Source organism: Lacinutrix undariae, assembly GCF_052934785.1.
The window spans coordinates 1,739,556-1,797,226 of sequence record NZ_CM128809.1 but is presented as its reverse complement, the minus strand read 5'-3'; the positions used below and the strand labels follow the sequence as shown (position 1 = coordinate 1,797,226).

51 protein-coding genes (2 of these 51 cut by a window edge) are annotated in these 57,671 nt (G+C 32.3%); 23 read left to right on the top strand and 28 right to left on the bottom strand.

What is annotated here, in order from left to right:
* A protein-coding gene (locus ACU4C5_RS07970; protein ID WP_446843667.1) for a type IX secretion system plug protein crosses the window boundary here: on the top strand, window positions 1-404 show its final stretch. It extends 847 nt beyond the left edge of the window; 404 of the gene's 1,251 nt are visible here — the last part of the coding sequence; its start codon lies beyond the left edge, outside the window; its stop codon occupies window positions 402-404.
* Window positions 405-410: 6 nt separating this feature from the next.
* On the opposite strand, the gene ACU4C5_RS07965 is transcribed toward ACU4C5_RS07970, so the two are convergent.
* Complete coding sequence (locus ACU4C5_RS07965) at window positions 411-941, bottom strand: cysteine dioxygenase (RefSeq protein WP_446843666.1); 531 nt, start codon at window positions 939-941, stop codon at window positions 411-413.
* A 69-nt stretch (window positions 942-1,010) separates the two neighbouring features.
* Here ACU4C5_RS07965 and ACU4C5_RS07960 point away from each other — a divergent pair, with 69 nt between their 5' ends.
* Together ACU4C5_RS07960 and apaG are read left to right on the top strand one after the other, a co-directional pair.
* Window positions 1,011-2,360: a pyridoxal phosphate-dependent decarboxylase family protein gene (locus ACU4C5_RS07960; RefSeq protein WP_446843665.1), complete on the top strand. Its 1,350-nt coding sequence runs from the start codon at window positions 1,011-1,013 to the stop codon at window positions 2,358-2,360.
* Between the two features lie 116 nt (window positions 2,361-2,476).
* Window positions 2,477-2,863 carry a Co2+/Mg2+ efflux facilitator ApaG/CorD gene (apaG, locus tag ACU4C5_RS07955; protein WP_446843664.1) on the top strand — a complete coding sequence of 129 codons (387 nt, stop codon included), beginning with the start codon at window positions 2,477-2,479 and terminating at the stop codon, window positions 2,861-2,863.
* On the opposite strand, the gene ACU4C5_RS07950 is transcribed toward apaG, so the two are convergent.
* Window positions 2,860-3,861 (bottom strand): DUF6695 family protein, encoded by a 1,002-nt coding sequence (locus ACU4C5_RS07950; RefSeq protein WP_446843663.1) that lies wholly within the window; start codon window positions 3,859-3,861, stop codon window positions 2,860-2,862. The genes apaG and ACU4C5_RS07950 overlap by 4 nt on opposite strands.
* A 178-nt stretch (window positions 3,862-4,039) precedes the next feature.
* Here ACU4C5_RS07950 and pruA point away from each other — a divergent pair, with 178 nt between their 5' ends.
* Window positions 4,040-5,665: an L-glutamate gamma-semialdehyde dehydrogenase gene (gene pruA, locus ACU4C5_RS07945; RefSeq protein ID WP_446843661.1), complete on the top strand. Its 1,626-nt coding sequence runs from the start codon at window positions 4,040-4,042 to the stop codon at window positions 5,663-5,665.
* A gap of 147 nt (window positions 5,666-5,812) precedes the next feature.
* Window positions 5,813-7,591: a T9SS type A sorting domain-containing protein gene (locus ACU4C5_RS07940; RefSeq protein ID WP_446843660.1), complete on the top strand. Its 1,779-nt coding sequence runs from the start codon at window positions 5,813-5,815 to the stop codon at window positions 7,589-7,591.
* A gap of 73 nt (window positions 7,592-7,664) precedes the next feature.
* Here ACU4C5_RS07940 and ACU4C5_RS07935 read toward each other — a convergent pair whose 3' ends face one another.
* A complete protein-coding gene (locus ACU4C5_RS07935; RefSeq protein ID WP_446843659.1) occupies window positions 7,665-8,927 on the bottom strand; it encodes an Omp28-related outer membrane protein in 1,263 nt (420 codons plus the stop codon).
* A gap of 169 nt (window positions 8,928-9,096) precedes the next feature.
* Here ACU4C5_RS07935 and ACU4C5_RS07930 point away from each other — a divergent pair, with 169 nt between their 5' ends.
* Together ACU4C5_RS07930 and ACU4C5_RS07925 are read left to right on the top strand one after the other, a co-directional pair.
* Window positions 9,097-9,582 (top strand): TlpA family protein disulfide reductase, encoded by a 486-nt coding sequence (locus tag ACU4C5_RS07930; RefSeq protein WP_446843658.1) that lies wholly within the window; start codon window positions 9,097-9,099, stop codon window positions 9,580-9,582.
* A gap of 57 nt (window positions 9,583-9,639) precedes the next feature.
* Window positions 9,640-11,304, top strand: coding sequence for a DUF6029 family protein (locus ACU4C5_RS07925; protein WP_446843656.1), 1,665 nt, complete (start codon window positions 9,640-9,642; stop codon window positions 11,302-11,304).
* Window positions 11,305-11,371: 67 nt separating this feature from the next.
* On the opposite strand, the gene rsmG is transcribed toward ACU4C5_RS07925, so the two are convergent.
* The gene (gene rsmG, locus ACU4C5_RS07920) at window positions 11,372-12,001 is read right to left on the bottom strand and encodes a 16S rRNA (guanine(527)-N(7))-methyltransferase RsmG (RefSeq protein ID WP_446843655.1); all 630 of its coding nucleotides are present in this window, start codon (window positions 11,999-12,001) and stop codon (window positions 11,372-11,374) included.
* A gap of 143 nt (window positions 12,002-12,144) precedes the next feature.
* On the opposite strand from rsmG, the gene ACU4C5_RS07915 reads away from it, so the two are divergent.
* Together ACU4C5_RS07915 and ACU4C5_RS07910 are read left to right on the top strand one after the other, a co-directional pair.
* Window positions 12,145-13,248, top strand: coding sequence for a fatty acid desaturase family protein (locus tag ACU4C5_RS07915; protein WP_446843654.1), 1,104 nt, complete (start codon window positions 12,145-12,147; stop codon window positions 13,246-13,248).
* 21 nt (window positions 13,249-13,269) lie between these two features.
* Complete coding sequence (locus ACU4C5_RS07910; protein ID WP_446843653.1) at window positions 13,270-14,457, top strand: pyridoxal phosphate-dependent aminotransferase; 1,188 nt, start codon at window positions 13,270-13,272, stop codon at window positions 14,455-14,457.
* A gap of 105 nt (window positions 14,458-14,562) precedes the next feature.
* On the opposite strand, the gene ACU4C5_RS07905 is transcribed toward ACU4C5_RS07910, so the two are convergent.
* From ACU4C5_RS07905 to trkA, 3 genes are all read right to left on the bottom strand, one after another.
* Window positions 14,563-14,835: a hypothetical protein gene (locus ACU4C5_RS07905; protein ID WP_446843652.1), complete on the bottom strand. Its 273-nt coding sequence runs from the start codon at window positions 14,833-14,835 to the stop codon at window positions 14,563-14,565.
* A 177-nt stretch (window positions 14,836-15,012) separates the two neighbouring features.
* Entirely contained in the window at window positions 15,013-16,506 is a 1,494-nt protein-coding gene (locus tag ACU4C5_RS07900) for a TrkH family potassium uptake protein (protein WP_446843651.1), read from the bottom strand.
* Window positions 16,507-16,515: 9 nt separating this feature from the next.
* Window positions 16,516-17,865, bottom strand: coding sequence for a Trk system potassium transporter TrkA (gene trkA, locus ACU4C5_RS07895; protein ID WP_446843650.1), 1,350 nt, complete (start codon window positions 17,863-17,865; stop codon window positions 16,516-16,518).
* Between the two features lie 261 nt (window positions 17,866-18,126).
* On the opposite strand from trkA, the gene ubiE reads away from it, so the two are divergent.
* Both ubiE and porT read left to right on the top strand, forming a co-directional pair.
* Entirely contained in the window at window positions 18,127-18,858 is a 732-nt protein-coding gene (gene ubiE / locus ACU4C5_RS07890; RefSeq protein ID WP_446843649.1) for a bifunctional demethylmenaquinone methyltransferase/2-methoxy-6-polyprenyl-1,4-benzoquinol methylase UbiE, read from the top strand.
* 33 nt (window positions 18,859-18,891) lie between these two features.
* Entirely contained in the window at window positions 18,892-19,608 is a 717-nt protein-coding gene (gene porT, locus ACU4C5_RS07885) for a type IX secretion/gliding motility protein PorT/SprT (protein ID WP_446843648.1), read from the top strand.
* Window positions 19,609-19,612: 4 nt separating this feature from the next.
* Here the strand turns inward: porT and ACU4C5_RS07880 are convergent, their stop codons facing one another.
* Window positions 19,613-20,323: a TrmH family RNA methyltransferase gene (locus ACU4C5_RS07880; RefSeq protein WP_446843647.1), complete on the bottom strand. Its 711-nt coding sequence runs from the start codon at window positions 20,321-20,323 to the stop codon at window positions 19,613-19,615.
* Between the two features lie 129 nt (window positions 20,324-20,452).
* On the opposite strand from ACU4C5_RS07880, the gene tamL reads away from it, so the two are divergent.
* The 3 genes from tamL to accD all read left to right on the top strand — a co-directional run bounded on the left by tamL (window position 20,453) and on the right by accD (window position 25,079).
* Window positions 20,453-22,987, top strand: coding sequence for a translocation and assembly module lipoprotein TamL (tamL, locus tag ACU4C5_RS07875; RefSeq protein ID WP_446843646.1), 2,535 nt, complete (start codon window positions 20,453-20,455; stop codon window positions 22,985-22,987).
* 129 nt (window positions 22,988-23,116) lie between these two features.
* Window positions 23,117-24,184: a class II fructose-bisphosphate aldolase gene (gene fbaA, locus ACU4C5_RS07870; protein ID WP_446843645.1), complete on the top strand. Its 1,068-nt coding sequence runs from the start codon at window positions 23,117-23,119 to the stop codon at window positions 24,182-24,184.
* A gap of 37 nt (window positions 24,185-24,221) precedes the next feature.
* Window positions 24,222-25,079, top strand: coding sequence for an acetyl-CoA carboxylase, carboxyltransferase subunit beta (gene accD, locus ACU4C5_RS07865; protein ID WP_446843644.1), 858 nt, complete (start codon window positions 24,222-24,224; stop codon window positions 25,077-25,079).
* A gap of 73 nt (window positions 25,080-25,152) precedes the next feature.
* Here the strand turns inward: accD and ACU4C5_RS07860 are convergent, their stop codons facing one another.
* Window positions 25,153-26,259 carry a sensor histidine kinase gene (locus ACU4C5_RS07860; RefSeq protein WP_446843643.1) on the bottom strand — a complete coding sequence of 369 codons (1,107 nt, stop codon included), beginning with the start codon at window positions 26,257-26,259 and terminating at the stop codon, window positions 25,153-25,155.
* 360 nt (window positions 26,260-26,619) lie between these two features.
* Between ACU4C5_RS07860 and rpsO the strand changes: the two genes are divergently transcribed.
* The 9 genes from rpsO to rpe all read left to right on the top strand — a co-directional run bounded on the left by rpsO (window position 26,620) and on the right by rpe (window position 36,357).
* Window positions 26,620-26,889 carry a 30S ribosomal protein S15 gene (gene rpsO, locus ACU4C5_RS07855; protein WP_446843642.1) on the top strand — a complete coding sequence of 90 codons (270 nt, stop codon included), beginning with the start codon at window positions 26,620-26,622 and terminating at the stop codon, window positions 26,887-26,889.
* A gap of 168 nt (window positions 26,890-27,057) precedes the next feature.
* A complete protein-coding gene (locus ACU4C5_RS07850; RefSeq protein WP_446843641.1) occupies window positions 27,058-29,292 on the top strand; it encodes a polyribonucleotide nucleotidyltransferase in 2,235 nt (744 codons plus the stop codon).
* A gap of 139 nt (window positions 29,293-29,431) precedes the next feature.
* Complete coding sequence (locus ACU4C5_RS07845; protein ID WP_446843640.1) at window positions 29,432-30,868, top strand: glycosyltransferase family 2 protein; 1,437 nt, start codon at window positions 29,432-29,434, stop codon at window positions 30,866-30,868.
* A 282-nt stretch (window positions 30,869-31,150) separates the two neighbouring features.
* Window positions 31,151-31,957 (top strand): pyrroline-5-carboxylate reductase, encoded by an 807-nt coding sequence (gene proC / locus ACU4C5_RS07840; RefSeq protein WP_446843639.1) that lies wholly within the window; start codon window positions 31,151-31,153, stop codon window positions 31,955-31,957.
* A 3-nt stretch (window positions 31,958-31,960) separates the two neighbouring features.
* Window positions 31,961-32,737, top strand: coding sequence for a glutamate 5-kinase (gene proB, locus ACU4C5_RS07835; RefSeq protein ID WP_446843638.1), 777 nt, complete (start codon window positions 31,961-31,963; stop codon window positions 32,735-32,737).
* 12 nt (window positions 32,738-32,749) lie between these two features.
* Entirely contained in the window at window positions 32,750-33,949 is a 1,200-nt protein-coding gene (locus ACU4C5_RS07830) for a glutamate-5-semialdehyde dehydrogenase (protein WP_446843637.1), read from the top strand.
* 240 nt (window positions 33,950-34,189) lie between these two features.
* Complete coding sequence (locus ACU4C5_RS07825) at window positions 34,190-35,053, top strand: sigma-70 family RNA polymerase sigma factor (protein ID WP_027124342.1); 864 nt, start codon at window positions 34,190-34,192, stop codon at window positions 35,051-35,053.
* Between the two features lie 181 nt (window positions 35,054-35,234).
* On the top strand, window positions 35,235-35,642 hold the full coding sequence (locus tag ACU4C5_RS07820; protein WP_446843636.1) for a BLUF domain-containing protein: 408 nt from the start codon (window positions 35,235-35,237) through the stop codon (window positions 35,640-35,642).
* Window positions 35,643-35,697: 55 nt separating this feature from the next.
* On the top strand, window positions 35,698-36,357 hold the full coding sequence (gene rpe / locus ACU4C5_RS07815; RefSeq protein WP_446843635.1) for a ribulose-phosphate 3-epimerase: 660 nt from the start codon (window positions 35,698-35,700) through the stop codon (window positions 36,355-36,357).
* An 84-nt stretch (window positions 36,358-36,441) separates the two neighbouring features.
* Here rpe and ACU4C5_RS07810 read toward each other — a convergent pair whose 3' ends face one another.
* The 19 genes from ACU4C5_RS07810 to ACU4C5_RS07720 all read right to left on the bottom strand — a co-directional run.
* The gene (locus ACU4C5_RS07810; RefSeq protein ID WP_446843634.1) at window positions 36,442-38,793 is read right to left on the bottom strand and encodes a GumC family protein; all 2,352 of its coding nucleotides are present in this window, start codon (window positions 38,791-38,793) and stop codon (window positions 36,442-36,444) included.
* Window positions 38,794-38,797: 4 nt separating this feature from the next.
* On the bottom strand, window positions 38,798-39,559 hold the full coding sequence (locus ACU4C5_RS07805) for a polysaccharide biosynthesis/export family protein (protein ID WP_446843633.1): 762 nt from the start codon (window positions 39,557-39,559) through the stop codon (window positions 38,798-38,800).
* Window positions 39,560-39,635: 76 nt separating this feature from the next.
* Window positions 39,636-40,757, bottom strand: a complete 1,122-nt coding sequence (locus tag ACU4C5_RS07800) for a glycosyltransferase family 4 protein (RefSeq protein WP_446843632.1) — start codon at window positions 40,755-40,757, stop codon at window positions 39,636-39,638.
* 277 nt (window positions 40,758-41,034) lie between these two features.
* Window positions 41,035-41,706: a sugar transferase gene (locus tag ACU4C5_RS07795; protein ID WP_446843631.1), complete on the bottom strand. Its 672-nt coding sequence runs from the start codon at window positions 41,704-41,706 to the stop codon at window positions 41,035-41,037.
* Window positions 41,707-41,709: 3 nt separating this feature from the next.
* Window positions 41,710-42,921, bottom strand: a complete 1,212-nt coding sequence (locus ACU4C5_RS07790; RefSeq protein ID WP_446843630.1) for a polysaccharide biosynthesis protein — start codon at window positions 42,919-42,921, stop codon at window positions 41,710-41,712.
* A gap of 120 nt (window positions 42,922-43,041) precedes the next feature.
* Window positions 43,042-44,190 carry a LegC family aminotransferase gene (locus ACU4C5_RS07785; RefSeq protein WP_446843629.1) on the bottom strand — a complete coding sequence of 383 codons (1,149 nt, stop codon included), beginning with the start codon at window positions 44,188-44,190 and terminating at the stop codon, window positions 43,042-43,044.
* Between the two features lie 10 nt (window positions 44,191-44,200).
* Window positions 44,201-44,824: a NeuD/PglB/VioB family sugar acetyltransferase gene (locus ACU4C5_RS07780; RefSeq protein WP_446843628.1), complete on the bottom strand. Its 624-nt coding sequence runs from the start codon at window positions 44,822-44,824 to the stop codon at window positions 44,201-44,203.
* 31 nt (window positions 44,825-44,855) lie between these two features.
* Window positions 44,856-46,004 (bottom strand): glycosyltransferase family 4 protein, encoded by a 1,149-nt coding sequence (locus tag ACU4C5_RS07775; protein WP_446843627.1) that lies wholly within the window; start codon window positions 46,002-46,004, stop codon window positions 44,856-44,858.
* Window positions 46,005-46,025: 21 nt separating this feature from the next.
* The gene (locus ACU4C5_RS07770) at window positions 46,026-46,892 is read right to left on the bottom strand and encodes a glycosyltransferase family 2 protein (protein WP_446843626.1); all 867 of its coding nucleotides are present in this window, start codon (window positions 46,890-46,892) and stop codon (window positions 46,026-46,028) included.
* Window positions 46,892-47,962: an EpsG family protein gene (locus ACU4C5_RS07765; RefSeq protein WP_446843625.1), complete on the bottom strand. Its 1,071-nt coding sequence runs from the start codon at window positions 47,960-47,962 to the stop codon at window positions 46,892-46,894. Before ACU4C5_RS07765 ends, ACU4C5_RS07770 begins: the two co-directional genes overlap by 1 nt.
* A gap of 9 nt (window positions 47,963-47,971) precedes the next feature.
* Window positions 47,972-49,114 carry a CapA family protein gene (locus tag ACU4C5_RS07760; protein ID WP_446843624.1) on the bottom strand — a complete coding sequence of 381 codons (1,143 nt, stop codon included), beginning with the start codon at window positions 49,112-49,114 and terminating at the stop codon, window positions 47,972-47,974.
* 30 nt (window positions 49,115-49,144) lie between these two features.
* A complete protein-coding gene (locus tag ACU4C5_RS07755; protein WP_446843623.1) occupies window positions 49,145-50,314 on the bottom strand; it encodes a glycosyltransferase in 1,170 nt (389 codons plus the stop codon).
* On the bottom strand, window positions 50,314-51,240 hold the full coding sequence (locus tag ACU4C5_RS07750) for an ATP-grasp fold amidoligase family protein (RefSeq protein WP_446843622.1): 927 nt from the start codon (window positions 51,238-51,240) through the stop codon (window positions 50,314-50,316). The genes ACU4C5_RS07755 and ACU4C5_RS07750 overlap by 1 nt, the downstream gene beginning before the upstream one ends.
* A gap of 3 nt (window positions 51,241-51,243) precedes the next feature.
* Window positions 51,244-52,242: a glycosyltransferase family 2 protein gene (locus ACU4C5_RS07745; protein ID WP_446843621.1), complete on the bottom strand. Its 999-nt coding sequence runs from the start codon at window positions 52,240-52,242 to the stop codon at window positions 51,244-51,246.
* A gap of 4 nt (window positions 52,243-52,246) precedes the next feature.
* Window positions 52,247-53,221, bottom strand: coding sequence for a glycosyltransferase (locus tag ACU4C5_RS07740; protein ID WP_446843620.1), 975 nt, complete (start codon window positions 53,219-53,221; stop codon window positions 52,247-52,249).
* Window positions 53,218-54,663, bottom strand: coding sequence for a lipopolysaccharide biosynthesis protein (locus ACU4C5_RS07735; RefSeq protein WP_446843619.1), 1,446 nt, complete (start codon window positions 54,661-54,663; stop codon window positions 53,218-53,220). The genes ACU4C5_RS07740 and ACU4C5_RS07735 overlap by 4 nt, the downstream gene beginning before the upstream one ends.
* A gap of 210 nt (window positions 54,664-54,873) precedes the next feature.
* Window positions 54,874-55,536: a NeuD/PglB/VioB family sugar acetyltransferase gene (locus ACU4C5_RS07730; RefSeq protein WP_446843618.1), complete on the bottom strand. Its 663-nt coding sequence runs from the start codon at window positions 55,534-55,536 to the stop codon at window positions 54,874-54,876.
* Window positions 55,537-55,688: 152 nt separating this feature from the next.
* Window positions 55,689-56,771: a DegT/DnrJ/EryC1/StrS family aminotransferase gene (locus ACU4C5_RS07725; RefSeq protein ID WP_446843617.1), complete on the bottom strand. Its 1,083-nt coding sequence runs from the start codon at window positions 56,769-56,771 to the stop codon at window positions 55,689-55,691.
* Window positions 56,772-56,874: 103 nt separating this feature from the next.
* Window positions 56,875-57,671, bottom strand: the 3' portion of a protein-coding gene (locus tag ACU4C5_RS07720; RefSeq protein WP_446843616.1) for an NAD-dependent epimerase/dehydratase family protein. It continues 217 nt past the right edge of the window; the window shows 797 of its 1,014 coding nt (coding positions 218-1,014); the start codon falls outside the window, past its right edge; the stop codon is at window positions 56,875-56,877.

The window sequence follows — 57,671 nt, the reverse complement described above, 5'->3', positions numbered from 1 at the left end:
TTAATGGTAATTTTTTAATCACAGCGCTCGATACTGATAATGCAGATATTGAAGCAGATTACACCATGATGCATTTTGCATTACGATACGAACCATTACCCTTAGACACTTCTATATATGTGTACGGAAATTTTAATAATTACGCCTTAAATGAAACTAACAAAATGGTTTTTGATCCAAATTCTGAAACTTATAAAACCAGTTTTAAACTTAAACAAGGATTTTATAACTACAAATATGTAGTGGTAAATAACAAAGGAATTATTGATGAAGGAAAAATTGGCGGTAACTTTTACCAAACAGAAAACAACTATAAAGTTTTAGTGTATTATAGAAATTTAGGAGCGCGTTACGATGAGCTAATTGGTTACGGAGAAGGTTCTTCAGTTAATATTTCAAACTAAAAACCTTTATTTATTTAAAACATCAGTTTTAAAAGTATCGTATTTTAAAGTTTTTAACTCAAAACGCTTAGTCACTTTACTATAATAACTACATTTTAATATTGGTTTAGCATACAAATGCAAACTCATACTACGCCCGCTACAACTATTTCTCAATTGGTGCACTGCAATACTATCGTTAATATGTACGCAATCCCCTATTTCCATTTTACGAGTCCCTTTTTGAATAAGTATATCGTTTTCTGATTTTTGAAATTGAATTTCCTCCAACTCACCTTCTACAACATACATCCAACAATCTTCACCTCCATGACAGTGAATTGAAGTACCTTGTTTAGGCTCCCAACACAATAAAATAAGCTCAAAATCATCACATTTATAAATACAATTTCTCACATACTTCTCGTCCGACCAACTTTCAAATTGAGACACAAACGCTTTGTCTATTTTAAATTTTTCAAAGACATTATTGTAATTATCCTTTGAAGATTCAGACAAAGCAGCTATAAATTCTTGTAAAGTATATAAAGGTTTCAAACAGTAAATGAATTTAATTTTAATATTTTTAAGGATTATTAAACAAACAACCCCAATAATGCCCAAGTTATGAATAAAGATTTAAAATTGTTTAACGAACTCGCCGAAATTCTTTTAAACCAAGAACAACAGCAACCCGTAGCGACTCCTATAGAAACCCATAAATTGTATGACACTATAGATTTATCGCTTAATGCGGCTCCAACTTTAGACGCTGATTTTAAACAAACATTACTTCAAATTATTGAAAGCACACCAAAAACGGCTTCAAAATCTTTTTTCAACCAACTTTTTGGAGGCAGAATGAGTAAAGCTACTTTAGGTGATTTATTAGCGGTAATGTTAAATAATAGCATGTACACCTATAAAGTTGCAGGTCCGCAAGTAGGTATTGAGAAAATAATTTTGAATACAATTTGCAACATGATTAACTACGGAAACAAAAGCGATGGTACTTTTGCTCCCGGAGGTTCAATGAGTAACTATATGGCTTTGGTGATGGCGAGAGATCGTTTTGACCCTAAAATAAAACAAGAAGGCGTTACTAAAAAAATGATCGTTTACACCTCAGAATTATCTCACTATTCAATTGCTAAAAATGCTGCTTTCGCAGGAATTGGGCGTCAACAAGTTCGTTTAGTCAAAGCAAATACTGTTGGGGAATTAGACGTTACAGATCTTGAAATAAAAATTAAAGACGATTTAAATAATGGTCATCACCCGTTTTTTGTAAACGCTACAGCAGGAACAACTGTTTTAGGTGCTTTTGATGATGTACAAAAAATTAGCGAAATCTGTAAAACACACAATTTATGGTTGCATTTAGATGGTGCTTATTGTGGTTCGGTAATTTTTAGTGAGAAATATAAACACCTTGTAAAAGGAATTGAATTAACAGATTCGTTTAGCGTTAATGCACACAAAATGCTAGGAACACCTTTAAGTTGCTCAGTAATTGTTGTTAAAGATAAAGCACATTTACACCAATCGTTTTCTAATGATGCCGAATATTTATACCAAACCGATGATGACGATTTTAACTTAGGAAAAACCTCCCTACAATGCGGAAGACGTAATGATGCATTAAAATTTTGGACCCTTTGGAAGTCTATTGGAAGTGACGGATTAGAGCAATTAGTAAATCATCAATTTGAATTAGCAGATTTTGCTAGAGATTATATTAAAAATCATCCAGACTACACCTTATATAGTTTTGACGATTCAATATCTATCTGTTTTAATTACAAAAACATTGCAGCAAACACATTATGTACACAACTTTACAAAGATGCGAAAGCAATGGTTGGTTACGGGACACATAATGATATAGAGTTTGTAAGATTAGTAACTATAAACACCAATATTACCAAAGAAGATTTAGCAGCGTTTTTTAATACGATTGAAGTGGCTTCTTTTTAAAATTGAAATACAAAACCTTGCTAAAGTAAGCTGTTAAAAATTGATATTTTTAGCGTTAAATACTAAAAACCAATAAAAAAATAGCGTACTTTAGCATAGATAATAGCTAAAAACACATGGTTCAACAAGTAACTTGCGGCATAAAAATTTCGGTGGAAACCAGATTTGAAGATACTTTTTATAAAAATTATAAAGTATATTTTGCATTTGTTTACAGAATAACTATTGAAAACCAAAGTAATGATACTGTCCAACTCAACACGAGATATTGGGAAATTTTAGACGCCTTAAACCATGTAGAAGTCGTAGAAGGTGATGGAGTTGTTGGGCAAAACCCTGTTTTAATCCCAGGAGAAAGCCATACTTATAATTCGGGGTGTTTAATTACCTCCCCTTTTGGAGCTATGAAAGGGTATTATATTATGAAAAACTTTACAAACAATACAGCTTTTAAAGTGATGATACCAACCTTTAAACTCAATGCGCCATTTGCAATAAACTAAGCGTATTTTTTAACAAACTCAAACTCATATACTGCTGCTGCTTGTTTCACATAGAATGATTTACAATTAGAATGATGCGCAAATTCATAATCTGAATGAATATCAAAATCAGTGTTCTCAAGCCGATATAAGCCATCTACATCAATATCACCATCTGCCGACACCCGCCTGAAACGATACATATTTTCATGAGATACATCATGTAACTCAAACCAAGCTCCAGATCCAATCCCACTTAACCATTGGGCTTTTTCATTTTTTTCGTGATTCTCTTTAGGATGTAAAGTTCCTATAAAATCAGACTCATGGCCTTTTAATTTATCTAAAAACAAACGTCTATTTTCTTTGCTAACGGTGGTATTATAATTTAAAAACTCACCAGTATCAGAAATTTTATAAATCTTATTTTCGGTATCAGAAATCACAACATTACCAAGCGTACTTGGAGTAAACCATTTAGATTGTTTTAATTTTTGTTGTATAGAAATATCGGTAGTACTCTGTATAACTGTATCAGTAACAAATCGAGCACAATTACAAGCGCCCTTAGTAAAAGCAGCATAATTCACAAAATTCCGAGACAACATCTCATCAATATAAATTCTGGCTCGTTTATAATCAACAGCACTGCAAACCGAAGCGTAAAGCGGACCTTTACCATGCGTTAACTTAGGTTGTGTTGCTAAAAAATGTAAAATTTCATTTAAGTTTACAATAACACCGTTTTCAATAATCGCTTTTAGAGTAAAATCTAATTCATGATCAGTATCACGTCCTCTTACTCTTCCGTAAGGCTGCAACGTAATATAACGTCCAAAATCATAATACTCCAAAACACCCGTTTTTTTATCAATCAAAACAAGTGCTGCATGACCTGCTCTTACATAATTCTTTTTACCAACACCAATAAAGCGCAAAAAAGGCGAGTACCATTCCTCTGCAACTCTTACAATAGTTTCTGGGTAACCTAATGTTATTATTAATCCGGTATTAGTCATGCAAACAAATTCTTTTAAGTGTACTTATGTTGCGTTTAAAGTCTGATTTAAAGTTAGCAACTTACAAAAAAAAATCAATTTTTTAATACTCATTTAAGATTACGCAATCGTTTTAATAATTAAAATTGAATACCTTTGTGTAACAAATTTTATACTGAATTTAAAAACAATAAAACTCATGGGAAAAGGATTTTTCAACGTACCGGTTGCAATAAACGAACCTGTAAAATCTTACGCACCTGGATCTCCAGAGCGTGAAGCAGTTCTAAAAGCATATAAAGAGATGTACAATAACACTATTGATGTGCCTTTTTATATTAACGGAAAAGATGTAACCACTGGTAACACAAGAACAATGTCTCCTCCACACGATCACAAACACATAGTAGGAACATACCATTTAGCTGAAAAATCTCACGTAGAAGACGCTATCGCTACAGCACTTGAAGCGAGAACAAAATGGGCACAAATGCCATGGGAACAACGTGCTGGTATCTTTTTAAAAGCTGCCGAACTAATTGCTGGTCCTTATAGAGCAAAAATAAATGCTGCGACAATGATAGCGCAGTCTAAAACAATTCATCAAGCTGAAATTGATGCAGCATGTGAGCTGATAGATTTCTTACGTTTTAATGTTCAGTTTATGACTGACATTTTTCAAGAACAACCAGAAAGCACAAGCGACGCCTGGAACCGTGTTGAGTACAGACCTCTAGAAGGTTTTACTTACGCTGTAACTCCTTTCAACTTTACTGCTATTGCCGGAAATCTTCCAGCATGTATGGCAATGATGGGGAACGTTGTAGTTTGGAAACCTAGTGATAGCCAAATTTATTCTGCAAAGGTAATTATGGATATCTTTAAAGAAGCGGGAGTTCCTGACGGGGTTATTAATGTTGTTTTTGGTGATCCAGAAATGATTACAGATACCGTAATGGCAAGTCCAGAATTTTCAGGACTACACTTTACAGGATCTACTTATGTCTTTAAAGAACTTTGGAAAAAAATTGGAAACAATATTCATAACTACAAAACTTACCCAAGAATCGTAGGTGAAACTGGAGGAAAAGATTTTATTGTAGCTCACAAAACAGCCAACGCAAAACAAGTGGCAACTGCAATTGTACGTGGTGCTTTTGAGTTTCAAGGTCAAAAATGTAGTGCAGCTTCTAGAGCTTACGTACCAAGTAATTTATGGAACGATGTTAAAACTAACGTTATAAAAGATGTTGAGTCTTTTAAAATGGGATCTCCAGAAGACATGAGCAACTTTATTACAGCTGTAATTCACGAAGGTTCTTTTGATAAATTAGCTTCTTTTATTGATGCTGCAAAAGCCGATGCTGATGCTGAAATTATTGTTGGAGGAAACTACGACAAATCTAAAGGATACTTTATTGAGCCTACAGTTATCGTAACTACAAACCCAAAATACGCTACAATGCATACAGAGTTATTTGGACCTGTAATGACTATTTACGTATATGAAGAAAATGCGTTTTCTGAAACATTAAAATTAGTAGACGAAACTAGCGAATATGCTTTAACAGGCGCTATTTTATCTGGATGTAGATACGCAATTGTAGAAGCTACAGAAGCTTTACAAAACTGTGCTGGAAACTTTTATATTAACGACAAACCAACGGGTGCTGTTGTAGGACAACAACCATTTGGAGGCGCAAGAGCTTCAGGAACTAACGATAAAGCAGGATCTTCTCAAAACTTATTACGTTGGGTATCTCCAAGAATGATTAAAGAGACATTTGTAACACCTACAGATTATCGTTACCCATTTTTAGGATAATCCTTTTATATATTATAATTCTAAAATCCTCAAAAGGTTCTCCTTTTGAGGATTTTTTTTTACACTTCATCTAAACACCTAACATTCTTAAAACTAAAACCTTAAATCATTGTATATTCATAAGTATTAATCAATTCAACATAACTTATGAAACACTTTTACGCACTATTATTACTCACAATCCCACTTGTTAGTTCTGCACAAACAGATTTCATTTCTACGCAAATTCCTGATTTATCAGCATACACATCTCCTAGCTTTTCTGGATTAGGGGAATATCAAATAGACCTAGATACTGAAGATGGTGTTTTAGATAAACCAATTTTTATTATTGATGGTTTTGATCCTTTAGATACACGGTCTGTCGCCGGAATACATAACCTTTTAGATTACACATCTACAGAAGGAACTCAAAATCTAGCAAGCAATTTAAGAGCTGAAGGTTTTGATGTGATTACGCTTAATTTTCCGCAGTATTTAAAACTTGCAGACAATAGTTTAGTGAATATCAATACCATTACAGACGTTAATAACGATATGATTATTGACGAAATTGATTTCCCCGCAGGAAGCACTTATATTGATGGAGGTGCCGATTATATTGAACGTAACGCAATGCTTTTAGTAACGCTCATACAAATGATTAACACTCAAAAAATAGACGATGCGCAACAAAACGTAATTATTGGACCAAGTATGGGAGGTTTAATTTCTAGATATGCTTTAAACTACATGGAAAACCAAGATTTAAATCACGACACGCGATTATGGCTTTCTTTTGATGCACCACATCATGGTGCAAATGTACCTCTTGGGTTACAACATCAATTTAATTTTCTTGCGTTTGGCTTAGGAGAATATAATGTAGAAGCACTTCAGCCATTAGTAACCAATTTTTTAAGTGCTCCGGCATCAAAACAAATGTTAATAGATCATTATCAAAGTCATTTACAAACGGGTAGTAACGTAAATTTTGACAGTTCAAAAACACTGCCCGAAGCACATCCGTTTCGTGCTATTTTCAACACACATCTTAACGCGTTAACTACAACCGGATACCCAGAAACCACCAGAAATGTAGCCATGATTAATGGTAGTGGAATTGGTAACGCTTACCAAGCCATAAATAATACAGATATCAATCCAGGACATTCAGTAATTAACCAAACATTTAGCAACATTGCACCTGGTGTAACAGCTAATATTGAAGTCAACTTTACGCCTGCATCTGTTTCTGGAGCACAACGTATTAGTAAAATACAAGTTGTTTTTGGTGGTTTTATAGATTTATATAACAGTGATATTAATGCTGAAGCCCCAACTTATAGCGATGGTGTTGATGCTGCTTCTGGAGGACTTTTTAATATTGGAGGTTTAAGCGGAGAGCTTCCTGCAGATGGAATTGCTGGCAATTTTTTAAACGGATTAACTATTGATAAGTTTAGTTTTATTCCTTCGGTTAGCGCTATGGCTTTAAATGTGACTAATAACGAAATAAACTGGTATCATGATATTAATTTAGGTCCAGTTGAAGATAATAATACTAGTGTTTCTAATAACACACCTTTTGTAAATTGGCATATGCCAGATGACAATGAAAACCATATTCAACTTACCCCCGAAAATGTAACTTTTGCATTAAATGAAATTATACTAGAACCTTTGTTTATTCCAACACTTGATAATACATCTACTTTTAAACTGGCCGAAAATCCTATAAAAAACACTTTAACCATTTTAAATACACACACAAATACTCAAGCGACAATTTACATTACAGATGTTACAGGAAAAATGGTGTATCAATCACAAAGTACATTAAGTAATCGCACACAAATACCTTTACAGCTTACTTCGGGATTATATATTCTTAATATCACAGATCATAAAAACCAAAATTATCGCACAAAATTTATTATCAAATAGCTTATAAAATTAAAGCATAAAAAAAAGGCTGAATTAATAATTCAGCCTTTTTCAATATTATAAAAATAAAGTATTAGTCAAAATCTCCGTTAACTCCAACATTTTCTTTTTGAGAGTTTACAGCTAATCCACTAGCATCTACAAGAAAAGCAACAACACTTAAGTTACTATCATTTTCAACATCTGCACTAATAGCAAAGTTGTAATCTTTCTCATAAAACCCTGAAGTAGCATTAAGATCTGAAGTAGCAACAACTTCACCAAATAAACCTGTTGGTGTTTGTCTTAACACGTTATCGTGCTCAAAGTTTGAAAGTGTTGATGCTCCACCGTAATAATCTGTATAGTTAGTTTGGTTGTAAAAAAGATCATTTTCTAAAACATAAACTACCAATTTAAGATCAGTAGCGTCTCCAGTAATCATATTAACTTTTACCGAAACATCTAAGTTTCCTCCTACTACAGATGAGTTAATTGCAATACCAGAAGCACTAATTCCATTATAACCAACTACCTGATCTATATTATTTGGCTCAGGATATGTCCATTCAACAGTTCTATTTAATCTTGCCGTTGGGTAACCTGTCAATCCAACAAAACCTTCTAGAGCACTCGCAGGATAATTATAAGGATCATCTCCTCTATGAATTGCAACTACAACAGCATCTTCTGTTTCGTCTTCAACAAGCTCAATTCCGTAAGCTACTCTTGGGCACCATCCGCACCATGTACCAGTATAATCTTCAACTAAAACTTTTTTAGAATATCCTACAAGTACTGTTTTTTCTGTACTAGTATAAGTTTCATAAGTAGCAGTTAATACATCTTCACCGTAAGCTGTTGTAGTGTAAGTATTACCAACAATTTCAGTTCCATTTACAAAATAAGTAGACTCTCCTGTTAAATTAACACCATTATTACCTACTACAGACATGCTTACTTGTCCACCTAAAGCAACAGATGCTTTGCTTCTAGTTAAATTAATTGAATTTAAAGGTCCCGGATCACTAACGGTTACGCTAATGTTTTCACTAACAAGCCCATCATATTCTGCATAAACATCAAAAACACCAGGATTAGCTGATATGTGAGTTGATCCAGAAATAGCTGTATTATCAAAATAAATTGTTGAGCCAGAAGTTACTGTATTTCCATCATTATCTTTTACTATAAAAATAAACGTTCCTCCAAATGGTACAGTACTATTAGGAGAACTAATGATAATTGAATTTGCATTACCGCTTCCTCCGCCGTCTCCATCCTCACTAGAAGAACAGGTAAAAAACAGCGCCGCTGTAAATAATAATAAAAATTGAAATAGTTTTTGTGATTTCATAAATTAATTTTGTTAGTGTGATTGTGTTAGTTTGAAAAGCCTAAATTAGATGTTTTTTTTTAAAAAAATTAACCTTTTTTAACAAAAAAAATATTTATACCTTATATTCGCTCATTCTTTTATGAGAAAAACACAACAAACATCACTAATAACACTAACATTTAAATTAATGAAAAATTTATTTTTATTACTCACATTAAGTCTTTTATCATCTACAATTTCAGCACAAGACGTATTACCTAATATGCAACTAGAAGCATTAGATGGAAAAAACATACCACTTAACGATATTTCAAAAGACGACCAACTAGTTGTCGTAGCACTTTGGGCAACTTGGTGTGTACCTTGTAAAAATGAATTAGACGCTTTCGCGGAAGTATATGATGACTGGATGGATGAAACTGGTGTAAAAATTTATGCTATTTCAATTGATGATTCACGTACTGTAAAACGTGTAAAACCATTAGTAAGCGGAAAAGATTGGCCTTTTGAAATTTTATTAGATACCAATAGTGATTTAAAAAGACAATTAAACGCACCTACAATTCCGTTAACGCTATTAGTGAAAAACAACAAAATACTATACCGTCATTCAGGATACACGCCTGGGAGTGAAGATGAATTATTTGAAAAAATCAAAGAATTTTCAAAATAAAATAAACTACCTATTCAAAGTTTCAAAAAAAAAAAAAAACCAACCAACTAAAAACACATGAAACATTTAAAATTAATAGTTGCTCTTTTAGGGCTTCCATTATGCACTTTTGCTCAAGAAAAAGATAAAGGCCGTTTAAGTGGCGGACTAGAATCTAACTCTCAATATTATGTAGACGACTCTAAAACAGGAGATTTTACTGAAGACAATAAATTTCGTTCTAACAGCTACCTCCGTTTAGCTTACGATTACAAAAACTGGTTTGCAAACGTACAATTAGAATCATACGAACCTCAAGCCTTATTAAATTACTACCCAAAATACAAAGGGACCAACTTAGGAACTTACGCCGTAGGATATAAATCCACAAAATTTGAAGCAACCGTAGGATATTTCTACGAGCAATTTGGTAGCGGTTTAGCTTTACGTTCTTGGGAAGACCGCCAATTAGGAATCAATAATGCCATGAGAGGGGTTAATGTAAAATACCGCCCAACAAATAATGTAGAGTTAACAGCCCTTTACGGAAGACAACGTGATGGTTTTGATATTTCTAAAGGAGATATCTTTGGTTTTAATGCAGAGGTTGGCCTTAGTGAATTTTTAAATTTTGAAACTACTAGCTTAGATTTAGGCTTAAGTTATGTAGGACGTTCTGAAGATTCAGGTCTTGATGATGCGCCATATAATGATTTAACCAACATGATTTCTGGACGATTAGATTATGCCGAAGGTAATTTTTATACTGGCGTAGAATATGTTTCAAAAAGTAAAGATGCTTACATACAAAACAATACGTTTTTTAACGACAAAGCCTATAACGGTAGCGCCTTTTTATTTAATGCTGGATATGCAAAATCAGGATTAGGAATTGATGCCACTTTCAGACGTATAGAAAACATGGCATTTTACTCGCAACGCGATCAAGCTTTTAGCGATTACACAAACTACAACCAAGGAATTATCAATTATGTTCCTGCACTTACTAAACAACACGATTACAGCTTAACAAACATATACGTATACCAAGCACAACCTAACTTAAAAGTTTTTGGAATAGGAAAATCTGGAGAAATTGGTGGTCAAGTAGATGTCTATTACAAATTTAAAAAAGGAACAACTTTAGGTGGTAAATATGGCACAAAATTCGCTTTCAACTATGCTAGCTGGCATGGACTAGATGATGATTTTGATACTACAAATGGAGATTATGACTCTGCCGGATTTTTAAGTTTTGGTGAAAAATATTACAGAGAAACAAGCTTAGAAATGCGTAAAAAACTATCGCCAGATTGGTCTACTATTTTTTCTGTAGTAAATACCTATTACAACAAAAGATATGTTGAAGAAACAACTGGAGAAGTAAATGCAACTGTTCTTGTTGGAGAAGCAACCCATAAATTTGGTGGTGGAAAATCAATGCGAGTAGAACTTCAACATCTTTTTACTAATGATGATAAGAAAAATTGGGCTGGAGCAACTGCCGAATACAATTTTAGCTCAAAATTATCTATGTATGTTACTGATATTTATAACTACGGAAATGATGATGAAGATGATCAAATACATTACTACAACTTTGGTGGTAGTTTCACTAAAGGTGCAACACGTGTAGCCTTAGGATACGGTCGTCAACGTGGTGGATTAATTTGTGTAGGAGGTGTTTGTCGCTTTGTACCAGAAAACACAGGATTTACTTTAAATCTTTCAACGGCTTTTTAAGCTAAAAAAAACATATAAAAAAGCTCTTGAAATTATCAAGAGCTTTTTTTTATATCAATACTAGAGATTATCCTCTAAATTTCATTGGTAAATGCACCACTTTTTTAGTTTCAAAAAAGTCTTCAGTATAAAATTCTGGTAAATCGTATAACGTTGCCGTTTTGTAATCTTGTAATTCTTCAGAAAGGTCACCACCTTTAAGGTATAAAATTCCGTTTTTAAGATCGTGGCGTTGTTCTTTTAGTATTTTTCCTTTAGTCCAATGTACAAAAGTTGGCATTGCTGCAACTGCTCTACTTACAATAAAGTCAAATTTTTCATTAATCTCCTCTACTCTACAGTGTGACGTTTTTACGTTAGTTAAACCTAACCCTTCAACCACTTCGTTAACTACTTTTAGTTTTTTAGCAATACTATCTACCAGATGAAAAGAACATTCTGGATATAAAATAGCTAAAGGAACTCCTGGAAATCCACCACCGGTACCCACATCCATAATACGGCTACCATCTTTAAACTGTACCACTTTAGCAATTGCCAAAGAATGCAATACATGTCTTAAATACAACTCATCAATATCTTTACGAGATACCACATTTATTTTTAAATTCCAATCTTGGTATAACGCTTTTAAGGATTCAAATTGTTGTATTTGAGTTTCTGTTAACTCAGGGAAATATTTGAGGATTAATTCCATGCTTTTTATTTTTCAGCAAAAGTATACATTTTTACGGGTATATTTTTAGCATTTTAATAACTAAATCGCCGCTTTTATTAATTATATTTGCATCTAAATGTAATAATGCCAATTTTGGGCATTTTTACAGAAATATTTATTTTATGACAAAGCAAACGTTATCTTTTTCAAGAACCGATTCTGCTAAATTTTTCAGAACGCTAAACAAGCGTGTTAACGATTATTTTAAAGACAATAACATTAAACGCACAGGAAACTGGAAAATATGGGTAAAAACCGCAGTGATGTTTACCTTATTTTTACTTCCTTATTTTTTAATCCTAACTATTAGCACTATACCAGGTTGGTTACAACTTATATTCACCGTAATTATGGGAATTGGTATGGCTGGAGTTGGTATGAATGTGATGCACGATGGAAATCATGGTGCCTTTTCAAATAAAGAATGGGTTAACCGTTTAATGGGAAGTAGTATTTACATTTTAGCTGGTAATGTATACAATTGGAAAGTACAACATAATGTATTACACCATACGTACACAAATATTCATGGTTATGATGAAGATTTAGAAGCAGGACGTATTTTACGTTTCTCAAAACACACAGAGTGGCAAAAACACCACCGTTTTCAACATTATTACTCAGTTTTACTTTATGGTTTATTAACGATAAACTGGGCAATTACTACAGATTGGCAACAAATGAGACGTTATATGAAACGTAAGTTATCTTACGGTGAATTTCCTAATCCAGTAGCTAACTGGAGTAAATTAGTGATTTCAAAAATCATATATGTATCAATTTGGGTGGTATTACCAATGTTAGTATTAGAAATTTCTTGGTGGAAAATCCTAATAGGATTCTTTATCATGCATTATGTTGCAGGACTTATTTTAAGTGTTGTTTTTCAATTAGCGCACGTTATGGATGAAGCAGAAATGCCTTTACCAGAAGAAAACGGAACGATGAAAAACACATGGGCAATTCACCAATTAAATACAACCGTTAATTTTGGTCGTAATAGCAAAATTGTAAACTGGTTTACTGGAGGATTAAATCACCAAGTAGAACACCATATTTTCCCAAATATTAGTCACGTACACTATTTTAATCTTTCAAAAATTGTAAAGGAAACTGCAAAAGAATTTAACCTTCCGTATAACGAATACAAGTCGACACGTAAGGCCATTTCAGCTCACTTTCACTTTTTAAAACAAATGGGTACTAAACCAACAGCACAAGCGTAACACAACAACACACAACTAACAATGAACAAACAACTATCTAATCGTATTAACAGCTTACCTACGTCTGCAACTCTAGCAATGGCAGCAAAAGCAAGAGAACTAAAAGCAGAAGGCATTGATATTATCGGGCTTAGCTTAGGAGAACCAGACTTTAACACTCCTGATTATATTAAGGAAGCAGCAATACAAGCAATTAACGACAACTATAACTCATACACTCCTGTAGATGGTTATGCTGAACTTAAAGAAGCGGTTTGTTTAAAGTTTAAACGTGATAATGATGTTGTATATACACCTAACCAAATTGTGGTTTCAACAGGTGCAAAACAATCTATCGCTAATGTAGCGCAAGTATTACTAAATCCTGGTGATGAAGTTTTACTACCTGCGCCATATTGGGTAAGTTATTCTGCAATTGCAACACTTTGTGAAGCGACTTATAAAGAAATTCCGTCTTCAATTGAAAACGATTTCAAAATTACACCAGCACAATTAGAAGCTGCAATTACACCAAAAACAAAATTAATTTTCTTTAACTCGCCAAACAATCCAAGTGGAAGTATTTATACCGAAGCTGAATATAAAGCGTTAGCAGAAGTTTTAGAGAAATACCCAAATATCTATATCCTTTCAGACGAGATTTACGAACATATTAACTACGGTGTTGAAAACTTTAGTTTTGCTGCAATACCAAGCATGTATGACCGTACAATTACCGTTAACGGAGTTGCAAAAGCATTTGCAATGACAGGATGGAGAATTGGATATATTGGTGCTCCAGAATGGATTGCTAAAGCATGTACTAAAATGCAAGGACAAATTACATCTGGTGCAAATTGTATTGCACAACGTGCCGTAATTACAGCTTTAACTGAATCTCCAACACGTGTTCAATACATGGTGGACGAATTTAAAGTAAGACGTGGTTTAATTTTAGATCTTCTTAATGATGTTGAAGGATTTAAAACTAACGTTCCTGATGGTGCATTTTACGTATTTCCTGATGTCTCTTTTTACTTCGGAAAAACGATAAAAGGAAAAACTATTAACAATGCTACAGATTTTTCTTTATTCTTATTAGAAGAAGCGCACGTAGCTACAGTAACCGGTGAAGCCTTTGGAAATTCAGATTGTATTCGTATGTCTTACGCAGCATCTCAAGAACAAATTACAGAAGCAATAAAACGTATTAAAGCAGCGGTAAGCTAATTAGTACATATAATATATACAGAAGCCGTAATAATCTTATTGCGGCTTTTTTTTATGTCGAAATTTTAAGGATTTCACAGTTATCAACAACCTATAAACAGAAATTTAGGCGAGAATAAAAAACTTAAATACAACAACAATAAGAATTACTAAAACTACAAATAGTATAACTTCTTGAATGATGCGTTTTTTACGTTCTACTTTCAAACGTGTTTTAATCTCATCTAGCATTTCGGGAGTTGCATCAGGAAATTTAAGTACTATAGCTTTTGAAGGCGTAACCGTTTTATAGGATGATTTAAACTTTGCTTTATTAGAACGCTGTTTAGCATTGTTTTTAAGACTTGTTATCATGCCTTGTGCGCCTCCAAAACTCATATATTTTCTGATTTAATGATTAAAAATTTAGATATATAAATACTTAAATTTATAAATAATAATACGACGCTAACTCACTGAAAGCGTTACATTAAAACAGTAATTAATCGATAAAAAACAGCATAAGTCTTTTAGCAAACACTATAAAGAGTTGCTTCAAAATAAAAAAAGATAGAATTATCTATTTCTCCAAAAGAAAGGTGTTAATAAAATCAATACGGTAAATAACTCTAAACGACCAATAAGCATTAAAAATGATGCCCACCATTGTGCTAAAGGAGGCAATGCTGCATAGTTATTAACAGGACCAAAATTACCAAGTGCTGGTCCAACGTTTCCTAAACTAGAAGCCGCAATACCAATTGCAGAAGCAAAATCTAATCCAAACATAGAGAATACTAAAGCCCCAACAATAAAGGATAACATGTATAGGATGAAAAACCCAAGAATATTAAATACAATATCACCAGAAATAGATTTCGTATTATAACGCACCGGCAAAATAGCATTAGGATGTAAAGCACGTTTAAACTCTAGAAATCCGTTTTTAATTAAAATTAAATGACGAACTACTTTTACACCACCCGAAGTACTTCCGGCAGATCCTCCTAAGAACATTAATCCGAAGAAAAAAACCACTAAAAACGGACTCCACAACGTATAATCGGCTGTAATAAATCCTGTCGTAGTAATTACTGATACCACTTGAAATAAAGCATGTCTGAATGCACTTTCTGCACGTCCCCAAACCATTGGATGCTCAATAGACGACAGTGATAAATCGGCTTTAAAATAGATAATAACAGCTGCTATTAAAGCAAAAATTATAGTAAATTTAAAATACAATCTTAATTCTTCGTCGCGTAGAGCCTTCTGAATTTTCCCTTTAAAAGCAAAATAACTCAATACAAAGTTGGTTCCTGCTAAAAACATGAAAAAGATGATAATGTACTGTATAACTGGTTCATTATTCCAATAAGCAACACTCGCATTTTTTGTTGAAAACCCTCCTGTTGAAAGTGTACACATAGAGTGATTTATGGCATCAAAAAACGACATTCCTGCAACCTGAAGTAATACCGTTTCAATAGCTGTGTAGCCAAAATAAATAAGCCATAAACGTTTTGCAGTATCTGTAATTCTAGGATGTAATTTATCGGCACTTGGTCCTGGAGCTTCAGCAGCAAATAACTGCATACCTCCTATTCCTAAAAGCGGTAAAATAGCAATGGCAAGTACAATAATTCCCATTCCACCAATCCAATGGGTCATACTTCTCCAAAACAGGACACCTTTAGGTACAGACTCAATATCATTTAAAATAGTGGCTCCAGTAGTGGTATATCCAGACATGGTTTCAAAAAACGCACCTGTAAATCCAGGAATGGTATTAGTAAGCATATACGGTAATGCACCAGAAGCTGCCATAACAATCCATCCAAAGGCAACAACTATATATCCATCACGTTTATTAAGTTCTTTTTTATGTTTACGTGTGGCAACCATTAAAAAGACACCTAATAACAGAATAAGTAATCCTGAAAAAGACAACTCTAAAGTAACACCATCATCGTAAATAAAACTGACTAACGCCGAAATAAGCTGAAAACCACCATTAAACAAGAGTAATAATCCAAAAAAATGGACAATAATTTTATAATTAAGTTTCATAAATGGGGTTTAAAAGAAGAATTTTTCAACCTTAGTAATGGCACGTGGTAAACAACAGACTACAACACGATCGCCTTCTGAAATTTTAAAACTACCTAAAGGAATTAAGCCTTCTTCATTTCTAATAACACCGCCAATAATTGCAGAACGTGGAAAATCTAAATCTTTAATTAATTTATTGCAGATTTTAGATTTTGAATTCACTACAAACTCCAATAATTCGGCATTCATATTATTCAGCTTAGTCATGGCTACAACTTCACCTTTTCTAATATATCTAAAGATATTATTGGCTGCAAGTAGTTTTTTATTGATTAAAGTATCAATACCAATAGATTGTGATAACTGGAAATAATCCATATTTTCAACTAAAGCGATGGTTTTTTTAACGCCACGTGATTTAGCCACTAAGCAAGACATGATATTGGTTTCAGAATTTCCGGTTACCGCAATAAAAGCGTCCATATCTTCTATATTTTCTTCCTCTAATAGTTCGGCATTTCTACCATCTCCATTAATCACCAACGCATTTGGAAGATCATCGGCAAGCTCAAAAGCATGATTACGATCGTTTTCAATAAGTTTGACATTAAATTTTTTAGAGCATAAATGCCTTGTCGTTTGCTGTCCTATTTTACTTCCACCAAGAATCATAATATTCTTAACATCAATTTTTACTTTTCCAGAGACATTAAATAATTCTTCATCACCGCCTTTTGAAGTGATAAACACAACTTTATCACCTTCTTTAAAAACGGTATCTCCACGAGGAATAATAGTATATTGTGTTCCATAACGTTGTATGGCAATGGGTACAAAATGAAGTTGCGACATAGACTCTGCAGCTTCTTTAACTGTTTTATCTACAAAAGCTGCGGTACGAGATAAGCGTAAACTCAACATAGTAAGCGCGCCATCTTCAAACTCATAACTATCATTAAAGGCATACTGACTTAATAATAATTGAATTTCACAAGCTGCTAAAGATTCTGGAGAGATGAGCTCATCAATTCCAAATTTAGAAAACCCTACCTCTTCCTTTTGTTCAATAAATTCTACATTAGAAATTCTAGCTATAGTACGTTTTGCACCTAATTGCTTTGCTAAAACGCAGGCTGTAATATTTGTAGTTTCAGAAGATGTTACCGCAATAAATAGACCCGCCGTATCAATACGCGCATCTTTAAGTGTTGCGATTGAGGTGGCATCCCCCTTAACCACTCTAATATCTAAATGATTATCAGCATAAGTTAAGTTATCTTTACTACAATCTATAAGTGTGATTTCTTGAGACTCGTATGACAGTAATTTAGCCAAATGAAATCCTACTTCACCAGCACCAGCTATAATAATTTTCATGTATAATGTTATTGAAAAACATACAAATATACTATAAATTTAAAGGAGGTAAATTTTACACTTAGTTTTCAAAAAAATTTGTGAGATATCTATTTTATGAGGTAATAAATTAGAATAATGACTGAAAACATAAAAACAAGTACATTGTTTGTAATAAATTTAAAGGTGCTAAAAGCGGAAATAAATTAATATTTTGTTTATTTCAATACTTAGAAGTAAATAGCCTATTGAAAATTTATGTAATTTTGCAAAAAAAAAGTAATGTCTACAAAAGTAACACCTTATAAAGATAGTGACCTTAATAAAAAAGAGCAGGTGACTAAAATGTTTGATAATATATCTAAAGAGTATGACGGTTTAAACCGTGTAATTTCTTTTGGTATAGATATAAAGTGGCGTAAAAAGGTGGTAGAAATTGTAGCAAAAACACTTCCTGAAAACGTTTTGGATATTGCTACCGGAACTGGTGATTTAGCCATTAATTTAACCCAAACTAATGCTAAAAAAATTATTGGTTTAGATATTAGTGATGGAATGCTTGAGGTTGGTCGTCAAAAAATAGCAGCCAAAAAACTAGATAACATCATATCTATGGTTATTGGTGATTCTGAAAACTTACCGTTTGAAGACAATAGTTTTGACGCGATCACTGTAGCTTTTGGAGTTAGAAACTTTGAGAATCTTGAAAAAGGACTTTCAGAAATATTAAGAGTTTTAAAACCCGATGGCGTTTTTGTAATCCTTGAAACTTCTGTACCAACAAAAACACCTTTTAAACAAGGATATAACGTATACACAAAATATATTATGCCAACTATTGGCCGTTTGTTTTCAAAAGATCAATCGGCATATTCATACTTATCAAAATCGGCATCTTTATTTCCTCATGGTGAAGCTTTAAACAATATTTTACGAAAAACAGGGTTTATAAATGTGGATGACTTACCGCAAACATTTGGTTCGGCATCAATTTACACCGCATTTAAAGCCTAAAAGGCGCCACTAATTAATGATTTTTCCTTTTAAATGAAAAAAATACTTTTAATTTTAACCGTAGTACTTTTAAGTAACACTGTATCTGCACAACTTTTTACGAAAGAAAAAGTAACTAACAATATAGATAATCTTGATCAAAAACTATTAAGTTGGGGGTTTTTCTTAGGATTTAACAACTACGATTTTCAGTTTACTTATAATGAAGATCGTGCTGATATCTTATCGGAAAGCACCACTGGATTTAGTGTAGGATTAATTTCAGATTTACGAATTAACAACCACTTAAACTTAAGATTTGAACCAGGTTTACATATTTCTCAACGTAATTTAATGTACGATGAAAGTTATTTTGCGGGTACTACTTTTAATGATTCTGATTTGCTTCGCGAAGTAAAATCAACTTACATTCATTTTCCCTTATTATTAAAAGTATCTACAAAACGAATTAACAACTTTAAGCCTTTTATTTTAGGTGGTTTTTCGGCGGCTTTAAACTTATCTAGTAACGAAGAAAACCCAGACGATAATAGCGTGGGACAATTTAGAACTAAAAAAAGCATGTTCTTTTACGAATTAGGTTTTGGAGTAGATTTTTATACCGAATGGTTTAAATTCACCCCATCTATTAGAGGCCTTTTTGCCATTAATGATGAAATTGTAAAAGATGAAGACCCAAATAGCCCATGGACAGGAAACGTTAACACCATGAAAACTAGAGGGGTTTTTATTAACTTTACGTTCCAATAAACGGTTAGCGCTTTAATTCACTTAAAAATATAGCTGTTGCAGTAGCAACATTTAAACTTTCGGTAGCTTGAAGGTTTCCAAATCGCGGAATACTTATGCGCGTATCAATATGACTTTCAATAGTTTGAGAAATACCATTTCCTTCGTTACCCATTACTAAAACACCTTGTTTAGGTAATGTTGTATTGTACACATTTTTACCATCCATAAAAGTCCCTAATTTTTCATTTGAATTAGATTTTAAATAAGCATCTAAATCCAAATAATTAATAGTCACACGGGTTAAAGATCCCATTGTAGCTTGTATGACTTTAGTATTATAACAATCTACAGTAGCTAGACTACATACCAAATTTTTAATACCAAACCAATCACAAAGACGTATAATGGTTCCTAAATTACCAGGATCTCTTACATCATCTAAAGCAACAACTAAACCAGAACTATCTACAGGTTGTACTTCTGGAATATGAAAAAGAGCCAATACTGTATTTGGAGATTTTAGAGTACTAATCTTTTTCAACTCTACGTCGGTAATCAACGTATGTTCACAATCAAAAATAGCTTCGGTAGTAAATAACTGATGGAGTTTAAATTCTGAATTTAAAAACTCTTTCACCCCTTTTACACCTTCAACTACAAATAGTTGCTGCTGGGTTCTAAACTTTTTTTGAGATAAACTATTAATTAATTTTATTTGGCTCTTTGATAACATTAAAATGTCTTTATTTTTGTTATGTTGCAATAAGCTACAAAGTAATACATTTTTGGATTAATTTTTGCTAAGCTATATCAATAATAAAACTGTATTTTTAAACCTCGTCTAATTTTAAGCCGTTATTCATTGAAAAACACCTTTAAACATATTGCTCTTTTAGTTGTTTTAGCCAGCTTTATAACCTCATGTGATGTGATGAAACGAGTAAAAGAAGGCGATCATCTATTAACATCAAATACTACAATTGTTAATGATAAAAAAACGACTAACGACGAACTTAACAACTTATACTACCAAAAACCTAACGGAAAATTACCGCTCTTTGGGATTCCGTTACGATTACACATTTATAATTTAGCACGCCCAAATATAGATTCTATCTTAAATGAAAAAATCTATAATAATCCAAGAAAAATGTCTTGGAAAACAAAACTACTATCAAGAAAACAGCTAGATAGAGATGTACAATCTAGAATAGCAAGAAATCAATGGTTTAAAAAAACGGGGGAAGCACCAGTAATTGTAAGTGAATTAAAGGCTGAAAAAACAATTAATAATTTAGAAAAATATTATTTCAAACACGGTTGGCTAGATGTAAAAACATCATACGAAATTACAAAAACAGATAACCAAAGAGCTAATGTAACATACAATGTTACCACAGGATCTCCTTATATTTTAGATTCCATAAACCCACGAATTTCTACACCTGCGATAGACTCAATTTATCAAACATTAAAAAAACAATCGCTAATTAAAAAAGGGGAGCAATATAATGAAGGTAATTTCACCAATGAGCGCGAACGCCTAACAACAGCTTTACGAAATTCTGGATTCTACTATTTTGGTCAAGATTATATTTCTTATGATTTAGATACAATTGGTACTAATAAAAAGGTGAATACAGATTTGATTATAAAAAACAAAGCTGTAAGAACCGAAGATTCTACAATACGAGTACCTTTTAAAATCTACAAAATAAAAGATGTTAATATTTATACCGATTATACCTACGAAAACAAAGACGCTATAATTAAAGATTCAACCACCTATAATGGTTTTAATTTATACAGCTATAACAAATTAAATTACCGTCCAAAAGCCTTAACAGATGCTGTTTTTATAGGTAAAGGGCATGTGTTTAAAGATATCGCAAGAGCAAGAACCTACAATTATTTAAGTGAGCTAAAAACTTTTGATTATCCCACCATTAATTATGTAGTGAATGAGATAGATACCACCCTTACTGCAAACATATTTTTATCCCCAAAAAAGAAGTACAAACTTAATATTAATACAGATATTACACAGAGTAATATACAAACCGTAGGGTTTTCGTTCAGTACAGGTTTATCAATAAGAAATGTTTTTAGAGGTGCCGAAACGCTTGAAATTTCAGCATTAGGATCTATTGGAGCTTCAAAAGACGCTTCAAATGATGCCGATCAATTTTTTGACATCAATGAAGTTGGTGCCAATATAAAACTAACTATCCCGCGATTATTTGTGCCTTTTAATACTTCAAAAATAATTCCAAAATACATGTCGCCAAGTACACGTATTAGTATGGCGGCAACAAGCCAACGTAATATAGGTCTTGATAAAGAAACACTTTCGGGAATTTTAAATTACAATTGGTATCCGTCACGAAAAGTAACCAATACATTAGATGTTTTTAATATCCAGTTTGTAAAAAACCTAAATACAGCTAATTATTTTGGCGTATACCAAAACTCATATGACTTGTTAAATGAAATTGCACAAGACATTAGCTATATTGGTAGTGATGACGAATTAAGTTACCCAACAGATACAGACACATTTATAAGTGATGTACTTAATAATAACACTTCACTAACCTCAGATGATCAAGATTATGTGGATATCAATAATATTTCGCAAAGAAAACAACGTCTTACAGAAAACAATTTAATTTTTGCGTCTAATTTCAGTTATATAAAAAACAAAAGAGAAAGCGTTTTAGATAATGATTTTTCAACCCTAAGAATGAAATTAGAATTTGCGGGTAATTTACTAGCAAACATTTCAAAATTAACAGGAGCTAAAAAGAATGCAAATGACCAATACGAAATTTTTGATGTAGCATTTTCTCAATATATAAAAACAGAAATAGATTATGTGAAATACTGGGATTTAGGAAATAAAAACATAGTTGCAGCACGCTCGTATTTTGGAATTGCAATTCCCTATGGAAACTCTAGCAATATCCCCTTTTCAAAAAGTTTCTTTGCTGGTGGACCTAATGATAACAGAGCTTGGTCGGCATACAATTTAGGCCCTGGAAGCTCAAAAACTACTAATGAGTTTAATGAAGCCAACCTAAAAATTAACCTTAGTATAGAACACCGTTTTAATATTTTAGGAAATTTTAATGCTGCCGTATTTGTTGATGCCGGAAATATCTGGAATGTACTTGATGATGTTGAAGATGAATCGGCTGTTTTTAGTGGTATTGATTCCCTTAAAGATATCGCTGTAGGATCTGGATTTGGACTTAGATATGACTTTACATACTTTGTTTTACGTGGGGATATTGGATTTAAAACCTACGATCCGTCTTACGATCTTGGAGACCGCTGGTTAAAAGATTACAACTTTAACAACGCAGTGTATAACATTGGTATCAACTACCCATTTTAAGCGCTTAAAACCACCACTACTACAACGTTTTAGTGACTTCACGCAAACAACAATGTTTATAGCGAGTGCTAAAGTCTTCAAAAAAATGATTACTTTTGAGAAGATTATTTTACAACTAAACAAAACAAAATGGGTCATAATATCAAAGCAGGAGTTGCTACAGGAAAAGAAGTTCAAGAGATTTTTAAACTAGCAAAAGAAAAAGGGTTTGCATTACCAGCGGTTAACGTTATTGGTTCAGACACTATTAATGGGGTTTTAGAAACAGCGGCAGCATTAAACGCGCCAGTAATCATTCAATTCTCTAATGGAGGTGCTCAATTTAATGCAGGAAAAGGCTTAAGTAACGAAAATCAAAAAGCAGCAATCGCTGGATCTGTTGCCGGAGCAAAACATGTACATGAAATGGCAGTAGCTTACGGTGTACCAGTAATTTTACATACAGATCACTGTGCTAAAAAATTATTACCTTGGATTGATGGTTTATTAGATGCTTCTGAAAAACATTTTGCTGAAACAGGGAAATCACTTTATAGTTCTCACATGATTGATTTAAGTGAAGAACCACTTGAAGAAAATATTGCAATCTGTAAAACATATTTAGAACGCATGTCTAAAATTGGCATGACTTTAGAAATAGAACTAGGAATTACAGGTGGTGAAGAAGACGGTGTAGATAATACAGATGTTGACGATTCTAAATTATACACACAACCAGAAGAAGTAGCTTATGCTTACGAAGAATTAAGTAAAGTAAGTGATCAATTTACAATTGCAGCAGCATTTGGAAACGTACACGGAGTTTACAAACCAGGAAACGTAAAATTAACACCAAAAATTCTTAAAAACTCTCAAGAGCATATTTCAGAAAAATATAATGTAGAAGCTAATCATATTGATTTCGTGTTTCATGGAGGATCAGGTTCTACAGTTGAAGAAATTAGAGAAGCTATTGGATATGGTGTTATTAAAATGAATATTGATACGGATATGCAATACGCATTTATGACAGGAGTAAGAGACTACATGAATGACAAATCTGAGTATTTAAAGACTCAAATTGGCAATCCAGAAGGTGATGGTGTACCAAATAAAAAGTACTACGACCCTAGAGCCTGGTTAAGAAAAGGAGAAAATACTTTTGTTGAAAGATTAAAAAAAGCGTTTGAAGACCTTAATAATGTAAATACTTTATAACTTTGCATTAAATTAACTTTAATTAAAATATTTTTTAATGTCTTGGTTTAAAAGAAAAACAAAAGGTATAACTACCACTACCGAAGAGAAGAAAGACACACCTAAAGGGCTGTGGTACAAATCTCCTACTGGAAAAATAATAGATACCGAAGAATTAGAAAAGAACTTTTACGTAAGTCCTGAGGATGATTACCATGTAAGAATTGGTAGTAAAGAGTACTTTGAAATTCTTTTTGATGATAATAAATTTAAAGAGTTTGATACCAAATTAGAGTCTAAAGACCCTTTAAAATTTGAGGATACCAAAAAATATCCAGACCGTTTAAAGGCGGCTCAAGAAAAAACAAAACTTACTGATGCTGTTCGTACAGCTGTAGGGAAATCTAACGGGAAAGACCTAGTCATTGCCGCAATGGATTTTGCGTTTATTGGAGGATCAATGGGATCGGTTGTTGGTGAAAAAATTGCACGTGCTGCAGATTATTCATTAAAAAACAACATTCCCTTTATGATAATTTCAAAATCTGGAGGTGCAAGAATGATGGAAGCCGCATTATCATTAATGCAAATGGCTAAAACATCTGTAAAATTAGCACAACTTGCTGATGCTGGAATTCCGTACATTTCATTATGTACAGATCCAACAACTGGAGGTATTACAGCTTCTTTTGCTATGTTAGGTGATATTAATATTGCAGAACCAGGAGCTTTAATTGGTTTTGCTGGTCCTAGAATTGTAAAAGATACAACTGGAAAAGAATTACCTGATGGTTTTCAAACTTCAGAATTCTTACTAGAACATGGTTTCTTAGATTTTATTACACACCGTAGAGCATTAAAAACGAAAGTAAACTTATATATCGATTTAATTACAAATCAACCAGTAAGAGCTTAATACGCTTACTTTACACTATAAAAAACCCTCAGCAATTTATTGCTGAGGGTTTTTACTTTATATCGTATAAGAATTAGGCCGATGCTGCTTTTAAAAAATGAACCGAGAAACTAGTGCCCTCATTACACTTACTCTTCACCTCTATCTTCCCCCCCATACTTTCAACATGTTTTTTAGTAATAAAAAGCCCAATACCTCTAGAGTCACTATGCGCATGTACGGTCTCATGAAGTTTAAATAGTTTATGCGCATCAACATCTAAGTCAATACCAAGACCATTATCTTTAAATTCAATTACAGTATATTCACTACCATCTGTAGCGTTAATTTCAATAACTGGCGCCCTATCTTCCGAACGATATTTAATAGCATTAGTTAAAAAATTAAGTATCACACTATCTAAATAAGCCTCTATACCTAATATGCGCAAATGCTTATCAACATTGTTAATAATTTTACAATTATTAAATCGTGCAATAGCAGACACATTATAAATCGCTTGATTTACATAATCTGCCAATAACAACGGTTTTATATTTTGTACATGCGTTAATTCAACAGATTTAATAGCATTTAAATGCAACAAAGTACTTTCTAAATTAGTTAAACACGCTTTCAACATCATAAAGTTGTCATTAGTTTGAATAGCGTTAAAATCTTCTTCAATATATGTCGTCAAAGTAGACAGATTCCCAGCATGTGTTCTAATGTCGTGAGTAACAATATCAGCGAAATTTATAAGTTTTTTATTCTGATTATTTACAATATCAATTAAAGCATTTAACCGAGAAGACGTTTCTTTTTGCTGAGAAAGATCAGTGACCTGCGAAATAAAATAGCCTGGTGCTCCATCATCAAGCCGCACCAAACTCACCGATAATAATGCCGAAACAACATAGCCGTTCTTATGCAGATAACGTTTTTCAATCTGATAGTTATCAATTTGCCCTAATAATAATTGATGCATAAGGCCCACATCAATATCTAAATCATCTTGATGGGTAATATCCTGAAAAGTGGAGCTATACAATTCCGCTTTATTATATCCCAAAAAATCTAAAACACTTTGATTAACCTTAAGCCACTTACCCTCAGTGCTTACTATTGAAATTCCGCCGTGAGCGAATTCAAAAATAGACTCAAACAATGTGTCTTTGATAAAACTATACCCCTCATTCATACCCTTAACATTTAATGTAGAATACACCAAATTTAACTTTTTTTTTCCATTTCACAGTAAAACAAGCAACATTAATAGATATTATAACACTAAACATCAATCATTTATACTAAAAAACAACCTAACTCACAAATACAACCTAGTATAGTTGATAATATGCAATAAAACATAGAATTAATAATAGCCTTAAAAACACAAATAATAGCAGCAACTAAGCAAACAGAAGTCATTATTAAAATAATACAACGCTTTCAATATTTTGAAGGAAACTTTGGCAATAAATAGAATAATATTTATTATATTTGCCGCTTGAAAGAAAATCTTTCTTATTACATAACAATCATTTACAACAATATTAGAATGTACTTATCTAAAGAAGCAAAACAGGAAATGTTTGCAAAACACGGTAAAGATAAAAACGATACAGGTTCTGCAGAAGGACAAATCGCTTTATTTACTCAAAGAATTAATCACCTAACTGAACACTTAAAGAAAAATCGTAAAGATTATAACACTGAGCGTTCTCTAGTAATGTTAGTTGGTAAAAGACGTTCATTACTTGATTACTTAACGAAGAAAGATATCTTAAGATATCGTGCTATCATTAAAGAATTAGGATTAAGAAAATAATCACTATTAAAGAGGCTTCGCGCCTCTTTTTTTGTTTTATATCAACTCTTGCGGAAGAGTATAACTACCGCAAAATAAGAAGCTAAATTACAGTTTTTCATTGGTCAACACACAACAACTACGCAACAACAACACAACGACCTTTGTTTAATTAGAATTAAAAAATTTATGATTCCAAAAGTTTTTAGAGAGGTCATTGACCTTGGGGACGGTAGAGAAATTTCTATTGAAACCGGAAAATTAGCAAAACAAGCTCACGGTAGCGTTGTAGTACAATCAGGAAAATGTATGTTATTATGTACAGTCGTTTCTAACTACAAACAATCAGACGTTGACTTTTTACCGTTAACGGTAGATTATCGCGAAAAGTTTGCTGCCGCAGGACGTTACCCAGGTGGTTTCTTCAAAAGAGAAGCAAGACCAAGTGACGGTGAGGTATTAACTATGCGTTTAGTGGACCGTGTTTTACGTCCGTTATTCCCTAAAGATTACCACGCAGAAACGCAAGTGATGATTCAATTAATGTCTCATGATGAAAACGTTATGCCTGAAGCTATGGCTGGATTAGCGGCTTCTGCTGCTATCCAATTATCAGATTTACCTTTCGAATGTCCAATCTCTGAAGCTAGAGTTGCACGTGTGAATGGTGAATTTGTAATCAACCCAACAAGAGCGCAATTAGAAGAATCTGACTTAGAAATGATGATTGGTGCTTCTGCAGACTCTGTAATGATGGTTGAAGGTGAGATGGATGAAATTTCTGAAGAAGAGATGGCTGATGCTATCAAATTCGCTCACGAAGCAATTAAAGTACAAATTGATGCACAAGTACGTTTAGCCGAAGCTTTTGGTAAAAAAGAGGTTCGTGAATATGCAACTGCAGAAGTTAACGAAGATTTACAAAAAAGAGTACACGAACTAGCTTACGACAAATGTTACGCAATCGCTAAGAAGGGAACTTCTAAAGCTGAACGTACTGCTGCATTTGCTGAAGTAAAAGAAGAAGTGAAAGCTGCTTTTACTGAAGAAGAAATGGCAGAATTTGGACACCTTGTTGGAGGATACTACAGCAAAGCAGAAAAAGAAGCTGTTCGTGAATTAACTTTAAGCGAAGGAATTCGTTTAGATGGTCGTAAAACTGATGAGATCAGACCAATCTGGTGTGAAGTAGATTACCTACCTTCTACACACGGTTCTTCTATCTTTTCTCGTGGAGAAACTCAAGCTTTAGCTACAGTTACTCTAGGAACATCAAGAGACGCCAACAAAATAGATATGCCATCTCACGAAGGTGAAGAAAATTTCTATTTACATTATAACTTCCCGCCTTTCTGTACAGGTGAAGCTAGACCATTAAGAGGAACATCTCGTAGAGAAGTTGGTCATGGTAACTTAGCACAACGTGGATTAAAAGGAATGATTCCTGCAGATTGCCCTTACACAGTAAGAGTTGTATCTGAAGTATTAGAATCAAACGGTTCGTCTTCAATGGCAACAGTTTGTGCTGGTACTATGGCGCTTATGGATGCCGGAGTTAAAATGACAAGACCTGTTTCTGGTATTGCTATGGGATTAATTTCTGATGGTGACCGTTACGCAGTATTATCTGATATTTTAGGGGATGAAGATCACTTAGGTGATATGGACTTTAAAGTAACTGGTACTTCTGAAGGGATTACAGCATGTCAAATGGATATTAAAATTAAAGGATTATCATACGAAATTTTAGTGAATGCACTAAAACAAGCGCGTGATGGTCGTTTACATATCTTAGGAAAAATTACTGATACAATTTCTGCACCTGCAGAAAGCGTTAAAGATCACGCGCCAACTATGGTTACGCGTCGTATTCCTAATGAATTCATTGGAGCCTTAATTGGACCTGGTGGAAAAGTTATTCAGGAAATGCAAAAAGAAACTGAAACAACTATCGTAATTAACGAAGATCCGGTAACGGAAGAAGGTATCGTTGAAATTTTAGGTGTAGGTAATGAAGGTATTGCTAAAGTAATAGCAAAAATTGACTCTTTATTATTCAAACCTACTGTTGGTAGTGTTTACGAAGTTAAAGTAATTAAAATGCTTGATTTTGGTGCTGTTGTAGAATATGCAGATGCGCCTGGAAATGAAGTATTATTACACGTATCTGAATTAGCATGGGAACGTACTGAAAATGTAAGTGACGTTGTTAATATGGGTGATGTTTTTGATGTGAAGTACTTTGGTGTAGACCCAAGAACTCGTAAAGAAAAAGTATCTCGTAAAGCTATCTTGCCAAAACCAGAAGGTTATGTAGCAAGACCACCAAGAGACGATAAACGTTCAGGTGGACGTGATAATAAAGGAAGAGATAATCGTGGACGCGATGATCGTAAACCTAGAGAAACTAAAAAAGAAGATTAATTTTTAATCCACTTTTTACATATAAAACCTCAATGAGAAGCAATTCTTATTGAGGTTTTTTTTATACTAATTTTCCTACAAAAAAATCTAAACACCTTTTTAAGCCGTAGATATAACAAACCCTTTATCTAAAAATTTTATGGCGTCAAAGAAAGTTACTACCAAAAAATTACACTTCAACACTAAGAATAAAGTTAAAAGCCTTAAAGCGTATTTTAATTCTATTTTTCATAGCACAGGAAAACAAGAGAGTTCATACAATCGCATCACACTATTAGGAACCTTACTTTTTATAATTATTGGACTTTACTTTTTTGCAACATTTCATACAGATTTCGAAGAATTTAATGCCAATCAAACCTCTACAATAATAGGACTTACCTTCTTATCAATTACAGGAGTCCTGTTTCTTTTCAAAATAGGATCGTTCATCTACATGGCATATCAATATTTTAAATATAAGCCAGTAGCTTCTGTAAAGGATAGCCAACTTCCAACCTGTACTGTAATTGTGCCTGCCTATAATGAAGGAAAACAAGTTTGGGACACCTTAATGAGTTTAGCAAAAAGTGATTACCCTAAAGAAAATATTCAACTTTTAGCTATTGATGATGGAAGCTTAGATGATACTTGGGAATGGATGCTAAAAGCAAAAGAAGAATTAGGGCAACAATTAGAAATTTACCGCCAACCAGAAAACAAAGGAAAACGTCAGGCCTTATACCGTGGTTTTAATAGTGGTACAGGAGAGATTTTTGTAACCGTAGATAGCGATTCTATAGTAGAAGAAAATACATTAAGAAATTTAGTAAGTCCTTTTATTGAAAACCAAAAATGTGGTGCTGTCGCAGGAAATATTAGAGTTTTAAATAATGAAAAGGAAATGCTTCCTAAAATGCTTGACGTAAGTTTTGTAATGAGTTTTGAGTTTGTACGTTCTGCTGAAAGCAACTTAAATTCGGTACTATGTACGCCAGGAGCTTTAGCGGCATACCGAAGTACATCTGTGTTTAAGTGTTTACCAGAATGGATCAATCAAACCTTTATGGGACAACCATCAGATATTGGTGAAGATCGCGCCTTGACCAACATGATTTTAAAACAAGGGGAACATGTATTGTTTCAAAAAAATGCGGTCGCCTACACTAATGTGCCTGAAGAATATCCAGGATTATATAAAATGTTTATCAGATGGGGACGTAGTAATGTACGAGAAAACTTAGCCATGTCTAAATATGTGTTTACCAACTTTAGACAGGAAAGTAAATTTGGAACACGTATATTGTTTATAAGTCAGTTTACTCATATTCTAATGAGTTATCCAATTGTATTATTTATGCTATTCTTTGTACTAACACATCCTTTATTATTTTTAGGATCAACCGTACTGGGTATTTTAATTACGTCTTCGTTTTCTGTACTTTTTTATGCGCATAACTATAAAATTAAAGAAGCCATTTGGGCATATACCTACAGTTTCTTATTCACCTTTGGTCTATTCTGGATTACACCTTATGCTATTGCAACGGCAAATAGAAGAGGGTGGTTAACACGCGGATTAGAAGAAAAAAAATAACAATTCACACAACTTACCCCTAATTGCTCAGGGGTAAGTTTCTTTTTTTTATACAAATCTCACCATTTGTCACCGACAAACTGTCACTCATTCCTTTTTAAGCATTTTTACATATTTACATATTCACAGTATAAAGCGCTATTATTTTCAATATGACAACAATTACTACAAATTGTCATAAACATGAGAATTCTTTAAATGAACTTTTCTATTTGGCACTATCGCATAGTAATTGAGGCTATAAGAGTAACTGACAATAAAATAGTTAATCAAAATTAAATTATGAAAGTATTAGTAATAGGAGCCGGAAACATGGGGTTAACCTACTCAGAAGGAATGGCTGATTCCGCGTTATTAGGGAAACACAACTTAAGAATCTATGATACGGATCCTAAAACAATTAAAAAACTTAAAAAAAATCCAAAATTTGATGTATTCACAGCTTTAGATGATGCACTGCCGCAAGCAGACATTGTGTTTTTAGCTGTAAAACCTTATCACTGCGAATCGCTTTTTGCAGACATGATACCATTTGTTAATAAAGAACAAATTTTTGTATCGCTTATGGCTGGTGTAACCATACAAACAATTCAAGAGGGCTTAAACGTACAAAAGGTAATTCGTACAATGCCTAACCTCCCGGCTAAAGTAGGAAAAGGAGTAACCTCCTACACTGCTGCAAAAGCAATTTCTAGAGTCGAACTTTTAATGGTAAAACATTTATTAGATACTACAGGAACATCCATACACGTAAGCTCAGAAAACTTTATTGATGCCTCTACAGGGATTTCAGGAAGTGGACCTGCTTATGTATTTTACTTTATGAACTCTATGCTAGACGCCGCATTAAAAATGGGCTTTACAGACTACGAATCTAAAGTTTTAGTAAGCAACACCTTTGAAGGGGCTATTGAATTGTTTAACCAATCTGATATTTCTCCAGAAAGCTGGATCACAAAAGTAGCCTCAAAAGGAGGAACTACGCAAGCAGCAATAGACTCAATGGATGATAATAATGTAAAACAACTTATTGAAGATGCTGCCTATGCGGCCTTTGATAGAGCTGTAGAATTAGGAAAAGATCAATAAATTATGGAAGAGACAATTAAACGAGTGGTTGTAAAAGTAGGAACCAACGTTTTAACAAATAAAGACAACAGAATATTAGGACCTGTACTACGAGAATTAGTACGACAAATCTCGGTATTATACGAGCGAGATATTATGGTGATTTTAGTCTCCTCTGGTTCTGCAATTGCAGGAAAAGAAATTTTAGGCGATACCAATATTGAAGATTCTTCAATACGACGTCAAGTATACTCATCTGTAGGACAACCAAGAATGATGCGTCATTACTACAGTTTGTTTCATGATTATGGAATGCGATGCGCACAAGTATTAGCAACAAAAAGAGATTTTGATATAGGAAAACACCGCATAAACATGATCAATTGTTATGAAGGTTTACTTAGCGAAGGTGTCATCCCAATTGCTAATGAAGATGATGCGGTATCATTAACCATGTCTATGTTTTCTGATAATGATGAGTTGGCAAGTTTAGTTGCCGAACTTTTAGATGCCGATAGATTAATTATTTTATCAGATACCGATGGGTTATTTACAGGAGATCCAGATGATGAAGATTCTAGAAAAATAAACGAAGTTCAAGTCGATCAAAATGTTGAACAATACGTTCAAGAATCTAACAAAAAAGAAGGTGAAGGTCGTGGTGGAATGGCTTCAAAACTAAGAATTGCCAAAGGCACTGCTAGAAAAGATATCCCAACATACATTGCCAACGGAAAACGCGAAAATATTATTGTAGATATTATAGATAACAAAAAAGTTGGGACAAAATTTATTCATTAAAAATAAAAAGACATGAAAATTTTAAGTTCAAAAATTAAAAATAAAGTCCTCAAATCAATGATTAACATTATCAATAGGGAACGTGAAAACATCCTTATTGAGAATAAAAAAGATTTAGAGGCATTCAATAAAGAGGATCAAGCACTATACGACAGATTAGTGGTAAACAACTCTAAAATTGACGATATGGTAAGAGCTATTCAAGCTGTTGCCTCACAAAAAGATCCTGTAGGAAAAGAGATTTCTGATCTTACTTTAGAGAGTGGTTTAAAAATAATTAATAAAACGGCACCCTTTGGAACCATTATGATTATTTATGAATCGCGACCTGATGTAACTATTGAAGCGGCTGTTTTAGCTTTTAAAGCGAATAATAAAATATTACTTAAAGGTGGAAAGGAAGCTGTAAATAGTAATATTATGTTAGAAAAATGCTGGCACGAAGCGCTTGAAGAAAATGGTTTATCTAAAGACTGGATCACCTTATTACATTTAAAACGTGAAGCAACTCAAGAATTCTTGAAAAATCCGCCAGAAAAAATAGATTTAATTGTACCTAGAGGTGGCGAACGTCTTATAAAGTTTGTAAAAGAGAATGCTAATTGTGCGGTCTTAATTAGCGGTCGTGGGAACAATTTTTTATATGTAGATACTGAAGCAGATTGGCTAAAAGCCATAAAAGTAATTGTAAATGCAAAAACGGATAAAATATCAGGTTGTAATGCGCTTGATAAAGTATTAATTAATAAAAACATCCCTAATTACGAGGCTAAAGTAAAAGAGCTACAAACCATATTAACTAAACTAAAAGTAGAGCTGGTTGTTGATCAAAACATAGGTAAACTACTACCAAACGAAGCTAAAATAGTGGATGAGAATATTTGGTATGAAGAGTTTTTAGCCATGAAATTATTGTTGGCAGAAGTAGAAAATCTCGACCAAGCAATAACGATGATAAACACCTATTCTGGAGGACACTCGGCAGCTATAATTACCGAACATCAAAAAGCGGCTAAGAAATTTATGGAGCGTGTAGATAGCGCTGCAGTATATCATAATGCGTCAACCCGTTTTACCGATGGTGGCCAAATGGGTGTGGGTGCTGAATTAGCTATTAGTACAGATAAATTACATCATAGAGGGCCGTTAGGTTTAAAACAATTGGTGACTAATAAGTATTATGTTTTTGGTGATGGACACATTAGAAATTAATAATGGTATATAGAAAAGGTTAACGTGTAAGCAAAAACCATAGTATTTAGTGCGTTAAGGATGGAGCAATTGTTGAAGCCCATCTGTGATGGCGACTTGCGAAAGCCTGACAATTTTAAGGTTTTAAACTTAAAATCGTAACGCCATAAAAAATAAATAAATCTTTTTGTAACATTTTTTACCTTTTGTACGTATAACCTAATAGTAACACAAAACCCACTCTTAAAAGAAGCAAATTAGATGAGACAACTTAAAATTACGAAACAGGTTACCAACAGAGAAACCGCTTCGCTAGATAAATATTTACAAGAAATTGGAAAGGTTGACTTAATTACCGCTGATGAAGAGGTGGAATTAGCACAACGTATTAAAGCTGGTGATCAATTAGCTTTAGAGAAATTAACAAAGGCTAATTTACGTTTTGTGGTATCTGTAGCAAAACAATACCAAAACCAAGGATTAACGCTTCCGGATTTAATTAACGAAGGAAACTTAGGCTTAATTAAAGCGGCACAACGTTTTGATGAAACACGTGGTTTTAAATTTATATCTTATGCTGTATGGTGGATTCGCCAATCTATTCTTCAGGCGTTAGCCGAACAATCTCGTATTGTACGTTTACCGTTGAATAAAATTGGATCTATTAATAAAATCAATAAAACATTTGCCTTTTTAGAACAATCTCATGAACGCCCACCTAGTGCTGAGGAGATTGCTAAAGAGTTAGATATGACTATTAACGACGTAAAAGAGTCTATGAAAAACTCTGGTCGTCACGTAAGTATGGATGCGCCTTTAGTTGAAGGTGAAGATTCAAATTTATATGATGTATTACGAAGTGGAGAGTCGCCAAACCCAGATAGAGATTTATTACATGAATCTTTACGTACCGAAATTGAACGCGCTTTAGAGACCTTAACACCTCGTGAAGCAGACGTAATTCGTTTATACTTTGGTTTAGGTGATCAACACCCAATGACTTTAGAAGAAATTGGTGAAACTTTCGATTTAACTCGTGAGCGTGTACGTCAAATTAAAGAAAAAGCTATTAGAAGATTAAAACATACATCTAGAAGTAAAATATTAAAAACATATTTAGGTTAGGAATTGAAAAAGCTTCCGACTAAGTAAAAGCAACAAACAGTTACTCATAACTGTTCGTTTTTTGATTGATGAAAGAACCCACGGCTGATTACCGTGGGTTTGTTTTGTTTTATTTTATTTTATTTTTAAATTACACATACAATAACTAAAATACAAACCAACTTAACTGCCCTAAAAAACTATGATCAAAACTATTTGCTATATAAGTGATGCATTAGAACATGAATCACTTGATAATATAGAAACACTATACGAAAAAGCAAAAGCTAATAATTTTAAAAATAATATTACAGGTATACTTATTTATAAAAATAAAAATTTCTTACAAGTACTCGAAGGTGAGATTGATACAGTAAATACCACCTATGAAAAAATTACGTATGATGCACGACATCATAACATCTTTAAAGTCATAAATACCACGATTGAAGGTCGCATATTTGAAGATTACAACTTTGGATTTACCATTATAGATAACAAGCAAAGCTTAAGTAATCTTAATGACTATTTAGCATGGTTGCGAAATGCCGATAATAAATTAGCAAATAAAGTGATTGCTATGGTTGAAAATTTTATTGAAAGTAAATAACATTAAAATAAACGAAACCGCTACTTTTGTTCCAAACAAAACAACACACTAAAAAATGAGTAAATTAATTGCCCCGTCGGTATTAGCCGCAGACTTTGCAAATTTGCAACGCGACATAGAAATGATTAATAATAGTGATGCCGATTGGTTTCATATTGATATTATGGATGGTGTTTTTGTACCTAACATTTCTTTCGGAATGCCTGTACTTAGCGCTATAAACAAACACGCCAACAAAACTATTGATGTCCATTTAATGATTGTAGATCCTGATCGTTACATTAAAACATTTGCCGATTTAGGAAGTAACATCTTAACAGTACATTACGAAGCTTGTACGCATTTACACCGCACACTACAAGCTATTAAAGCTGAAGGTATGAAAGCTGGTGTAGCATTAAATCCGCATACAAATATCAAGGTCTTAGAAGATACTATCAACGATATTGATTTGGTATGCATTATGAGTGTAAACCCTGGTTTTGGTGGACAGAGCTTTATAGAGAACACGTATAACAAAGTAAAACAATTAAAAGCTTTAATTGAGAAAAAAGGAGCCACTACACAAATTGAAATTGATGGTGGGGTAACCAATAAAAATGCTAAACAACTGGTTGATGCTGGTGCCGATGTATTGGTAGCTGGGAGTTATGTATTTAAAAGTGACAACCCAACAACAACTATAAAAGATTTAAAAGCACTAGCAAATAGCTAATCATTTTAAATACCAGATAATTAAACATAAAAAAAGGAACACGCTATAACGTGTTCCTTTTTTTATATTATAAACTATTGCAGATTAATCACTACCGTAACCATAACCGTAACCGTAGTTATAGCCATAACCATAAGAGTTTTTCTCATCAACACCATTTACAACATAAGCTAAGTTTTTTAGCTTACCTGAAGCGACTAGATCTTTAGAGAATCCTAATAATTTAGTATCCGTATAATTAGCACGCGTTACAAATATCGTGGTATCTGCAAATTTAGAGATTAATAAAGTATCGGTCACCAATAAGGTTGGTGCAGTATCAACAACAATATAATCATATGCTAATCTAGCCTCTTTAAGAAATTGCTCAAAGCGTCCATTAGTTAACAAATGAGCAGGATTTGGAGGTATATTACCCGAAAGCAAAATATCGTGCTTAGGCTGCTTATCAAAACCTTTTATTAATGCGTCTTGCCAGTGAGCAGAAGTATCATAAAGATAATCTGAAAGTCCCGTACTTGTTTTAGGTCTATTAATATGTGTATGTATTTGCGGATTTCTTAAATCGGTTCCTACCAATAACACCTTCTTGTTTAAACTCGCTAAAGATAACGACAGATTTAAACTGATATAAGTTTTACCCTCTCCCTTAATGGTCGATGTAGTATAAATCACACTTCCGCCGTCATGCGGGGTCTCTAAGGGTAAAATATAATTTACATTAGATGCTAAAATACGAAAAGCCTCTGCGGCTGGAGTACGATCATTAGGATCAGAGAACATAAAATTCCCAAATTTCTTAACATTATGATTAGGGATCTCTCCAATCACAGGGATTTTTGAGTTAAATTTTAAAACATCTTCTTTACCGTGCAACTTAGTATCCAACATAAAAATCACATACAAAAACCCAAAAGGAAGTAAAAGTCCTAATAAAAGAGCTCCTGCATATACTATTTTAGATTTTGGAGATACAGGATATATACCAGAAAGCGCATACTCCACAACCTTTATTGACGGTTCTGTAATTGCCAAATTAATAGCAGCCTCTTCACGTTTCTGTAAAAGTAATAAGTATAAACTTTCTTTTATTTTTTGCTGACGTTCTATAGAGCGTAATAACTTTTCCTTTAAAGGAATCTGAGAGACTTGTCCTACAAAACGATTATTACGTTGCTGTACTTGCTGTCTTGAAACTTCTAATTGTGTAAGGTAGCTAGATAAAGAACGCGTAATATTGCTTTTCAAACCAGCAACTTCGCGCTGAGCAAACACAACCGATGGATTATTAACACCACCACTACTTGCTAATTTATCTCGCGCAATAACAGCCGTATTATAATCGGCAACTAAAGCATTAATACCGCCGTTTTCTAAACCTATATTTGAAGGCAATAAATCACCATTACCAGTAGCACTTTCCGCTAAACTTTGTTGTAACAATTGGGCTAGCGCCACTTGATTATTCACTCTAAACACCTCAGCATCCGATGTTGAACGTTGTTCTAAACCTAATTGAGAATCGGCAACAAGATCTACTAAATTATTGTCTTGTTTAAATTCTTTTCTATCAACTTCTATCGAGTCTAATTCTTTTGCTAAAAACACAAAACGATCATCAATAAAACTTAAGGTACGTTTAGAGACCAACTGTCGGTCGTTAATCCCATCATTATTAAAGACAACCATCAATTCGTTAAGAATTTTTTCTGAGAGCTCACGACTTTCGCCTTTTATAGAAGCTTCTAATAAATGACTCTGTTTTCCTACAGCGGACACATTTAAACGCCCTTTAAGACCTAATACTGTAGATTTAAAAGGTCTAAATTTTACAATATAATGAGAGCTTACTAAATCATCTAATGACATAACATCATTAGCCTTAATGATAAAAGGTAAACCAGAAGGCGATTTTTCTAAATCACTAAGAGTTATAGTACTTGTAGTTTCTGTAAGATGATTAAAAATATCAAAACCACCTTCATGAACAAATATATCATAATCTACAGCCTCTTGTATACTATCAGCAGCGATTAATTGTTCAAAATAAAAAGGCAATTTATCTATTTGAGAGGTACGCACATTGCCTTCTACATAAAAAGTAGTATTTAATTTAAGATTACGAGTAACCTGTTCTAAAATCAAATACGATTTTAAAATTTCGGTTTCATTTTCTAAATTAATACTAGATCTATTCAATAAAAAACCTGCCGAAGGCAATTCTAAACCTTCAGATTCATCTAAAACTTTCATTTTAGCTGAAGTCTCATATATTTGAGGTGTATAACGCAAATACATATATGCGGCTAGCAAACTAATCACTAACGTTACAGCAAACCAAGGCCAATAACGTAAATATTTAAAAATTTCTTGTTTTATGTCTAAAGCCTCGTCTGTATCAGAGGTATAACTTGTAATATCTTGGGGAGTAATCATAAGCTTAACGCGTCAATATAATGGTGGTACTTAATATTAAAGAAAAGATAGTCAGTACGGTACCTACATTTCCTACAAAACCTGCACTTTTTACTTTGGGATTATTTTGATTAATCACAATCACATCATTAGGTTTTACATAATAAAACTCACTATCCATAAAATCGGCAGAAGTCAAATCTAAATGCGCAACATGGCGTACACCATCAACTTCTCGAGTCACTAACACATTTTCACGTTCACCATTTATAGTTAAATCCCCAGCATAACCTAAAGCCTGTAAAAGGGTAATATTTTGTTCTGTAAAAGTATAAGTTCCTGGTTTAGCCACCTCACCTAGTACTGATACTTTTGCATTTACAACACGTACACTTACACGAGCATCATTAAGATGGCCGCCATCTATAAGTTGCTTTTCAATAAAAGCTTCGGCTGCACGAACACTCAGTGACTTTAAAGAAATAGCACCTAATACCGGAAAATTAATTTCATAATCAGAAGATACTAAATACCCATCTAATTTGATCAACTCAATACTATTTTGCTGTACAGTTTGTCCGGCCCCTTTATTATAAGGTAAAGCAGCTAAGGGCATCAAACTCTCTACAGTAATTTTTAAAATATCATTAGGCTGAATAGTAGTGTTTTGATACACAACAGTGTTCTCGTTTTGATCATCTGCATTTTGAAGATATAAAATATCCTTTCTAGATGTACAAGAACTAAGTAATGCAACTATAATTAATCCTAAAAATTTGAGTTTCATGAATATACTTTTTATGATGGACAAATATAGTGGCAATAAATGGTATCCACAAAGCGAACGTTATAATTTCAAGCCATTAGATACCATCTTGCTTAACAATTCCTTTATTTTGATACACTTGTTTCTTAAGCATAAATGGAATGGAGTACAATAACGAACCATACACAAATAATAAACAAATTTGTGTATTCAAGTTCAAGAATAATAAATTATAAGCAATAATAATAATCAAAAGATTAATAGCAACTACAATCGCTGTAGTAGATTTATGATTAAAACCAGCACGAATAAACCGATGATGTATATGATTGGTATCTGGCTTAAAAGGACTAGTCTTTAAAATTATAATTCGAATAAAAAAGACTCTAAAAGTATCTGCTAACGGATAAAATAACATGGCCAAAGCTAAAGCTGGTGCTCCAGATAAAAATATAGAATCAGAACTTCTTTCTGCTGCTGAAATAAAACTTACAGCAAAAAAAGCCAATAAAAAACCAACAATCATAGAGCCGGTATCACCCATAAAAATTTTATGCTTGGTAGAAAAATTCATACGTAAAAAAGCCAATAAAGACCCCGCTAAAGCCACACAAATAGTCGCTAAACTTAAATCACCTAAACTATAAAGAGCAAACATAAATACAATACTCAATAATAAAGCAACACTACCGGCTAAGCCATCTATACCGTCAATTAAATTATAAGCATTTATAACTAACACATATACAAAAAGCGTAAAAACCAACGATACCCAATAAGGCAACGTGCCTATGCCCAAAATCCCTGAAAAACTACCAATACGTGTATCTGTAAATATAATAAGTAAAGCGGCAGCAAATAACTGGCCTAAAAACTTACGGTTAGCAGGAAGTGTGGTTAAATCATCTTTCAATCCTAAAAAGAATAAAATAGTTAAACCACCCATCACTAATAATAAGACTTTAGTATCCAACATCGCCCCTACTATAGACATCACAACAACCAAACTTAAAAAAATACCAATACCGCCAAAAGTTGGCGTTTTATCCGTGTGCATACTCCTACTATCAGGCTCATCCATAAGATGCTTTTCTCTTGCTACATATAAAATAGTTGGAAATGCACGATAGGCAATCAAAAAAGCCAATATAAAAGCAGCGACTAACCAAGCGACAGCATTATGCTCTGGACTAAAATTGTCTAGTAATATTTTAATCATACAAAAATAAATTATTTAAGGCTAGTTGTAATATGAATGTATTTCATAATGATGCGTTACATGATAAGCTATCATTAATTACAACTGGACAAAATTAGAGATAAGATTTTGATTTTCATAGGATTAATTAACCTATTTAACATTTTATTTTAATTTCACAGAGAGTGAGTACAAAAAAACTAACTATTTAAAAACAAAGGTTTTAAAACAAAAAAAACACCCCTATTCAAAAAGAAAAGGAGTATTAATAAGCTTCTTTAACAAAAATATTTTTTTTTTAAAAAGGGCGTTTTGGAATATCTTTAAACCAAGTATAAACAATTTCACTTGCAGGGTTTAAAATCACCCAAGCAGTAACAATAATTATTTTAATATCTACTAAAAAGGATTCATTAGCTTGATACCATTTTTCTACTTCACCCTTAAAAGGATATATTTTTTCAGCATAAAAAGCCCAAGTATCTCCACCATTATCTTTTACCTGCGTAATAAGATCTTCTTCATCTCTAAAAATGATAGAACCGATACCTGTTAATCCTGGTTTGACATTATAAATTACTTTCTGTACATCATCAGGATAGGCATTAAAACTGACTTGCATTACTGGACGCGGACCAACAACACTCATATCGCCTTTAAGGATATTGATTAATTGTGGCAACTCGTTTATTTTACTTTTTCTTAAAAAGCCTCCCATTGGTGTAATTCTAGGATCTTTTTTGGTAGTAATTACTCCTCCTTTCATATTTTGGCTGTCTTTTAGCATCGTCGCAAATTTCCAAATCAAAAAAGGCTTATTCTTATAACCTACACGTTCTTGCTTATACCAAATATAACCTTCACCTGTAAGTTTAAGACCAATAACTACAGGTATTAATAATGGAGACAACACCAATAAAGCGAGACTTGACACTAAAATATCACAAAGTCTTTTAAATATTATATACATAATTTACATTTTTTGATCTAAACTTTTTCCGGTTTCAATATGTTCAAAATCAGGAAGGTGCTTTTTTAATAGCGTTACAATAGCTGCTTTATCATAAGTTCCAGAATCCATTAAAGCTTTTAATTCTAAAATAGATGTATTAATGGTGTCTTGCGATAGTTTTCTAGCATTTTTAATCACACCTAAACTGTTGTAAGTCGCTTGATCTACAACATCACTTGCAGTGTAAAATTCTTCGTAAAGTTTTTCACCAGAGGTATCGGTATCGAAAAAATAAACAGGATATGGATCACTTTCTTGAGTAGTTAATGCTTTTTGTTTGGCTTCAATTTCAGAAGAACACTCTATAATTGGGCGTTTAGAAGCTTTAAAAAAGCCGAGGGTAATGGTTTTAAAAAACACCATTTCCTCTTCTGCTAATTTCGGGAAAAAGATATCTCCAGATTGCCCTAACATACAAGCCAACATACAAATTTGTCCACTTTCTTCAGGAGACACAAAAAAGCGCTTCACATCTGAAGGACAAGAAATAGGTTGATTCTGAAATAAACGTTCAATATAACCTGCTAATAGCGACCCATTAGAAAAAGCCACATTAGCAAAACGTGCAGTAGTAATTTGCAAGTCATTACTATAAGACATAATAACCTCTTCCATTAATTTCTTACTTGCCCCCATAACATTTACAGGATTCGCAGCTTTATCGGTAGAAACACAAAAGAAATGTTCTGGTTTTTTACTTACTAAAATATCTAAAAAGGCTTTCGCTTTAAAAACATTATTATCAATCATAGCTTCAATAGAATATTTATCTTTTTCGCTTCGCACATGTTTATGCGCTGCAAAATTAGCTACAATATGAAATCGATCTTCTGCTAAAAACATTTTTTTAAACACCGGATCACCAAAATTCATGGGATAGGTTTTAAAATCGTCTGGCACAAATAAATTAGCATCCGAACGCAATTGACGCGTTAACTCAGTTAAACCATTCTCGTTGGTATCTACCACGTATAACTTGCCGGGTTTAAACTTTAAAATAGCTTTAATATATGATGATCCAATAGTTCCAGCACCTCCAATAACTAATACAGATTTACCGGCTATCTTTTCACTCAAAACAGCTTTGTGAGTTTCAATATCGTTCTCAAAAAGGCTTTTCTGTCTTTTTGTAATATATGTTTTTATAAAATTAGGAATATCTATAAGATTCATTAGGCTTCTTTTTTTACAACTATTTATAAGTTATGACATGAATTAATAATTGCTTTTTTCTATATCTAAAGAAAAAACAACAGGGCGCAATTTACCTGATTTATATGAATATCACCTTAATTATTGCTGATAAAAATCTTTAATCGCTTTAACAACAGTCTCTAATTGCTTTTGTGTAATTCCTGCTGAACTTGGAATACTTATACTGTTTTTATACACCATATCTGAAACATTATTGCGTGTGATATAGATATCATCTTTAAACATTTCTAGTTGATGCATTGGCATCCAAAACGGACGAGATTGCACACCATTAGCATTTAAATAATCTAATAATTCGCGCATACGCGACGTACTAAACGTAAACAACCAACCATTAGGATGTGTACCTTCTGGAATAGCTTGAAAAGTAATATCGCCAACACCGTGTAAGGCGTTTCTATAATAGGCATCCATAGCGCGCTTATCGGCTAAGATATCAGGAAATTGTTCCATTTGCGCTACGCCAATAGCGGCTAAAACATTAACAAGTCGGTAATTATAACCTATGTCATCATGAATATAATCCATAGCACTCACTTTGGCTTGGGTAGTTAAATGTTTGGCTTTTTTAGCTAAGGCTTCGTCATTGGTTACAATAACACCTCCTCCACCGGTAGATATTATTTTATTCCCATTAAAACTGAATACCCCTAATTTACCAAAAGTTCCAGAATGTTGGCCTTTAAAAGTACTTCCTAAAGCTTCAGTGCTATCTTCAATAACATCCAAATGATACGTGTGTGCAATAGCGAGTAAACGATCCATATCGCCCATATTTCCTAATACGTGAACCGGCATAATAGCGCGTACACGTTTTTTGGTGGTTTTATCAATACGGTAGGTTTCGGTGTCTGTAGATTCAGCAATAGTATCGTCTTGTAAATACGCCTCTAGCAAATCTAAATCCATTTGCCAATTACTAGCATCTACATCAATAAGTATAGGTTGCGCACCTGTATATTTTATAGCATTTAATGTCGCTATAAATGTAATATTTGGGGCAATAACATGATCATTTTCAGTAACGCCCAATAAAATTTGAGCAATATGTAAACCTACCGTACCATTCATACAAGCAATACCGTATTTGGCGCCTGCATACTTAGCAACCTCAGCTTCAAATTGATTTACATAAGTTCCTGCCGATGAAATCCAACCGGTACTTAAACAATCTTGTACATATTTAGATTCATTGCCGTTTAATTTTGGAATTGATAATGGGATCATAATTTTTGTTTTATTTTTTTAAGGGTTTTGCGGGACACCCAATTACCGTATAATTATCTGGAATATCATTAACTACAACTGCACCTGCACCTACAATAACATCTTTACCTATAGTAACACCTTGCTTTACAACAGCTCTTGCTCCTATAAAACTACGTGCGCCTACAGTAACATTTCCTGATAAAACTGCGCCTGGAGCAATATGTGCAAATTCATGAATATAACATTCGTGTTCAATTATAGCTCCTGTATTTATAATACATCCTGTTTCTATAACACTTAAAGCATTTATAGAAACTCCCGATGAAATAAGTGTGTTTTTTTTAATTTTCACGGTCTTTGAAACCACAGCGGTTGGATGTTGTAATGACGTAAAAACATCTGCTTTAATAGCAGAAAGTTTAGCATATATCTGGGCTCTAGTTTTATTATCTCCAATGCTTACAAATAATAAGCTTTCTTCTTTTTCAAAATCCTCTTCATGTCCTAAAAACTGTAAATTATAAGGATTGTTAGAAACTTCTAAAATATCGTAATACCCCAATAGGTTATGTCCTAAAAGCTGCGCAATTTCAATACACACATAAGCGTGACCTGAATATCCTATAAACGAAAGTTGTTGTTTTTGTGACATGCTTAGTCTATAAATTTCTTATATAATTAATCTAATGCGTTATTAAACCTTGATACATTTCAAGTAAGGCTTCCCATATAGCCTCTGGTTTAAAATCTCTTTCAACTCTCAAGCTACCCTTTTCTCCATGTTCTTTTTTCAAAACTGGATTTTCATAGTACATAAAAACAGCTTCAAACAACGATTTTACATTTTCAAATGGCACTAAACACCCTGTTTCATTATGTATTACAGCATCTCTAAAACCAGGAATATCATAACCTACAACAGGTATTTTTAAAGCATTTGCTTCGGCTCCTACTAAACCAAAACCCTCTCTTTTTGTTGGTAGGAGAAGTACATCAAAGTAAATCATAAAATTTTGAGGCTGCAATTGTTGTCCTAACAAAATAAGATCTTCTCCTTCTAGTAAATTATATTTTTCTAAAAGTGTTGCAAATTCACCTTGACTTTCATCTGGTCCAACAACTACACCTATGGTATCTAATTTATGCTTTTTACATTCCAATAAAACCTTAAGATAATCATCAATACCTTTATCATTTTGTAACCGCCCTACAAAGCCAATTACAAATTGGCCTTTTGTTAATTGATTAAGCTTAGTATTTGTACACTTTAAATGATCTGGATTAAATTGATTTTTAAAATCAATACCATTAATTGTCCCATTTTGAATGACTGAAATTTTATCTGATTTACAAAATTGATGAGTAACAGCCAGTTTTTTTAAGCTAGGAGATACTGCAAATATTTGAGTTGACAGGCTACAAGTTAGTTTTTCCATATAAAACAGAATACCTTTTTTAACCGTATTTCCATACGCTGAAACCAAACCATGCATTTGATAAATAATATACTTTTTAAGTAGAATCCGAGCTGCTAAAGCACCCAATAAAGAGGCTTTTGGTGTATGTAAATGAATTATATCTGGATTAATAATTTTAAAAACTTTAATCAATTTAAACAGACATTTAAGATCTGTAATTAAAGATATCTTTCTTTCAAAATTAATATTAATAACTTCTACATTAGGTTGTTGTTTTTTAAACTTAATATTAAACTCTTTATCAAAAGGCATTACTACAGTCACCTTTACACCTTTAGACATCATATAATTTAACTGCCCATTCATAAAAAAATAGGCTGATTGAGGTGCCGAAAAGACATGTATTAATTTCATTATGACTTTAATATTTAAATATTATAGAGGAAGTTTTACTCCATGTATCTGCTTAATAGCATTTTCTAACTTCTGATTATCTGTTTCAAGGATTTCTCCATTAGCGCGTCTAGCTAAAAGAATATCTACTTTATTAAATATAATTAACAACCTTACAAAAGCAGATTTAAAGTATGATTTAATACTTAATTTATATTTTAAAACGCCCAAACTATATTTAGAAATCATTTGTCGCTCATTTGCATAAGCTCTCAATAATTTATGACCTGTAACATTATCTTCTTCTCTATATATATACAAGGGCTCTGCTATAGATACTATTTTAAAATCATTATTATACGAAGCTCTTATCCATAATTCTAAATCTTGAGCAATGCTTAAACTCTCATCATACTGATAACGTTCATACCAAGTTTTTTTTGCTATTATAGCGGCATGAGTAACAGCTTTTCTTCTACTTATAATATCCTCAAAGGAAGCTTCATTATAGGATTGTCCTCTAACTCCTTTTAACGTAAGATTATTAAGCGTCGAAAAAACGCCTGTGGTTATAATATCAATTTCAGGGTTTTCTTTAAATACAGCTAACTGTTTCTCAATTCGGTTTGGCGACATTAAATCATCTGCATCCATTCTGGCGATATAGTCATACTTAGCTAGTTTAGTTACTTCATTTAATCGTCCTGCTAATCGTTTATTTTTTCCATCAGAAACAACTCTTACTCGAGGATCTTTTACAGACTGAGCGATCTTCAATGAATCATCTGTAGAGCCGTCATTAATTAAAATAAGTTCCCAGTCTTTATGGGTTTGAGCAAATACTGAACGAATGGCGTCTAGCAAATAAGCTTCAGCATTGTAAAATGGAATAGCAATAGTGACTTTCATTAGTATATCAGAGGATTTAAACTATAAGGTGTTAAACTGGCCATTTGATTTAAATATACACCATAAAACAAAAGATGAATTAATACAAACATCAATTTTATCATGTTGGACTTAAAAATCCTAACATCTTCAAAAACTATAGGCCAAATTAAAATATATCCTATTGCAAAATAATTGGTTAAACGTATAAAATTAACATCAGATCCTGTAAAAATAACAACTATGTAAATTATAGAGGTAAACAGACAATAATTAAAATACACTTCAAACATTTTTAAGTTTTTATCTGACATTTTGTTTCTAATTATAAATAGAAAAATACTCAAACACACAAAAAAAGCGGCCAACAAGTAACCTCCAGTAGCACCTCTATCTTCATAAACAGCATATCTTGCCTCTATATCACTACTAAAAAAAGATAGAAACACACTTAAAAAAGCAAAACTAACAAGTCCTCCAAAAAGATAAAGTAATGTGCTTTTTATGGTTACTTTTCGTGTTAATAAAAAATAGAAAGGCAACAATATAAAAGCGGTATTATGAAATAAAGAGGCTATAATGATACAAGCAAAATATTTAAACATACTTCGCTTTATAAGGTAAATTACAGAAATAGAAGAAATAGCGACCGCAATACCTTGTCTACCTGCATTGAAAAACACCAAATAAACAGCTAAAGTGATGTATAAGAATAACGAAAGCACTTCATTACGAGAAAGCTTATTAATAACATAATAAAAAGGTAATACAGACATTAAAGCAGTTATGATTAATATGGCCCAATATTCTTTTGAAAACAATAAGGCTATTTTCTGTAAAAGTAAATACCCTACTTCAAGAGTAGTTTGCATTTCAAAAACAGAACCTTTATAAGAACTAAAACTCTCATAAATTCCTACGTAATTATTGGTATCTGTCCCAACACTACTAGCTCTTAATCCTGCAAAAAAGATTAGAATTAGTGCTGAAATAAACACAGGAATATAACTTATACGCTTTCCTGCTTTTTTTGAATAAGACAAGCGTAAAAAGAATAACACTATTGGTAGTAAGATAAAATATACTAGCATAAAAATGTTTTATTTTTCTTTTAATAATTGTTGAATAACTTCATTATGTGCTTCGCATCTAATGATATTTAATGAAGTTGCAATTTGTTTTTTTCTATAAAACTGTTTCACAACCTTATGCTTAAGGATTCTATTTAAATGAATAAAATAGCGATTAAATCCAAAAAGCCATGGTATATACAACCATTTTTTTTGCTCACAAAAGTCTTCCCAAGAGGCTTGAATAAAATCTTTATCTAATACTTTTAAGGAACGCTCTTGCAGATTATCAATAAGTTGTTTTGACTCTACTGTATCTAAAAGTTCTATTCCTTTACTTACAGCATGGATAGGAATTAATGTAGTATCAACAATTAATTTATCTTCCTTTTTTATTAAATTCAATTTCACCAATAAGCCTTCATTCCAAGATGTATTACCTTCACGATATCCAAAAAGTGTATTTCCTTGTCCATATAATATCTTTTTTTCAGCATAGTTTTCTAAAGTTCCTATACAATGACTGTGTTGGCAGGTTACAAAATCTGCACCTTTATCAACAAATTTTCTACATTTTTTTTGAAGTAGCGGACTTGGGTATTCATAATACTCAACGCCTCCGTGATAAATTACTATTAAATAATCTACTTTATTTTTAATTTCTGTAATGGCATCTAAATCTACAAAAGGGTCTAAAAAATTAGCGCCATAACTTGTAATGGATGCACAATTAAATTCTTGTTCGGCGAAAGCCATAACACCTATCTTAATTCCATTAATGGTTGTTATAAACGGTTTTTTTGCTTCCGAAATATTTTTTCCTGCTCCAAAATTAGCAATCTCAGCATTATTACAAGTCTTAATAGTACTTTTCACTCCTTCTTCTCCACAATCTTTAATATGATTGTTTGCTAAACTGAGTAAATTAAAACCTGCTTTTTTTATGATGTCTATATAATTAGTAGCTCCGTAAAGAATAGGACCAGCTTTTTCAATGGCTTTAGGCGTATCTGTAAGCACAAACTCTAAATTTCCCATAACAAAATCTGCTTGTTCAAAAACAGGCATAATCTTATTAAAAAGAGGCTCTGGTGAACCAGCCTTAAAAAAAGCTTCGGTATCTGTTGTGGGACAAATATCTCCACATATTACAAGTTCTACTGAATTATTCATTCAAAAAGCTTTAATATTAATTAATTTATTTTATTTTATTTTATTTATATGTTTCAAATACAATTCTTCAATTTTAGCGATGTTTGACTGTATGTCAAAACCTTTCTCGCTAATTTTATGATGTATTGCAGTCTTATCATTTAGTCTTGGAGACAAATTTACAATTTCATCTACCCATTCATTCACTTTAAATGAACTAAAAAAGCTAACTAAGCCCAAATCCATATCTACTGTTTTAGGAAAGCCTTCATATAACAAACAAGGTGTTCCTGCAGCTTGAGCTTCTACCGCAACCAAACCAAAACCTTCTTTAAGAGCTGGGCTAATAAAAGCGTCAAAAGCATTCATTAATTCAGCAATATCTTCACGTACATTTAAATAATGTATTCTATCTAAAATATTATAGGTTTCTGCTTTATGTAAAATTTCTTTTAAATAATCGGGTTGTTCATCTCTACCAGCAAATACAAATGAAAAATCAATCCCTTTTTTATGTAACTCATTAAGAATTTCTATAATAAAACCAACATTTTTATGTCTTACAACTCTACCAATATTACCAAGTACAATGGTATTGTCTGTTAATTTAAATTTTGATTTTAACTGATTTATCTTTTCAATATTTACACTTTGAAAAACCTCAACAGCAATAGCATTATTAATTATTTCTGATTTATCTTTAGTTAGCAAATGCTTTAAAAACAAACTTTGGTTAGCTTCTTCAGAGCATCCCCAAAAGCAATCTGCATATTTTGCCATTAAGCGTTTTTGAAAAAACAACTCTGTTGTTGCTGCTGTTCTTGAAATTATGTTACCTCTAAACTTTAAATTGGCATGCGAATGTACAATTACTGTTTTAACACCTGCTTTTTTAGCTGCCATGGCTATGATACCAGATTTAGCATTCATATGTATATGAACTACATCTGGTAAACCTTCTTCATTACAAAAAGTTTTAAATGCTTTTAAATAAGCTATAGGACCAATATCCCATTGTGCAGGAATGTGATTAATTTTACCACCTTTTTTTACAATTTCAGCATCAAAATCACCTGCTACAATTCCAGACTTCACTTTGTAATTTACTAAAAAATGAAGTTGAAAATCATTGGACATGTTTCTAAAAATATCCATCAGCATTACCTCTGCTCCGCCTCTATTCATCGCACCAACTACATGAGTCACTTTCATTTTCTTCATTACATCATTGGTTTTGGTAAAGTTAATAGTTCTCCCAGTTTACTATCATAAATTTCGGGTGTAAGATCAGGAAGTCCACTTTTAGGATAAAATGTCATTTCCCCAAAAATAATTTGTCCTTCAACTTCATAAAAATCCACACGCACAAAAGGTAAATCTCTTACAAGATCTTCTGAGATAGCAGTCATTTCTTTCAACTTAATTGGCGGCGCTATTGTAATATCGGGTCTTGGGGTTAGATCTTTTCCAAAAGGTTGAATATGCCAATCTAAATCGTAAAAATTCTGTGCATGATTATCTGTATCTCTTCCTTTATTTGCTTGAATAAAATGTACTTTCCCGTTAAAACAGAAAAATTTATAGTCCATTAATTGTCCGCTAGTATCTGTTAAAAATTCTTCAACAATTAATCGTGGTTTCATATACTTATAAGGCCATTCGCGACCTGGCCAAAAAATGTTATTTTTCAACCAAATATTTAATGTTTTTTTCCACCAAAACCAGTTAATCTTAGCTTTATCGGTACATATTAAGTTCCAACCACTACCATGAGTCGCTTTTATTACAAATTTTGAAGGTAATGTACTTATTGGTAAATCAGCTACTTTTTCATAAACACCAATTACATTGGCTAAAATATGAGCATATCCTTTTTGAGTTAAATAATTACGCACTTCATATTTATCTGCACAAATAGTCATTAATGGGTTATGGTAATTCAATTTTAACCACTGCATTTTCTCACTAAAAGTGCGTGGTGCTTTTAAATTAGGAACTTTACCACTATAAGTGGTGTATAGGTTTAAAACACAGGCTTCGTCAGAAATTTCTTCTAGACTTTTTACCCCTTTTTTCCATTGTTGATAATTCCATAAATAATACAGAAATGGAATATTATTTTTAAGTTTCACTAAATAACTTCTCATCACTTATTTCTTTAGGGTGCGATATACTTTTCTAAACATCTGCCAAACATGATATTGAATAGTTGCAAATGTATCACCTTTAATACTTTTTAAAAAGTATTTAGTTTGTGGTCGTACTTGTTTAGTAGAGTTTAAAAACTGCAAATGCGTGTCGCTTAAACGTGATTTAATTAAAGATAATGCTTCTACCTTATAGCTATCTTGTATATTATCATACATACCTTGAAAAAAATTAAGTTGCTGCGTATAAAATGTTTCTTTATACTGTTTAAATAGCCCTTGTGTTTTTAACTTTTTTTCAACAATATCCATTACATATACCAAATGAAATAATTTTGAGTCTTTTTTTGCTGTTGTAGCATCTGGTTGTTGCCTATAATAAGCCAACCGCTCTGGTAAAACAGAAACTTTTTCTAATTCAGTAACTAAATGCCAATGTACGGGAATATCTTGGCGTGTATAGCCTACTGGAAAGTGTATATTTAAAGTTCTTGCTTTTTCTGTTCGTAATAGCTTTACCCAAGTAAATGCTGGCCTTTTTAATAATGCTTTTTTATCCTTAACGTTAAAGTTAAGCAAACTAGAGGGTTCTGTTTTTAATTTATTAAGGTCTTTATTATCATAAAACGTTACATAATCCCAAAGTACCATATCGCTTTGTTCTTGTTCTGCTAATGCTACAGCTTTTTCAAAAAGTGTGGTATCATAAATATCATCCCCGTCTAAAAAAGTTACATATTTACCTTTTGCTAATGCAAGTGATGCGTTTCTCGCCACAGCAAGACCTTCATTTTTAGGTTTTACTATTAAGGTAATTCTGTCGTCCTTTTGGGCGTATGATTTAATAATTTGAGCGGTATTGTCTTGCGAAGCATCATCAATACAAATGAGCTCAAAATCTTTAAAACTTTGACTCAAGATACTATCAAGACTTTCTTGAATAAAATCTTGAACATTATAGGTAGCGAGTGTGATTGATAATAATATTTGGGGATCTTGCATAAATTTACGACTCTAAAACTTCATTAAACATAGTTCTCCATCGTCCAACAGCATCTTCTCTATTAAATATTTCAATAAAATCTTTTCTTATTCTTTTTGACATACTGTTTAATAATACCCTATCAAGATATAACTGCTCAATTTTATCGACAATTTCATTGATATCCTTTTCAACGATAAATCCATTTACATTATTTTTAATTACATTTTCAGGCCAACCTACATTAGTAGATACTGTAGGAACATCCATCAGACTTGCTTCTCCAAAAAGGGATGGTCCAGCATCTGCATCTGATGCAATCACAACGATATCTACATCCTCATAAAAGTTAGGAAGTGTTTCCATTGGCCCTGAAAAACGAGACTTTAATTTAATATCTGAGTATGTTAATTGTAGCTTTTCAATAGCTGGAACTATATGACTATAATACCCTTTAAAATCTCTTTTCGGATTACCAGTCCAACCTATAGTAAAATTAGTATTCTTTTTCTCTGACTTGCGTTTAAAAAACTCTGTATCTAAGATCATATTTGCATTATAACAATTATCATAATAATTATTATAAGTTTCTAATATTTGTTTAGACCCACAAGCCATAGCAGCTGCGTCTTTAAAAAAATGCTCTAAAAAAGCGTTCATTGTACCTGTAAAATTCGCATTAGAAGGAGGAAATCCATCTGTATAAATTCCTTTTATAACCTTTTTAGCAGTCCAATCAACTTTCATCTGTTCTTCAAAATAATACCCCAAATAAAAAACAATATCATAGTTACAATCTGGCTTTATATATGAATACTTTTTCTTATCTAAATAACTTTTAATACGTCTTATTGGATGTTTGGATTTAATTTTAGTATTGTAAATTAAAAAATCACAATAAAAATCAAATTCATCAGAAAGTGATTTTGCCACAAATTGTTGAATCTCATAATAAGCCCAATTAGGGAAATCTGCTATAATTAAAATGGATGGTTTCATTTATTTTTTTTTATTTTTAAAAGCACTATTTTTCTTATTTCTTCAATTTCATTTATTTTTAAGAAAAAACCAAGTATAGAATACACAAAAAAGCCTACTATAGTAGCTACTATTAACTTTAAACTACTTGAAGATATATACATAATTGAAACATACATCACAATACCCATTATTACAGAAATTGTAAAATATATAAATAAATCTTTCAATTGTGCAAAAAAACCATAATCGATAAGTTTTTTTGTATAGTAAGTATTTAAATATAGTGAAATAAAAGAACAGGCTATTTGACCGATTATTAATACTTTAATTCCAAAAGGAATTGTTATAACAATTGAAATTATAATTAAAACCTTCTTGTAAACCTCTAATTTTAAGAACAAATCGGATCTTCCTTTTACTTTTAATAGGTTTAAATTAATTGCATGAATAGGGTATAAAATACCAACAAAACAAAGCAATTGTAAAAAAGGAGCCGCTTCAATCCATTTATCCGTAAGTAATAGTTTTACTAATGGCTTTGCAAGAACTATTAAAAGAGTCATTAAAGGAAAATTAATAAAGGCCGCTAATTTAATAAACTTCTTATAATAGGATGATAGCTTCTCATCCTCATCTTGAATTGAACTTAAAACCGGAAAGGTTACTCTTTGTAAAATTACAGTAAGTGTTTCCGAGGGTAATTGCTGAAATTGATTTGCTCTAGTATAATACCCTAATTCTTTAATTGTATAAAATTTACCAATAATTATTAAGTAAATATTATTAAAAACGGCATTTAACAACCCTGAAAACAACAGTTTAGATCCAAAAGAAAATAATGAATGAAAAGATTTTTTAGAAAACAACAGAATAGGTTTCCATTTAGTAAATACAAATAACAATAGTGTATTAATGCTACTTTTAAGCAATACTTGTATAACTAAAGCCCAAACTCCCATACCTGTGTAAGCAAAATAAACTGCTATTACACCACTGATTATAACTGAGATTAAGGATGCTTTAGACTGAGTTTTAAAGTTTAATTCTTTAGTAAGTATTGCTAATTGAACTATTGAGAATGAAGAAAAAATAATATTTAAACCTAAAATTTTTATCAAGTTTTCTAATAAAGGTTCTTCATAAAAAACAGCTATTGGTTCGGATAGTAAGAATAAAACAATATAAATACAAACGGATGAAGCTATATTAAAATAAAATACTGTGTTGTAATCTTTTTCGTCTGCATTCTTTTTCTGAATTAAGGCTTGAGAAAAACCACTGTCTATTAATGCTTGAGAAATGGACATAAAAACAGCCAACACACCTATAAATCCATAATCTGAAGGAAGTAGTAAACGAGCTAAAATAATGCCTAATACAAATTGAACAGCTTGAATAGAAAACCTTTCAATAGTGCTCCATAATAACCCATCAAGCGTTTTCTTTTTTAAACTACTCATTTATTTTTATATTTTAATAATAAGTGAATCATAGTTCTTTTCTTCATTTTTTTTACGTCTTGATACAATCTTATCTCCTGTCTTGGTGTTTCAGTAAAACCTAATAGTATTCAGTTTAAATCTGTATTTCTAAACTCTTTCTGTGAGTAAACCTACTATTGATTATTTATATGTGAAACAATACTTATTAACAATAAATTATCTTTAACATTAATTTAAAAATTTTTCTCCTAATATTCGTGTTCTTATTATTTTTCCAGGGTTTCCATAAATTAAAACATTGTCAGGTATATTTTTGGTAATAAGTGAAGCAGCACCGACAACTACATTTTCACCAATTGTTAATCGATCGAAAACAGTAGCATTTAAAGTTACAGCTGATAGTTTTCCAACGATAACTTTCCCGCCTAAAACCACACCTGCAGAAATACTCGCATAATCATTAATCACACAATCATGTTCAATATTACATCGTGTAAAAAAATTTGTGAAATCTCCTAATTTTGCATTGGTATTTACAATAACACCTGCCATCATCAATATTCCCATTCCCATCATAACATTTTTTCCAATAATTACAGAAGGATGAATAGCATTAGGCCAATTAAGATTAGGTGCTTTTTCACTAACCTCTTCATAAATCAATTTTCTAGTATAATTATCTCCAATAGTAATAAGACAGCCTTCAAATTTATATTTTTCAATAAGAGTGCTGATATCTTCCTGCCTACCTATAACTTCATAACCATCGATTTTTTTACCAATTTTTTTTTCACTATCAATAATACCTACAATTGTGTGAATATTTTGTTTTTCAATTATGTCTACGGAATAAGAAAGTTGTGTTCCGCCACCTATTAAAACTATTTTCATAATTCTGTTTTTTTTTAGAATTCACACTTTATAAAAGTTTCAAAGTGTGATATTTTTAATTTATCTACCTTTTTTTCATTTACATCATTTTAAAAAACAGAAAAAAAAAAAACGCTTATCTTGCTTCTAAGTAAATGACCTTTTCAAGGTCATTAGTTCTTAATACTAACATTATTTATTAGGTTACATATAAGCTCTAACTCACTTTTTATCAAACCCGCATACAAAGGTAGACATAAAGTTCGTTCAGCAATACTTTCAGAAATTGGCATATTGATAGAGGCTACATAGTCCAATGTATTAAGAGAAGGATGGAAATAACGTCTTGGCTTAATATTATTACTATTTAATAAAGTCATTACCTGCAACAATTTCTCTTCTGTTCCAAAGATAACGGGGTAGTAGCTATAATTCCATTGTGTACCTTTTCTTATTTTAATGGTTTTATAATTTAAAAAACTCAAATGTTCATTATAATAATCAACAACTTCTTTTCTTTTAGCAATTATGTGCTCCATATGAGGTAATACTGCTAAACCCATTGCAGCATTAATCTCCGAAATTTTACCATTAATTCCCAATCCATAAAAAGTTGTAGCTGTTTTATGCCCAAAATTATGGCTATAATATAGTTTTTTATTCAGTTCTTCATCTTTACAAAACAAAGCTCCACCTTCACCTGTGTGAAATATTTTTGTGGCATGAAAGCTACAGGTGCTAACATCTCCATATTCAAAAACAGATTTATTTTTATAGGTTGTACCAAAAGAGTGTGCAGCATCATATATTACATATAGACCATGTTTTTTAGCAATTTTTTCAATTACAGCTACATTACAAGGATTACCAAAAACATGAACAGCTAAAATCGCTTTAGTTTTTGATGTAATAGCTTCTTCTATTTTTGTTTCATCTATGGTTAAGTAATCAGGATGAATATCAACAAAAACAGGTGTACAACTCTCCCAAACTATAGCAGAAGTTGTTGCTACATAACTAAATGGAGTCGTTATGATTTCCCCTCTTTCACCTAAAATCTTTAAAGCAATCTGTATAGGTATTGTACCGTTATTCATTAACGTAATATTAGATATTTCTAAATAATCTTTTAATTTAGATTCTAGCTCTAATACTAATTCACCCCTGTTGGTTAACCACTCGTTTTTCCAAATGCGCTCTATTTGTTTTTGGTATTCCTCTATTGGTGGGAAAAAAGTTTTAGTGACGTTTATCATCGTTTTTTTATAATATTAATGATTTCAATTAAGGAATCTATTTTAAATAAATAAGACATAATTACATAGAAAATTATTCCAAAAAATGGATTAATTATAATTCTTAAAACATCAAACTGTAAAATTTTTGATACCATTTTACAAACTGCGCAACACCATAACTGATAGAGCTACTAGGATTGTAATTATAATCGTTTTGTAAATTCGTCGTATCCGCCCAAGTACGTGTAACATCACCATCTTGCATAGGCAGCATTATTTTTTCAGCTTTTTCACCAGTTACTTTTTCAATTTCGCTTATAAAATCTAATAATTTTTCAGGTTTATTATTTCCAATATTATAAACTGCGTATTGTTTTTTTGAAGGGACTTCTATTGTTGCTACAACACCGTTGATGATATCATCTATATATGTAAAATCTCTTGAGAGGTTTCCATTATTAAACACTTTAATGGGTTGCTTATTAAGAATAGCATCTGTAAACAAAAACATAGCCATGTCTGGTCGTCCCCAAGGACCATAAACCGTAAAAAAACGTAAACCTATAGTTTGAATATTAAACAAATGACTATATGCATGTGCCATAAGCTCATTACTCTTTTTAGTCGCTGCATAAATACTTATTGGATGATCTACATTATCCTCTGTTGAAAAAGGAACTTTGTCATTCATTCCATAAACACTAGAACTACTTGCGTAAACAAGTTTTTTCACATTATAACTTCGTATGCATTCTAATAAATTCATAAAACCAACAACATTACTTTCAATGTATTTCATTGGCTGTTCAATACTATAGCGTACCCCTGCTTGAGCAGCAAGATTACAAACCATATCAAATTTCTGCGCTTCAAAAAATAAAGGAAGCTCTTCTTTATCTTCCAAATTCAGCTTTATAA

What these genes read in the sequence shown, in the direction of transcription:
- ACU4C5_RS07960 (WP_446843665.1), top strand. Translation starts at nt 1,011, where the DNA reads ATGAATAAAGATTTAAAATTGTTTAACGAACTCGCCGAAATTCTTTTA.
- apaG (WP_446843664.1), top strand. Translation starts at nt 2,477, where the DNA reads ATGGTTCAACAAGTAACTTGCGGCATAAAAATTTCGGTGGAAACCAGA.
- ACU4C5_RS07950 (WP_446843663.1), bottom strand. Translation starts at nt 3,861, where the DNA reads ATGACTAATACCGGATTAATAATAACATTAGGTTACCCAGAAACTATT.
- pruA (WP_446843661.1), top strand. Translation starts at nt 4,040, where the DNA reads ATGGGAAAAGGATTTTTCAACGTACCGGTTGCAATAAACGAACCTGTA.
- ACU4C5_RS07940 (WP_446843660.1), top strand. Translation starts at nt 5,813, where the DNA reads ATGAAACACTTTTACGCACTATTATTACTCACAATCCCACTTGTTAGT.
- ACU4C5_RS07935 (WP_446843659.1), bottom strand. Translation starts at nt 8,927, where the DNA reads ATGAAATCACAAAAACTATTTCAATTTTTATTATTATTTACAGCGGCG.
- ACU4C5_RS07930 (WP_446843658.1), top strand. Translation starts at nt 9,097, where the DNA reads ATGAAAAATTTATTTTTATTACTCACATTAAGTCTTTTATCATCTACA.
- ACU4C5_RS07925 (WP_446843656.1), top strand. Translation starts at nt 9,640, where the DNA reads ATGAAACATTTAAAATTAATAGTTGCTCTTTTAGGGCTTCCATTATGC.
- rsmG (WP_446843655.1), bottom strand. Translation starts at nt 12,001, where the DNA reads ATGGAATTAATCCTCAAATATTTCCCTGAGTTAACAGAAACTCAAATA.
- ACU4C5_RS07915 (WP_446843654.1), top strand. Translation starts at nt 12,145, where the DNA reads ATGACAAAGCAAACGTTATCTTTTTCAAGAACCGATTCTGCTAAATTT.
- ACU4C5_RS07910 (WP_446843653.1), top strand. Translation starts at nt 13,270, where the DNA reads ATGAACAAACAACTATCTAATCGTATTAACAGCTTACCTACGTCTGCA.
- ACU4C5_RS07905 (WP_446843652.1), bottom strand. Translation starts at nt 14,835, where the DNA reads ATGAGTTTTGGAGGCGCACAAGGCATGATAACAAGTCTTAAAAACAAT.
- ACU4C5_RS07900 (WP_446843651.1), bottom strand. Translation starts at nt 16,506, where the DNA reads ATGAAACTTAATTATAAAATTATTGTCCATTTTTTTGGATTATTACTC.
- trkA (WP_446843650.1), bottom strand. Translation starts at nt 17,865, where the DNA reads ATGAAAATTATTATAGCTGGTGCTGGTGAAGTAGGATTTCATTTGGCT.
- ubiE (WP_446843649.1), top strand. Translation starts at nt 18,127, where the DNA reads ATGTCTACAAAAGTAACACCTTATAAAGATAGTGACCTTAATAAAAAA.
- porT (WP_446843648.1), top strand. Translation starts at nt 18,892, where the DNA reads ATGAAAAAAATACTTTTAATTTTAACCGTAGTACTTTTAAGTAACACT.
- ACU4C5_RS07880 (WP_446843647.1), bottom strand. Translation starts at nt 20,323, where the DNA reads ATGTTATCAAAGAGCCAAATAAAATTAATTAATAGTTTATCTCAAAAA.
- fbaA (WP_446843645.1), top strand. Translation starts at nt 23,117, where the DNA reads ATGGGTCATAATATCAAAGCAGGAGTTGCTACAGGAAAAGAAGTTCAA.
- accD (WP_446843644.1), top strand. Translation starts at nt 24,222, where the DNA reads ATGTCTTGGTTTAAAAGAAAAACAAAAGGTATAACTACCACTACCGAA.
- ACU4C5_RS07860 (WP_446843643.1), bottom strand. Translation starts at nt 26,259, where the DNA reads ATGAATGAGGGGTATAGTTTTATCAAAGACACATTGTTTGAGTCTATT.
- rpsO (WP_446843642.1), top strand. Translation starts at nt 26,620, where the DNA reads ATGTACTTATCTAAAGAAGCAAAACAGGAAATGTTTGCAAAACACGGT.
- ACU4C5_RS07850 (WP_446843641.1), top strand. Translation starts at nt 27,058, where the DNA reads ATGATTCCAAAAGTTTTTAGAGAGGTCATTGACCTTGGGGACGGTAGA.
- ACU4C5_RS07845 (WP_446843640.1), top strand. Translation starts at nt 29,432, where the DNA reads ATGGCGTCAAAGAAAGTTACTACCAAAAAATTACACTTCAACACTAAG.
- proC (WP_446843639.1), top strand. Translation starts at nt 31,151, where the DNA reads ATGAAAGTATTAGTAATAGGAGCCGGAAACATGGGGTTAACCTACTCA.
- proB (WP_446843638.1), top strand. Translation starts at nt 31,961, where the DNA reads ATGGAAGAGACAATTAAACGAGTGGTTGTAAAAGTAGGAACCAACGTT.
- ACU4C5_RS07830 (WP_446843637.1), top strand. Translation starts at nt 32,750, where the DNA reads ATGAAAATTTTAAGTTCAAAAATTAAAAATAAAGTCCTCAAATCAATG.
- ACU4C5_RS07825 (WP_027124342.1), top strand. Translation starts at nt 34,190, where the DNA reads ATGAGACAACTTAAAATTACGAAACAGGTTACCAACAGAGAAACCGCT.
- ACU4C5_RS07820 (WP_446843636.1), top strand. Translation starts at nt 35,235, where the DNA reads ATGATCAAAACTATTTGCTATATAAGTGATGCATTAGAACATGAATCA.
- rpe (WP_446843635.1), top strand. Translation starts at nt 35,698, where the DNA reads ATGAGTAAATTAATTGCCCCGTCGGTATTAGCCGCAGACTTTGCAAAT.
- ACU4C5_RS07810 (WP_446843634.1), bottom strand. Translation starts at nt 38,793, where the DNA reads ATGATTACTCCCCAAGATATTACAAGTTATACCTCTGATACAGACGAG.
- ACU4C5_RS07805 (WP_446843633.1), bottom strand. Translation starts at nt 39,559, where the DNA reads ATGAAACTCAAATTTTTAGGATTAATTATAGTTGCATTACTTAGTTCT.
- ACU4C5_RS07800 (WP_446843632.1), bottom strand. Translation starts at nt 40,757, where the DNA reads ATGATTAAAATATTACTAGACAATTTTAGTCCAGAGCATAATGCTGTC.
- ACU4C5_RS07795 (WP_446843631.1), bottom strand. Translation starts at nt 41,706, where the DNA reads ATGTATATAATATTTAAAAGACTTTGTGATATTTTAGTGTCAAGTCTC.
- ACU4C5_RS07790 (WP_446843630.1), bottom strand. Translation starts at nt 42,921, where the DNA reads ATGAATCTTATAGATATTCCTAATTTTATAAAAACATATATTACAAAA.
- ACU4C5_RS07785 (WP_446843629.1), bottom strand. Translation starts at nt 44,190, where the DNA reads ATGATCCCATTATCAATTCCAAAATTAAACGGCAATGAATCTAAATAT.
- ACU4C5_RS07780 (WP_446843628.1), bottom strand. Translation starts at nt 44,824, where the DNA reads ATGTCACAAAAACAACAACTTTCGTTTATAGGATATTCAGGTCACGCT.
- ACU4C5_RS07775 (WP_446843627.1), bottom strand. Translation starts at nt 46,004, where the DNA reads ATGAAATTAATACATGTCTTTTCGGCACCTCAATCAGCCTATTTTTTT.
- ACU4C5_RS07770 (WP_446843626.1), bottom strand. Translation starts at nt 46,892, where the DNA reads ATGAAAGTCACTATTGCTATTCCATTTTACAATGCTGAAGCTTATTTG.
- ACU4C5_RS07765 (WP_446843625.1), bottom strand. Translation starts at nt 47,962, where the DNA reads ATGCTAGTATATTTTATCTTACTACCAATAGTGTTATTCTTTTTACGC.
- ACU4C5_RS07760 (WP_446843624.1), bottom strand. Translation starts at nt 49,114, where the DNA reads ATGAATAATTCAGTAGAACTTGTAATATGTGGAGATATTTGTCCCACA.
- ACU4C5_RS07755 (WP_446843623.1), bottom strand. Translation starts at nt 50,314, where the DNA reads ATGAAGAAAATGAAAGTGACTCATGTAGTTGGTGCGATGAATAGAGGC.
- ACU4C5_RS07750 (WP_446843622.1), bottom strand. Translation starts at nt 51,240, where the DNA reads ATGAGAAGTTATTTAGTGAAACTTAAAAATAATATTCCATTTCTGTAT.
- ACU4C5_RS07745 (WP_446843621.1), bottom strand. Translation starts at nt 52,242, where the DNA reads ATGCAAGATCCCCAAATATTATTATCAATCACACTCGCTACCTATAAT.
- ACU4C5_RS07740 (WP_446843620.1), bottom strand. Translation starts at nt 53,221, where the DNA reads ATGAAACCATCCATTTTAATTATAGCAGATTTCCCTAATTGGGCTTAT.
- ACU4C5_RS07735 (WP_446843619.1), bottom strand. Translation starts at nt 54,663, where the DNA reads ATGAGTAGTTTAAAAAAGAAAACGCTTGATGGGTTATTATGGAGCACT.
- ACU4C5_RS07730 (WP_446843618.1), bottom strand. Translation starts at nt 55,536, where the DNA reads ATGAAAATAGTTTTAATAGGTGGCGGAACACAACTTTCTTATTCCGTA.
- ACU4C5_RS07725 (WP_446843617.1), bottom strand. Translation starts at nt 56,771, where the DNA reads ATGATAAACGTCACTAAAACTTTTTTCCCACCAATAGAGGAATACCAA.